The 57,402-nt window shown below is 70.0% G+C and carries 51 protein-coding genes (2 of these 51 only partly in view); 22 read left to right on the forward strand and 29 right to left on the reverse strand.

What is annotated here, in order from left to right:
- From MA876_RS09700 to MA876_RS09715, 4 genes are all read left to right on the forward strand, one after another.
- On the forward strand, window positions 1-446 hold the 3' portion of the coding sequence (locus MA876_RS09700) for a glutaminase (RefSeq protein ID WP_248148205.1). The gene continues 40 nt to the left of window position 1, outside the view; the window shows 446 of its 486 coding nt (coding positions 41-486); the start codon falls outside the window, past its left edge; the stop codon is at window positions 444-446.
- A 53-nt stretch (window positions 447-499) separates the two neighbouring features.
- Window positions 500-1,306 carry a TspO-related membrane protein gene (locus MA876_RS09705; protein WP_248148206.1) on the forward strand — a complete coding sequence of 269 codons (807 nt, stop codon included), beginning with the start codon at window positions 500-502 and terminating at the stop codon, window positions 1,304-1,306.
- Window positions 1,307-1,476: 170 nt separating this feature from the next.
- Window positions 1,477-1,956, forward strand: coding sequence for a MogA/MoaB family molybdenum cofactor biosynthesis protein (locus MA876_RS09710; protein ID WP_248148886.1), 480 nt, complete (start codon window positions 1,477-1,479; stop codon window positions 1,954-1,956).
- Window positions 1,953-2,381, forward strand: a complete 429-nt coding sequence (locus tag MA876_RS09715; protein WP_248148207.1) for a molybdenum cofactor biosynthesis protein MoaE — start codon at window positions 1,953-1,955, stop codon at window positions 2,379-2,381. Before MA876_RS09710 ends, MA876_RS09715 begins: the two co-directional genes overlap by 4 nt.
- A 5-nt stretch (window positions 2,382-2,386) precedes the next feature.
- Here the strand turns inward: MA876_RS09715 and MA876_RS09720 are convergent, their stop codons facing one another.
- Genes MA876_RS09720 through MA876_RS09745 form a run of 6 tightly spaced genes read right to left on the reverse strand, consistent with a single transcriptional unit; the run spans window position 2,387 to window position 6,334 of the window.
- A complete protein-coding gene (locus MA876_RS09720) occupies window positions 2,387-2,620 on the reverse strand; it encodes a MoaD/ThiS family protein (RefSeq protein ID WP_248148208.1) in 234 nt (77 codons plus the stop codon).
- Entirely contained in the window at window positions 2,620-2,883 is a 264-nt protein-coding gene (locus MA876_RS09725) for a DUF6457 domain-containing protein (RefSeq protein WP_248148209.1), read from the reverse strand. The genes MA876_RS09720 and MA876_RS09725 overlap by 1 nt, the downstream gene beginning before the upstream one ends.
- Window positions 2,880-3,494 carry a molybdenum cofactor guanylyltransferase gene (gene mobA / locus MA876_RS09730; protein ID WP_248148210.1) on the reverse strand — a complete coding sequence of 205 codons (615 nt, stop codon included), beginning with the start codon at window positions 3,492-3,494 and terminating at the stop codon, window positions 2,880-2,882. The genes MA876_RS09725 and mobA overlap by 4 nt, the downstream gene beginning before the upstream one ends.
- On the reverse strand, window positions 3,491-3,979 hold the full coding sequence (gene moaC, locus MA876_RS09735; RefSeq protein ID WP_248148212.1) for a cyclic pyranopterin monophosphate synthase MoaC: 489 nt from the start codon (window positions 3,977-3,979) through the stop codon (window positions 3,491-3,493). Before moaC ends, mobA begins: the two co-directional genes overlap by 4 nt.
- Before the next feature lie 4 nt (window positions 3,980-3,983).
- Window positions 3,984-5,231 carry a molybdopterin molybdotransferase MoeA gene (locus MA876_RS09740; protein WP_248148213.1) on the reverse strand — a complete coding sequence of 416 codons (1,248 nt, stop codon included), beginning with the start codon at window positions 5,229-5,231 and terminating at the stop codon, window positions 3,984-3,986.
- The gene (locus MA876_RS09745) at window positions 5,228-6,334 is read right to left on the reverse strand and encodes a ThiF family adenylyltransferase (protein ID WP_248148215.1); all 1,107 of its coding nucleotides are present in this window, start codon (window positions 6,332-6,334) and stop codon (window positions 5,228-5,230) included. Before MA876_RS09745 ends, MA876_RS09740 begins: the two co-directional genes overlap by 4 nt.
- 133 nt (window positions 6,335-6,467) lie before the next feature.
- Between MA876_RS09745 and MA876_RS09750 the strand changes: the two genes are divergently transcribed.
- The 4 genes from MA876_RS09750 to MA876_RS09765 are packed head-to-tail and all read left to right on the forward strand — an operon-like array spanning window position 6,468 to window position 9,566.
- Window positions 6,468-6,854, forward strand: coding sequence for a TOBE domain-containing protein (locus MA876_RS09750; RefSeq protein WP_248148217.1), 387 nt, complete (start codon window positions 6,468-6,470; stop codon window positions 6,852-6,854).
- Between the two features lie 2 nt (window positions 6,855-6,856).
- Window positions 6,857-7,654, forward strand: a complete 798-nt coding sequence (modA, locus tag MA876_RS09755; protein ID WP_248148219.1) for a molybdate ABC transporter substrate-binding protein — start codon at window positions 6,857-6,859, stop codon at window positions 7,652-7,654.
- Between the two features lie 20 nt (window positions 7,655-7,674).
- Window positions 7,675-8,481 carry an ABC transporter permease gene (locus MA876_RS09760; protein ID WP_248148220.1) on the forward strand — a complete coding sequence of 269 codons (807 nt, stop codon included), beginning with the start codon at window positions 7,675-7,677 and terminating at the stop codon, window positions 8,479-8,481.
- On the forward strand, window positions 8,478-9,566 hold the full coding sequence (locus tag MA876_RS09765) for an ABC transporter ATP-binding protein (RefSeq protein WP_248148222.1): 1,089 nt from the start codon (window positions 8,478-8,480) through the stop codon (window positions 9,564-9,566). Before MA876_RS09760 ends, MA876_RS09765 begins: the two co-directional genes overlap by 4 nt.
- Before the next feature lie 7 nt (window positions 9,567-9,573).
- On the opposite strand, the gene MA876_RS09770 is transcribed toward MA876_RS09765, so the two are convergent.
- Complete coding sequence (locus tag MA876_RS09770; RefSeq protein ID WP_248148224.1) at window positions 9,574-10,320, reverse strand: glutamine amidotransferase-related protein; 747 nt, start codon at window positions 10,318-10,320, stop codon at window positions 9,574-9,576.
- Between the two features lie 112 nt (window positions 10,321-10,432).
- Between MA876_RS09770 and MA876_RS09775 the strand changes: the two genes are divergently transcribed.
- From MA876_RS09775 to MA876_RS09790, 4 genes are read left to right on the forward strand one after another with little or no spacing between them, the layout of a single operon-like run.
- Window positions 10,433-11,050, forward strand: coding sequence for an RNA polymerase sigma factor (locus MA876_RS09775; RefSeq protein WP_248148225.1), 618 nt, complete (start codon window positions 10,433-10,435; stop codon window positions 11,048-11,050).
- A complete protein-coding gene (locus MA876_RS09780; protein WP_248148226.1) occupies window positions 11,040-11,507 on the forward strand; it encodes a hypothetical protein in 468 nt (155 codons plus the stop codon). Before MA876_RS09775 ends, MA876_RS09780 begins: the two co-directional genes overlap by 11 nt.
- A gap of 33 nt (window positions 11,508-11,540) precedes the next feature.
- The gene (locus MA876_RS09785; protein WP_248148228.1) at window positions 11,541-13,043 is read left to right on the forward strand and encodes a S8 family peptidase; all 1,503 of its coding nucleotides are present in this window, start codon (window positions 11,541-11,543) and stop codon (window positions 13,041-13,043) included.
- Window positions 13,044-13,064: 21 nt separating this feature from the next.
- Window positions 13,065-15,530: a CHAT domain-containing protein gene (locus MA876_RS09790; protein WP_248148230.1), complete on the forward strand. Its 2,466-nt coding sequence runs from the start codon at window positions 13,065-13,067 to the stop codon at window positions 15,528-15,530.
- A 195-nt stretch (window positions 15,531-15,725) separates the two neighbouring features.
- On the opposite strand, the gene MA876_RS09795 is transcribed toward MA876_RS09790, so the two are convergent.
- Entirely contained in the window at window positions 15,726-16,406 is a 681-nt protein-coding gene (locus MA876_RS09795) for a substrate-binding domain-containing protein (protein WP_248148232.1), read from the reverse strand.
- A gap of 33 nt (window positions 16,407-16,439) precedes the next feature.
- On the opposite strand from MA876_RS09795, the gene MA876_RS09800 reads away from it, so the two are divergent.
- Window positions 16,440-16,838, forward strand: coding sequence for a DUF1304 domain-containing protein (locus tag MA876_RS09800; RefSeq protein WP_248148234.1), 399 nt, complete (start codon window positions 16,440-16,442; stop codon window positions 16,836-16,838).
- Between the two features lie 39 nt (window positions 16,839-16,877).
- On the opposite strand, the gene MA876_RS09805 is transcribed toward MA876_RS09800, so the two are convergent.
- Window positions 16,878-17,285 (reverse strand): transferase, encoded by a 408-nt coding sequence (locus tag MA876_RS09805; protein WP_248148236.1) that lies wholly within the window; start codon window positions 17,283-17,285, stop codon window positions 16,878-16,880.
- Between the two features lie 223 nt (window positions 17,286-17,508).
- Here MA876_RS09805 and MA876_RS09810 point away from each other — a divergent pair, with 223 nt between their 5' ends.
- A complete protein-coding gene (locus MA876_RS09810; RefSeq protein ID WP_248148238.1) occupies window positions 17,509-19,128 on the forward strand; it encodes a PucR family transcriptional regulator in 1,620 nt (539 codons plus the stop codon).
- A gap of 1 nt (window position 19,129) precedes the next feature.
- Here the strand turns inward: MA876_RS09810 and MA876_RS09815 are convergent, their stop codons facing one another.
- Entirely contained in the window at window positions 19,130-19,399 is a 270-nt protein-coding gene (locus tag MA876_RS09815) for a helix-turn-helix domain-containing protein (protein ID WP_248148240.1), read from the reverse strand.
- 70 nt (window positions 19,400-19,469) lie between these two features.
- On the opposite strand from MA876_RS09815, the gene MA876_RS09820 reads away from it, so the two are divergent.
- Both MA876_RS09820 and MA876_RS09825 read left to right on the forward strand, forming a co-directional pair.
- Window positions 19,470-24,452: a type ISP restriction/modification enzyme gene (locus MA876_RS09820; RefSeq protein ID WP_248148242.1), complete on the forward strand. Its 4,983-nt coding sequence runs from the start codon at window positions 19,470-19,472 to the stop codon at window positions 24,450-24,452.
- Between the two features lie 34 nt (window positions 24,453-24,486).
- Window positions 24,487-25,977 (forward strand): HNH endonuclease signature motif containing protein, encoded by a 1,491-nt coding sequence (locus MA876_RS09825; RefSeq protein WP_248148244.1) that lies wholly within the window; start codon window positions 24,487-24,489, stop codon window positions 25,975-25,977.
- A gap of 298 nt (window positions 25,978-26,275) precedes the next feature.
- Here the strand turns inward: MA876_RS09825 and MA876_RS09830 are convergent, their stop codons facing one another.
- From MA876_RS09830 to MA876_RS09870, 9 genes are all read right to left on the reverse strand, one after another.
- The gene (locus tag MA876_RS09830; protein WP_248148246.1) at window positions 26,276-26,626 is read right to left on the reverse strand and encodes a cupin domain-containing protein; all 351 of its coding nucleotides are present in this window, start codon (window positions 26,624-26,626) and stop codon (window positions 26,276-26,278) included.
- Window positions 26,623-28,059 carry an NAD(P)/FAD-dependent oxidoreductase gene (locus MA876_RS09835; protein WP_248148248.1) on the reverse strand — a complete coding sequence of 479 codons (1,437 nt, stop codon included), beginning with the start codon at window positions 28,057-28,059 and terminating at the stop codon, window positions 26,623-26,625. Before MA876_RS09835 ends, MA876_RS09830 begins: the two co-directional genes overlap by 4 nt.
- Window positions 28,060-28,168: 109 nt before the next feature.
- Window positions 28,169-29,824: an amidohydrolase gene (locus MA876_RS09840; protein ID WP_248148887.1), complete on the reverse strand. Its 1,656-nt coding sequence runs from the start codon at window positions 29,822-29,824 to the stop codon at window positions 28,169-28,171.
- Window positions 29,825-29,834: 10 nt separating this feature from the next.
- A complete protein-coding gene (locus tag MA876_RS09845; RefSeq protein WP_248148250.1) occupies window positions 29,835-30,701 on the reverse strand; it encodes an ABC transporter permease in 867 nt (288 codons plus the stop codon).
- Complete coding sequence (locus MA876_RS09850) at window positions 30,698-31,627, reverse strand: ABC transporter permease (RefSeq protein ID WP_248148252.1); 930 nt, start codon at window positions 31,625-31,627, stop codon at window positions 30,698-30,700. Before MA876_RS09850 ends, MA876_RS09845 begins: the two co-directional genes overlap by 4 nt.
- Window positions 31,620-32,804, reverse strand: a complete 1,185-nt coding sequence (locus MA876_RS09855; protein ID WP_248148254.1) for a polyamine ABC transporter substrate-binding protein — start codon at window positions 32,802-32,804, stop codon at window positions 31,620-31,622. Before MA876_RS09855 ends, MA876_RS09850 begins: the two co-directional genes overlap by 8 nt.
- A 44-nt stretch (window positions 32,805-32,848) precedes the next feature.
- Entirely contained in the window at window positions 32,849-34,012 is a 1,164-nt protein-coding gene (locus MA876_RS09860; protein ID WP_248148256.1) for an ABC transporter ATP-binding protein, read from the reverse strand.
- 205 nt (window positions 34,013-34,217) lie between these two features.
- Entirely contained in the window at window positions 34,218-34,991 is a 774-nt protein-coding gene (locus MA876_RS09865) for a DNA-formamidopyrimidine glycosylase family protein (RefSeq protein ID WP_248148257.1), read from the reverse strand.
- Between the two features lie 50 nt (window positions 34,992-35,041).
- On the reverse strand, window positions 35,042-39,736 hold the full coding sequence (locus MA876_RS09870) for an ATP-dependent helicase (protein ID WP_248148260.1): 4,695 nt from the start codon (window positions 39,734-39,736) through the stop codon (window positions 35,042-35,044).
- Between the two features lie 90 nt (window positions 39,737-39,826).
- Here MA876_RS09870 and MA876_RS09875 point away from each other — a divergent pair, with 90 nt between their 5' ends.
- Window positions 39,827-40,105 carry a hypothetical protein gene (locus MA876_RS09875; protein ID WP_248148262.1) on the forward strand — a complete coding sequence of 93 codons (279 nt, stop codon included), beginning with the start codon at window positions 39,827-39,829 and terminating at the stop codon, window positions 40,103-40,105.
- A gap of 18 nt (window positions 40,106-40,123) precedes the next feature.
- On the opposite strand, the gene MA876_RS09880 is transcribed toward MA876_RS09875, so the two are convergent.
- The 3 genes from MA876_RS09880 to MA876_RS09890 all read right to left on the reverse strand — a co-directional run bounded on the left by MA876_RS09880 (window position 40,124) and on the right by MA876_RS09890 (window position 42,896).
- The gene (locus MA876_RS09880; protein ID WP_248148264.1) at window positions 40,124-40,306 is read right to left on the reverse strand and encodes a PspC domain-containing protein; all 183 of its coding nucleotides are present in this window, start codon (window positions 40,304-40,306) and stop codon (window positions 40,124-40,126) included.
- A 53-nt stretch (window positions 40,307-40,359) separates the two neighbouring features.
- Window positions 40,360-41,982, reverse strand: coding sequence for an ABC-F family ATP-binding cassette domain-containing protein (locus tag MA876_RS09885; RefSeq protein ID WP_248148266.1), 1,623 nt, complete (start codon window positions 41,980-41,982; stop codon window positions 40,360-40,362).
- A 260-nt stretch (window positions 41,983-42,242) separates the two neighbouring features.
- The gene (locus MA876_RS09890) at window positions 42,243-42,896 is read right to left on the reverse strand and encodes an alpha/beta hydrolase (protein ID WP_248148270.1); all 654 of its coding nucleotides are present in this window, start codon (window positions 42,894-42,896) and stop codon (window positions 42,243-42,245) included.
- 41 nt (window positions 42,897-42,937) lie between these two features.
- Here MA876_RS09890 and MA876_RS09895 point away from each other — a divergent pair, with 41 nt between their 5' ends.
- The 3 genes from MA876_RS09895 to MA876_RS09905 all read left to right on the forward strand — a co-directional run bounded on the left by MA876_RS09895 (window position 42,938) and on the right by MA876_RS09905 (window position 47,293).
- A complete protein-coding gene (locus MA876_RS09895) occupies window positions 42,938-43,525 on the forward strand; it encodes an NUDIX hydrolase family protein (protein WP_248148272.1) in 588 nt (195 codons plus the stop codon).
- A gap of 187 nt (window positions 43,526-43,712) precedes the next feature.
- A complete protein-coding gene (locus MA876_RS09900) occupies window positions 43,713-45,326 on the forward strand; it encodes a coiled-coil domain-containing protein (protein ID WP_248148275.1) in 1,614 nt (537 codons plus the stop codon).
- Window positions 45,327-45,382: 56 nt separating this feature from the next.
- Complete coding sequence (locus tag MA876_RS09905; RefSeq protein WP_248148277.1) at window positions 45,383-47,293, forward strand: M3 family metallopeptidase; 1,911 nt, start codon at window positions 45,383-45,385, stop codon at window positions 47,291-47,293.
- Window positions 47,294-47,301: 8 nt separating this feature from the next.
- Here MA876_RS09905 and MA876_RS09910 read toward each other — a convergent pair whose 3' ends face one another.
- On the reverse strand, window positions 47,302-48,366 hold the full coding sequence (locus MA876_RS09910; RefSeq protein WP_248148279.1) for a threonine aldolase family protein: 1,065 nt from the start codon (window positions 48,364-48,366) through the stop codon (window positions 47,302-47,304).
- A gap of 43 nt (window positions 48,367-48,409) precedes the next feature.
- Here MA876_RS09910 and MA876_RS09915 point away from each other — a divergent pair, with 43 nt between their 5' ends.
- Window positions 48,410-49,792 carry an FAD-binding oxidoreductase gene (locus MA876_RS09915; RefSeq protein ID WP_248148281.1) on the forward strand — a complete coding sequence of 461 codons (1,383 nt, stop codon included), beginning with the start codon at window positions 48,410-48,412 and terminating at the stop codon, window positions 49,790-49,792.
- Here the strand turns inward: MA876_RS09915 and MA876_RS09920 are convergent.
- From MA876_RS09920 to MA876_RS09930, 3 genes are read right to left on the reverse strand one after another with little or no spacing between them, the layout of a single operon-like run.
- Window positions 49,789-50,598, reverse strand: a complete 810-nt coding sequence (locus MA876_RS09920; protein ID WP_248148282.1) for an alpha/beta fold hydrolase — start codon at window positions 50,596-50,598, stop codon at window positions 49,789-49,791. The two genes, MA876_RS09915 and MA876_RS09920, sit on opposite strands and share 4 nt — an antisense overlap.
- 9 nt (window positions 50,599-50,607) lie before the next feature.
- A complete protein-coding gene (locus tag MA876_RS09925) occupies window positions 50,608-51,258 on the reverse strand; it encodes an SDR family NAD(P)-dependent oxidoreductase (RefSeq protein ID WP_248148284.1) in 651 nt (216 codons plus the stop codon).
- Window positions 51,251-52,657, reverse strand: coding sequence for a DUF6421 family protein (locus MA876_RS09930; RefSeq protein WP_248148286.1), 1,407 nt, complete (start codon window positions 52,655-52,657; stop codon window positions 51,251-51,253). The genes MA876_RS09925 and MA876_RS09930 overlap by 8 nt, the downstream gene beginning before the upstream one ends.
- A 137-nt stretch (window positions 52,658-52,794) precedes the next feature.
- On the opposite strand from MA876_RS09930, the gene MA876_RS09935 reads away from it, so the two are divergent.
- Window positions 52,795-53,241 (forward strand): Lrp/AsnC family transcriptional regulator, encoded by a 447-nt coding sequence (locus MA876_RS09935; RefSeq protein ID WP_308221653.1) that lies wholly within the window; start codon window positions 52,795-52,797, stop codon window positions 53,239-53,241.
- A 93-nt stretch (window positions 53,242-53,334) separates the two neighbouring features.
- On the opposite strand, the gene MA876_RS09940 is transcribed toward MA876_RS09935, so the two are convergent.
- From MA876_RS09940 to MA876_RS09950, 3 genes are all read right to left on the reverse strand, one after another.
- Window positions 53,335-54,828 (reverse strand): CoA-acylating methylmalonate-semialdehyde dehydrogenase, encoded by a 1,494-nt coding sequence (locus tag MA876_RS09940; protein ID WP_248148288.1) that lies wholly within the window; start codon window positions 54,826-54,828, stop codon window positions 53,335-53,337.
- An 18-nt stretch (window positions 54,829-54,846) separates the two neighbouring features.
- Window positions 54,847-56,154 carry an aspartate aminotransferase family protein gene (locus MA876_RS09945; protein WP_248148291.1) on the reverse strand — a complete coding sequence of 436 codons (1,308 nt, stop codon included), beginning with the start codon at window positions 56,152-56,154 and terminating at the stop codon, window positions 54,847-54,849.
- A gap of 112 nt (window positions 56,155-56,266) precedes the next feature.
- Window positions 56,267-57,402: the 3' portion of an ABC transporter substrate-binding protein gene (locus tag MA876_RS09950; protein WP_248148294.1), read on the reverse strand. The gene runs 37 nt beyond the window's last position; the window shows 1,136 of its 1,173 coding nt (coding positions 38-1,173); the start codon falls outside the window, past its right edge; the stop codon is at window positions 56,267-56,269.

Genomic DNA, 57,402 nt, shown 5'->3' on the forward strand with positions numbered 1-57,402 from the left:
TGGCGGACGCCCCGCGCGAGGCGCTCGGCCTCGAGGTCGAACCGCGCCGCATCCTCGGCATCGGCCGCGGCCCGCGCATCACGCCGGTCGGGTCCGCGTGGCATCTGGGCGTCCTGCTGATCGGCGACGACGACGTCTTCGCGACGGGCGAGGTCCTCCGCTCGCACGCCGAGGTGCGGCGCGGATATACGGCCGAGTCGCAGCGGCGCCGCGCGGAGCGTTCGGCCGCCGCCTTCCGGGGCGGGTTTCCCGAAGGCATGACGGTGCACGTCGGCTGGCGGATGCTGGATCTCTCCGCGCTCGCGCGCGGCGAGGCATCCGCGCCCCTCGCCCTCCACGGCGGCGTCCTGAGCGTGCAGTGGAGCGCTTCGGGCGGATACATGCCGCTCGGGCGATATCTCGACGAGCGCATCGCGCTGCTGACGGATCCCGCGCCCGGGGCGTGAACGAGGCTGTCAACCCCCTGACGATCGGGCCGGGGTGGCCGTAGCGTCGGAGAATGGACACCACCGGCAGGGACATCGCTCGTCAGGTCGCGGTCATCTCGGCAACCGTCTTCATGATCGTCGCCGCCGTGGTGGGGGCCGGTGTCCTCGGCGGCACTCCCGTCCAGGACCTCCAGGACGGCGCGCTCGCAGCGGATGCGACGCTGCTCGCTCCCGCCGGCCCCGCATTCTCGATCTGGACCGTCGTCTACGTCCTGCTCGTCGCGTACGCCGTGTGGCAGGCGCTGCCGGGCCAGCGACAGCGCGCCCGCCAGCGGTACCTGGGGTGGTGGGTCGCGGTGACGGCCGTCCTCAACGGTCTCTGGCTCCTGCTGGCGCAGTTCGCCACGCTGCCGCTCACGGTCGTCGGCATCGTCCTCCTGCTGATCGCGCTCGCCGTGACCTTCCGACGCACCGTGACGTTCCCGTCCGAGGGGTTCGCGGACAGCCTGCTCGTCGACGGGGCGACGGGGCTTCACCTCGGCTGGGTGTCGCTCGCGACGGTCGCGAACATCACCGCCTGGCTCACCGCCGAGGGCGATCCGTCGTGGGCCGCCGCGGGCACGGCGATCGCGGTCGGGGTGCTCATCGTGGTGGGAATCATCGGCCTGTCGATCTCGTGGCGAAGCGGATGGCGCATCGCGCCGGCCCTGGCGATCGCGTGGGGGCTGTCGTGGGTCGCGGTGGGCCGCCTGCAGGGGGAACCGTACGATTCCACCGTCGGCGGCACGGCGGTGATCGTCGCGGTCGTGGTGCTGGGAGTGTCGGTCGTGGGCGCCGTCGTCAGCCGGGTGATCGACCTGCGCAACGCCGAGGCGTGACGCATCTGCGAGCGTGCGCTCCGCGTCGAACCCGAACGATCTCGTCGAGACCCCCGTCGGCGTCGTCAGGTTGGACGGGATCACTCGGGTTCGGCGAGCGGGACTCGAGTGCGTAGCGGCGCTGCGCTGAGCAGCCGTCGCGCGGACGCTAGGCTGACCGCGTGGACGCCATCCAGCATTCCGCGGTCGTGGTGACCGTGTCGGACCGTTCGGCCGCCGGACTACGTGACGACACCTCGGGTCCGGTCGCGGTCGCGGCGCTGCAGGAGGCCGGTTACGGCTGCGATGCGGCCGTCGTCGTCGCCGACGGCGCGTCCAGTGTCGAGAGCGCGCTGCGCGCTGCGCTCGACACCGGCGCGCGGCTCATCGTCACGACCGGGGGCACGGGTCTCGGCCCGCGCGACGAGACACCCGAGGGCACGGCGCGGGTGCTCGAACGCGAGATCCCCGGCCTCATGGAGGAGCTCCGGCGCCGCGGCGCGGCGGAGAAGCCCGCGGGAATGCTCACGCGCGGGCTCGCCGGAACGGCACGGGAGTCGCTGATCGTGAATCTTCCGGGGTCTCCGGCGGGCGTGGCATCCGGCATCCCCGTCATCCTCTCCGTCGCGCGGCACGTCCTCGATCAGCTCACCGGCGGTGACCACCGATGACCGGCGTGCGCATCGCCCGCATCAGCGGAGAGCCCCTCGACATCGCCGCGCACCTGGCCGCCGTCGATGACCCCACGGCGGGCGCCGTCACGACGTTCGTGGGCCGCGTGCGCGACCACGACCCCGATGCCGCGACGCCCGTCGTCGCACTCGAGTACTCGTCGCATCCGGACGCCGAGACCGTCCTGCGCGGCATCGCCGCGACGGCGATCGGCGAGGGTCGCGCGATCGTCGCGGTGTCTCACCGCACGGGGCGCCTCGACGTCGGCGACATCGCCGTCGTCATCGCCGTGGCCTCGCCGCACCGAGCCGAGGCGTTCGAGGTGTGCCGCGACGTGATCGAGACGATCAAGCGCGAGCTGCCGGTGTGGAAGCGTCAGGTCGAGGCCGACGGCACGACGGCCTGGAAGGGCATCGGCGGCTGAGCCGGTCAGCCGCCCGCGAAGGGCGGCAGGACGTCGACGAGCGTGTCGGACGACAGCGGCGCGTCGTCGTCGACGCGTGCGCCGTCCACCAGCACGGCGCAGCGGGGGAGCAGGCCCGTGAGCCCGGGGTGCGCGGCGATCAGCGCCGTCCGGAGTGCGGCGAGCGTCGGAGCATCCCGGATCTCCTCGGCACGGCCGGCCATCTCCTCGGCCGCGGCGAAGAACCGTACGCGCGCCATCAGGCCTCCCACTCCTTCGCGAGTGCGGTGATGGCCGCGACAGCGGCGCGCGTGTCTTCGGGCGAACCGCCCGCGCGGCCCGCGACGAGTCCCGCCGCGAAGGCGCTGAAGGGCGCCGCGGGGCGCGCGACACCGGTCGCGACATCGCGTGCGAGGTCGAGGATGAGCGCGATCGGCAGGTCCTCCGCGGCGAGCCCGAATCGCTCGCGCAGGGCATCCGCCCACGCGTCCAGGGCTTCGGGGGGCAGCGTCCGGTCGCTCATGATTCCTCCTCGTCGGCGGCCCGTGCGCGGGCTCGCGTGAGATCCTCCCACGTGTCGATGTCCTCCACGACACCGGGCGCCGCTCGCACGACGGCGAGTTGCAGGTCGTGGAAGAGTGCGCGGGCAGGTGCATCCCTGCCGGCGTCGGGAAGCATGGATGCCGCGCTCCGCACCGCCGAGGTGCGGTACAGCCCGCTCAGCCACTGGGGCCTCCCGGACTCATCCGCGAGGCACAGTCCGTCGGAGTCGTCGGGGAGGACCGGGACGTCGTCACGGAGTCGCGCGACGACGGCGTCGGCGCGGGGCAGATCGCATGCCAGCAGGAACATCCACTCGGGGCCGCCGCCTCGTGCCGCCCACTCAGTGAGCGCCGCGACCGTCGCCGCGGCCGGCCCGCCGAACGGCGGCTCCTCGCGCACCCAGTCGACGTCGCCCGAGACCGGCTGGACCTCCCCGACGATCGTGATCGGCGCTGCGCCGGCCGCGGCGACCGCCGCGACGGCACGAGCGAGGAGCGTCATCCCTCCGACCTCGAACAGCGGCTTCGCCGCACCGCCGACGCGCGACGCTCGCCCGCCTGCGAGCAGGATCGCGCCGACCTCCACGGTCACGCCTCCGCGGCGCGCGTCCAGTCGCCGCTCTTGCCGCCCGTCTTCTCGATGAGCCGTACGCTCTCGATCGACGTGGCCTTGTCGAGACCCTTCACCATGTCCACGACAGCGAGCGCGGCGACCGAGACGGCGGTGAGCGCCTCCATCTCGACGCCGGTGCGATCGGCGGTGCGCACGGTGGCCTCGATCGCGACACCGTCATCGCGCACGTCGAGATCGACGGCCGCCCCGTGCACACCGATGACGTGCGCGAGCGGCAGGAGATCGGGGGTGCGCTTGGTTGCCTGGATGCCGGCGATCCGCGCCACGGCGATGACATCGCCCTTGGGTACCGTGCCGTCGCGGAGGGCCGCGATGACCTCGGCCGCGCAGCGCACGAACCCGCGCGCCGTCGCGGACCTCACCGTCGGCTGCTTGAGGGTCACATCGACCATTCGGGCGTTGCCGGCTTCGTCGAGGTGGGTGAACGGATGCGGCGTGCTCATGGGCTCAGCCTTCCATCGTGATGAGCAGGACGTCGACGAGGTCGCCGGGTTCGACGGCATCCACGTCCGCATCGACGACGGCGTACGCGTCGGCGCGCGCGAGTCCCCCGGGCAGGTGCGAGCCCGAACCGCCGCTCGTGGCGGGCGCGACCGTCCACGCCGTGGGATCGGAGCGGTCGATCGCAGCCGGAAGATACTGACGTCGGCCGGGGGGCGTGCGCCAGGGCGTGGCCGCCGGCAGACGGAGCGTCGGGCGATCGAGCGTCGTGCGACCCTGGAGCGCGAGGAGTGCGGGGCGCAGGAACACTTCGAACGAGACGGCGGCGCTCACGGGGTTGCCGGGCAGACCGAAGAGAAGGACACCTTGGGGCGTCGCACCGAAGCCCTGGGGCTTGCCGGGCTGCATGCCGACGCTCCGGAAGTCCATGACGCCGCCCAGCGTGCTCTTGACGACCTCGTACGCTCCCGCGCTCACGCCGCCCGAGAACACGACGACGTGCGCGCCGAGCGCGAGGGCGTCATCGATCGCCTGCCGCGGCCCGTCGCCCTCGTCGGGCACGGTGCGACGCAGCACGACGTCGCCGCCGGCCTCGACGACCAGTCCCGCGAGCAGCTCGCTGTTCGACTCGGGGATCTGCCCGTGCGCCAGCGGCTCGCCGGGGCGGACGAGCTCCGACCCCGTCGAGACGACGGCGACGCGCGGGCGGGTGGAGACGACGACGTCGTCGATGCCCGCGGCCGCCGCGGCGGCGAGCTGGCGGGCGTTCAGCACGTGTCCGGCCGCGAGGAGGACGTCGCCCACCACGGCGTCGGCGCCGCGACGGCGGATATGCGCGCCCAGCGCGCGCGGTGCGCGCAGCACGACGATCTCGCCGAGGGAGTCCTCCAGCCCGCCCGCCGTGTCCTCGAACGGGACGATGGCGTCCGCCGTGCTCGGGACGGGTGAGCCGGTCATGATGCGCGCAGCCTCGTTCGCACCGATGGCGGGATCGAGCGCGGTCCCCGCGGGCAGGTCGGCGACGACGCGCAGGCGCGCGGGCGCGTCGGCGGTCGCGGCGTGCACGTCCGCGAAGCGCACGGCGAAGCCGTCCATCGCGGAATTGTCGAAGACCGGGATGTCGACGCGCGCCCGCAGCGGCTCGGCGAGCGTGCGGCCGTGCGCTTCGGCCACCGCGAGCGTCTCCGACGGCAGCGTCCGGACGTGCCCGAGGATGTGGGTGCGGTACTCCTCGACGCCGACGAGGGCGCTCATGCCTCGCCCGCCAGGGCGGGCGCGGGGATGACGGTGGGCGCACCCGCCGTCATCCATTCCTCCATGCCGCCGACGAGGACCGCGGCCTCGACGCCGACCGAGCGCAGCACTTCGGCAGCACGGCGCGAGCGGACGGAAGTGCGGCACACCAGGACGACGGGGCCCGTCACGGCGGCGGGGTCCGCGAGCAGCTGAGCGAGCGGAAGGTGGCGGGCGCCGGGGATCACGCCGGCGGCGACCTCGTCGTCCTCGCGCACGTCGATGACGGCGAGGCCGGCGATCGCGTCGCGCTCGACGAAGGTGATCGGCCTCTCTTGCGGCACGGCGGCGGTCGTCGTCCGGGCGGTGCGCAGCGGCACCTCGTGCTGCCGTGCCCGGAGCGCATCGATGACGAGGACGCGGCCGAGGAGGGGGTCCCCGATGCCCGTGATGAGCTTGAGCGCCTCGAGCGCGAGGATCGACCCGACCTGCATGCACAGGGCGCCGAGTACGCCCACGTCTGCGCAGCTGGGCACGACGCCGACGCTGTCCGCGGGGTAGAGGTCGGCGAGCACGACGGGTGCGTGCCCGGCCGGCGGTGCGTTCCAGAACGTCGTGATCTGCGCGTCGAACTCCTGAACGGTGCCCCAGACGAGGGGGATGCCGAGGCTTTCGGCCCCGGCCGCGACGGCGACGCGGGTCTCGAAGAGATCCGACCCGTCGATCACGAGGTGCGCACCCCGCAGAAGAGCGGGCGCCGTCGTCGCGTCGAGTCGCTCGGCCACCGGGATGACCCGGGTGTCCGAGAGTGCGGCGGCCGCGCGCGCGGCGCTGTGCACCTTGAGGACGCCGGCGTCCTCACGCCTGTGCATGACTTGGCGCTGCAGGTTCGACAGCTCGACGACGTCATCGTCGATGATCGTGATCGTGCCCACGCCGGCCGCGGCGAGGGCGAGGACGACGGGGGAGCCGAGGCCCCCGGCTCCCACGACGGCGACGTGGGCCGCCGCGATCCGTCGCTGCCCGAGTTCGCCCAGGCCGGCCAGGACGAGGTGACGCGCTGTGCGGGCGCGCTCGGCGTCGGAGAGTGCGGGAACCGGCTCCACGAGCGGGGGCAGAGGCATCCACCCAGGCTACGCGCGCACCATCCCACCCGGACGATCGATTCGACGCAGTCGGCACGATCTCGACACTGCGAGCAGACGATGCGGACTATTTCGGCCAAAAACTCCGCATCTGCGGTGATAGCGTCGACGCGTGCACACCTACCGAATCTCGGAAGCCGCGCGGCTCCTGGGCGTGAGCGATGACACCGTACGGCGATGGATCGATCAGGGCCTCCTCTCCGCAGCGGGGAGCCCCGCGACGATCCCCGGGGCGGAGCTCGCCGCACGCGCCGTCGAACTGGCAGCCGCGCCCGGCGAACCCGACGTGCTCTCGAGCGCACGCAACCAGTTCACCGGAATCGTGACCCGCGTCCAGATCGACGGCGTCATGGCGCAGGTCGACATGCAGGCCGGGCCGCATCGCGTCGTCTCGCTCATGTCCGCCGAGGCCGCTCGCGAACTCGCGCTCGAGCCGGGATCGCTCGCCACCGCCGTCGTCAAGGCCACCACGGTCATCGTCGAAGCCCCGAAAGGCTGATCATGCGCACCTCTCGTGTCTTCCTCGCCGCAGCTGCGGCATCCCTCCTCCTTCTCACGGGCTGTGCGAGCGGCGACCAGGCGCCGGGCGCGTCGAGCGATCCGTCGGTGTCGGTCGGGCCCGAGCTGACGGGCGAGCTCACGGTCTACGCGGCCGCCTCGCTCGGCGCCGCCTTCGACGACATCGCTGCGGCGTTCGAGGCCGAGAACCCGTCGCTCACCGTCGTGCCGATCCGCTACGACGGCTCGAGCACGCTCGCGACGCAGATCATCGAGGGTGCGCAGGTGGACGTCTTCGCCTCCGCCGACGAGAAGAACATGGCCAAGGTCACAGGCGAAGGCCTCGCCTCGGGGCCCGAGCTGTTCGCGAGCAACACCCTCGTCGTCGCGACCCCGGCGGGCAACCCGGCCGACATCACGACCCTCGCGGGCCTCGCCGACCCCGGTGCCACGATCGTCCTGTGCGCCGTCGAAGTGCCGTGCGGCGCCGCGTCGGCGACGCTCCTCGAGCAGCAGGGCGTGACGGTGACGCCCGCGAGCCTCGAGCAGAACGTGACGGCGGTGCTGACGAAGGTCGCGAACGACGAGGCCGATGCCGGACTCGTCTACGCGACGGATGTCGTGGGGAACGCGGATGTCGAGAGCTTCGTGCCCGACGGTGCCGACGAGGTCGTGAACCACTACCCCGTCGTCGCACTCACGGGCGCTCCGAACCCCGAGGCGGCCGCCGCGTTCGTGGCGTTCGTGCTCGGCGAGAAGGGGCAGAGTATCCTCGCTGAATACGGCTTCGGCACACCCTGACCGCGGATCGGAGGCGCCGAGTGAGTGGACGCGCTCGGGGCTTCGTTCCCCCGGCCATCGCCGTTCCGGCCCTGATCGGGCTCGCGCTGCTCGTCCTTCCGCTCGTCGCGCTCATCGCGCGAGTGCAGTGGGACACCCTCTGGCAGGACGTCACCGCACCCGCGGCGCTCGACGCGCTCCGGCTGTCGCTCGTGACAGGGGTGGTGGCGACGGCCGTCTGTCTCGTGCTCGGCGTGCCGCTCGCGCTGCTCATCGCGCGATCGGGCCCGCGGTGGGCGGGCGTGCTTCGTGCGGTTGTGACGGTGCCCCTCGTGCTGCCGCCGATGGTCGGCGGCGTCGCGCTCCTCTTCCTGCTCGGCCGCAGCGGACCGGTCGGGCGATTCCTGAACGAGACATCGGGCGTGACGATCCCGTTCACGACGACGGCGGTCGTCATCGCGCAGGTGTTCGTCGCCCTGCCGTTCCTCGTGCTCACGGTCGAGGGCTCCCTGCGGACAGTGGGCGTCGAGTACGAGCGCGCCGCAGCGTCGCTCGGAGCGGGCCGGTGGCGCATCCTCCTGCGCGTCACGCTGCCCCTCGCGCGCCCCGGGCTCGTCGCGGGCACCGTGCTCTGCTTCGCGCGCGCGATCGGCGAGTTCGGCGCGACGGCGCTCTTCGCCGGCAATGCGCCCGGCGTCACCCAGACGATGCCCCTCGCCATCTACACCGCATTCAACGGATCGGGTGTCGGGCAGGGCACGGCGGTCGCGCTGTCGCTCCTGCTGCTCGTGACGGCGATCACGGTGCTGCTCTTCGTGCGCGGCTGGCGTCCGGGGGCACCTCGATGACGCGCGGAGCGCTGGACGCGCACGTCGTGGTCGAGCGGCGCGACGGATTCCGCCTCGACGCGGCGCTGACGGCAGAGCCCGGCGAGACGATCGCCGTCATGGGGCCGAGCGGCGCCGGCAAGTCGACCCTGCTCGCCGCCGTCGCGGGCCTCGAGCGCATGACGGACGGTCACGTCCGCGTCGACGGCGTCGAGCTGTCGGGCCGGCGTCCCGTGCCCGCCGAGAAGCGCGGCGTCGTGCTCCTGGGCCAGGACCCGCGCCTGTTCCCGCACCTGTCAGCCCGGGACAACGTCGCGTTCGGCCTTCGCGCGCACGGTGCCGATCGCACGCATGCGCGCCGCGAGGCGGACGAGTGGCTCGCGCGCGTCGGCCTGGACGGGCTCGGGTCCCGGATGCCGCGGGAGCTCTCCGGCGGACAGCAGCAGCGAGCGGCCCTGGCGCGCGCGCTCGCGACATCGCCGCGGGTCCTCCTCCTGGACGAACCCCTGACGGCGCTCGATCCCGAGACGGCGGGCGACATGCGCGCCGTCCTGCACGCGCAGCTCGCGCTGAGCAGGACGACGACCGTGATCGTCACGCATGACGCGGTGGACGCGGCATCCCTCACCACACGGCTGCTCGTGCTCGAGGGCGGCCGATCGTCTCAGGAGGGTCCGGTCCGCGACGTGCTCGCGGCACCCGCGACGCGTTTTTCGGCGGCGCTCGCCGGCGTCAACCGGGTCGTCGGTCGCGCAGACGGCGGCCGCTGGCGCGCCGGGTCCGGTGCGCAGATGGAGCTTGCGGCGATGGATGCCGACGGCGCTCCGCTCGCGGCGCTCTTCCGCCCCGCGGACGTCGTGGTGGAACCTGCGGGCGAGGCGCAGTCCGTCGTCGCCGGGTCCTGGGAAGCGCGGGTCGTGCGGCTGGAGCAGACACCCGCGGGCGTTCGCGTGCACACGACCGCCCCCGCCGTGGCCGTCGACGTCGCGACGGACGCCGTGGCCGACCAGAGGCTCGCGCCCGGCACCGCCGTACGGCTCCGCGTCGACGCGGCAGACGTGCGCTTCGTGCCGTGCGCCGAGGGCGGGCTTCCGCCCGCGCCGTGACGTCGACTCAGGCCGGCGCGGGGCCGAACGCCTTGGCGAAGGCACGTAGCAGACGGGCGGGTTCGGTGACGGATGCCGTGAGCACGCGTCCGGCGATGGCGTCGTAGTCGCTCGCGGCGAAGTAGCCGTCGTCGCGGTACACCGCCATACGTTCCGTGAACGCGGTGGTCGTCGGCTCGGGGTGGAACTGCGTCGCGTAGAGCCGCTCGCCGACGCGATAGGCCTGCACGGGGCATCCCGCATTCGTCGCGAGGAGCACGCCGCCGGGCGGGACGGACCCCGCTCCCTCTTTGTGCGCGGTCAGCGCGGTGAAGCGGTCGGCCAGGCCGCCGAAGAGCGGGTCGGCCCGGCCGTCGGAGGTCAGCTCGACCGTCACGGGGCCGGTGTCCTCGGGATAGGCGCGGCTCACCTCGCCGCCGAGCATCCGCGTGACGACGCCAATGCCGTAGCACGTGAACATCGCCGTCGTGCGCTCGTCGGCGGCCGCGCGGGCGATGCGCTCGAGGTCGCCCTCGAGTCGGCGCTGCACGTCGGTCTTGGACGACTCGGGATCGGTGACGTTGAACGGACTGCCGCCGACGACGAACCCGCTGTAGCGGTCGAACACGTCATCGGGAAGCGATGCGCGCACGAGATCGAGCTGCGCGATGCTCGCTGCGTCGAGGTGCGTGGCGGCGCGGAACGACTCGTATTCGGCGGCGGCGGCGCCCTGCTGCGGCCTGACGCAGACGTACAGGAGCGGTGCGGACGGCATGGCGTGATTCTAGGTCGGCGACCGGATGAGGGCGAGTCCGCGATCCGTGTCAGCACTCATGTATCAGCGAAGTCCTTCCCTGCTCTGGCAAGGTGTGGACACAATGGGCGCTATGGCGCACGCGGACCCCGCCGCATCCGTCGACTCGCACGAGCCGACGCGATGGGAGCGCGCCGCGGACCTCTTCCTGCTCTGGCGGGAGGGGGACACTCGGGCGATGGACGACCTCGTCCGTCTCATGACCCCCGTGCTGTGGCACGTCGTGCGCGCCTACGGCCTCGACAGCGCCCTCGCGGAGGACGTCGTCCAGACGACGTGGCTCACGCTCGTGCGCAGGCACGAGTCGATCCTCGAACCGCGTGCCGTGTCGGGCTGGCTCACGATGTGCGCGCGCCGCGAGGCGTGGCGCGTGGGCAAGAACCACCGCCGTGCGGATGCGACCGAGGCCGAAAGCCTCGAGCCCCATCTTCCCGTCCACGAATCCGCCGAGCAGACGGCTGCCACGGACGACGAGTCGCGTCGCCTGTGGGAGGCCGTCGGCCGGCTCGACGACCGGTGCCAACGGCTGTTGCGTGTCGTCGCGTTCGATGAGCGACCGGATTACGCGCGCATCGCGAAGGATCTCGCGATGCCGATCGGCTCGATCGGACCGACGCGTCAGCGCTGCCTCGGCAAGCTCCGCGCTCAGCTCGAGGGCGCGGGATGGGGAGGAGACCATCATGAGCACTGACGATTTCGCCGCCGACGCGGCGCTCTTCGCGCGACTTCGCGGCGTCTGGCAGGAGGTGGACCCCGTGCCGGCCGGACTCGTCGACCGCATGGTCGCCGCCGTCGCCGTCGAGGACCTCTCGCGGGAGTACGCCCTCTTGACGCTGGTCGAGGCATCCGACCTCGCCGCCGTCCGCAGCGCGAACGACACCGCGACACTGCAGTTCAGCGACGGAACGACCACCGTCCTGCTGCACGTGAGCGAAGACGAGTCCGGTTCGCATCGTGTGGACGGATGGGTGGATGCCGCGGCCCTCGCGATCCGTCTCGAGCACAAGGGCGCCGAGCTGTCGGCCGAGGCCGACAGCGGGCGCTTCGCGTTCGAGGGCGTGGCGGCCGGCGTCGTGCGCCTGCGGATCGTCGCGCAGGGCGAAGACGGTGATCTGCGTGAGTTCCAGACGCCCCAGTTCGAAATCTGAAGAGGCGCACAGCGCCGGAGAGTGGAGCGATAGATGGTCGACGAGCCGAATCGGAACCCCGACCCCGCGGGTTCCTGGAAGAACGACCGGCTGCGGTGGAGCATCCTGGATCCCGCCGGCGAGAAGCGGGACAGCGTCTTCTCGACCGTGTACGTCTCCGACGAGCTCCTGATCGACCCGAGCGCCACCGGCGACAACGAGGATCCGTTCGGAGACCTGCAGGACCTCGCGAGGCTCGCGGGATGGACGCTCGATCGTCGCGCGCCCGGCGACGAGTCGGACGGCGAGGAGCGCTTCACCGGGGCCAGCGAGACGTTCCGCGTGTACCTCGGGGTCGCGCCGTCGTCCGACCAGCGCACGACTGCGGCCGTCGCCGAGACACCCGACGCCTGGCAGCTGCTCCGACAGGCGCGCGCGAACGGCAAGGGCGCCGGCGTGAGCCTCAACCACGTCATCACGACGGATTCGTTCGAATCCAATCCCTTCAAGATGAATCCCTTCAAGATGAACCCGTTCAAGATGAACCCGTTCAAGATGAACGGGACGACGGTCGGGATGGACACGTACGCCTCGCCGGGCTTCGGCGGCCGTCAGCCCGTCGCCTATCTCGGCGAAACGCCGCGGCGTTCGGGGGACGCGAAGCGGCGTCCTGTCGTGGCGATCTTCGACACGGGGTGCGGCCGGCATCCGTGGTTCACGCCCGACGTGATGATCGATCCCGTCCTCAAGGGCGGCGAACCGATCGGACTCGCGAATCCTTTGACCGACCCCGAGCGCCACCCGTCACTCGGTCGTCCCCTCGAGGGCTGGTTGGATGATGCGGCAGGTCACGGCACGTTCATCGCGGGGATCGTCCGGCAGGAGAGCCCGGATGCCTGGATCCTCCCCGTCCGGATCGCCGACGGCGAGGGGGTCATCCTCGAGTACGAGCTCCTCGGGGCACTGGGCCGTCTGCTCACCCTCATGGAGACGCCGGAAGCCCAGGGCGGCCGACACGTCGACGTGCTGAATCTGTCGTTCAGCTTCTTCTCCGAGACGCCGCAGGACCCGTCGACGGCGTCCGAACTGTCGACCCTGCTGACCAAGATCCGCGCCCGAGGCTGCGTCGTCGTCTGCTCGGCAGGGAACGACGCCACCGATCGGCCCGTGTCGCCCGCGACGCTCGGAGGCGGCGATCCCGCGCACATCGTCGTCGGTGCGCTCAATCCGTCGCGGCGATCTGTCGCGCTGTTCTCCAACATCGGGCCCTGGGTCACGACGTGGGCGCAGGGGGTGAGCATCGTCTCGACGCAGCCGACGGTCTTCGACGGCAGCATTCAGGCCGGGACCCGCGACGACCTGTACGGTCGCAGACGCGAGACGCTCGATGTCGACGAGTTCGCCGGCGGGTTCGCAGTCTGGAGCGGAACGTCGTTCGCGGCACCGGTCGTCGCCGGGCGGATCGCCGCGCAGCTCGCAGCGGGACTCGATCCGGCGGACGCGGTCGCTCAGGTCCTGCAGCAGGGCGAAAGCGAGGATGCCTCGCGCGATCTGTGATCCAGCGGCCATAGTGAGGGGGTGACCCTTTCGGCGCTCGAGTTGTATCGGCGCGGCCGCGCACATCTGAACGCGGGCCGCGCCGCGGCGGCGCGGGGTGCCCTCCTGCGGGCGCAGGGACGCACGGACGACCCCGACCTCCTCGCGCGTATCGACGGCGCGCTCGCCGCCGTGATCATCCGCCAGGGCGACTCGGCACTGGCCGAGCGGATGTGCCACGACGCCCTCGCGCGACCGGGTGTCTCGAGTCACACCACCGCGGTTCTGCACGGGCAGCTGGGACTGCTGGCGCTCGAGCGCGGCGACCTCGACGTGGCCGTCGCCTTTCTCGAGGAAGGCGTCGAGGGGGTCGGTGACGACCGCGACTACCGCCCCATGATGCTCTTCAACCGCAGCGTCGCACACATGCAACGCGGTGACCTCGTCGCCGCGGCGGCGGATCTCGACGCGGCCGCCGCCGACTACGCGATCATGGGCGACGACGTCCAGCGTGCGATGGCCGAGAACAACAGCGGTTATGTCGCCCTCCTCAGTGGGGATCTCATCTCGGCGCTCGCGTCGATCGGCCGCGCGCGCGCCGTGATGGAGAAGACCTCGGCCGTCAACACGGCGATCTGCGAGCTGGATCGTGCGGAAGTCCTGCGCGAGGCGGGGATGTCGACGGATGCCGAGCGCAGCCTCGGACGGGTCGCGCGTGTCTTCGCCGCCCACCGCATGCCGCAAGCGCGGGGCGAGGCGGAGTACCACCGCGCGCGCGCGCTGCTGACGATCGCGCCCAACCGCGCCGCCACCGCCGCATCGCAGGCCCTGCGCACCTTCAACCGTGCCGGGAGCACGTGGTGGGCGCTGCGTGCGGATGCCGTCCGCCTGCGCGCCCTGCTCGCGGCCGACCTCGAAGATTCCCCGTCGCGGGCGCGGCCGCCGAGCGCGCAGGAGGTCGACGTCCTCGTACGCGAACTCGAGAACCGGCGCCTGCGGGCGGACGAGGCATCCCTTCGACTCTCCTGGGAGCTGTGGCGTGCCGTGAGAACGCCCTCAGGAGCCGTCGGAGCACCCGTGCGCACACCCCGTGACGCGCCGATCCAGGTGCGCTTGCTGGCGCACGAGGTGCGCACGGCCCGCTCGACCGCGCGCCGTGACCATCGTTCGGCCCGTCACCACGCGGCGGCCGGGCTGGACGAGCTCGCCGAGTGGCAGAGCGCATTCGGAAGCCTCGACCTCGCGACCTCTCTGACGCTGCACGGCTCCGGGCTCATGTTCGCGGGGCTGCGCGCGGCCGCGCAGTCGTCGAAGCCCGACGTGTTCTTCGACTGGGCTGAGCGCGCACGTCACCTCGCCCAGCAGAGCGTACCCCTGCGTCCGCCACCGGATCCCGAGATGGCGGCCGAGCTCGCCGAACTGCGGATCATGCGCGCCGAGGCGGGATCCGAGGACTGGCTCGCCGACCCGCGTGCGGGCGCGCTCAGCGAGCGGGTGCGCGAGCGGCAGTGGACCGGAACCGAAGCTGCCGGGGCGCTCCGCCGGCTCTCGCTCGGCGACATGCACGACGCGCTCGACGACGGCACGGCGCTCGTCACCTACGTCTTCGACGGGGCTGGGCTGTTCGCGCTCGCGGTCACGGCCGGCTCCGCGAAGATCTTCCGGCTCGGCGACTGGAAACCGATCGCCTCCGCGCTCGCCGGGCTGCGCGCCGACCTCGACATGGCCGCGCTCGTGCGCTCCGGGCCGATGGCATCCGCAGTCGCCACAGCCCTCGAGTCGAGGCTCGCGATGCTGTCCCGCGTCGTCGTCGAACCCCTCTTGCCGTTCGCCGGCGACCGCCGGCTCGTCCTCACCGTTCCGGGCGTCCTCGGCGGACTCCCCTGGGGAATGCTTCCCGCGCTGCGCGGACGGGTCTTCACCTTGGCCACGTCGGCGTCGCAGTGGGCGGATCGGCCACCCCCCGGACCACGTCGATCGGTCGGGCTCGTCGCAGGACCCCGCGTGGCGAGGGCGGAGGAAGAGGTGGCGGGAGCGCGTGCCGCGTGGCGGGCTGCCGAGACGACGACGGGGGCTGCCGCGACGGTGGATGCCGTGACAGCGCTCGCATCGCGGGTCGACGTGCTGCATGTGGCCGCCCACGGGCGGCATTCGCCCGAGCACCCGCTCTTCTCGGGCCTCGAGCTCGCGGACGGGACCCTGTTCGGCTACGACATCGACCTCATCGCCGAGGTCCCCGACCTCGTCGTGATGTCGTCCTGCGAGGTCGGCCGTTCCGCGTCCCGCGGTGGCGAGGAGGCGATCGGGATGACGCGGATCTGGCTTCACGCGGGAACCTCGTGCGTCGTCGCGGCACCCGTCGTGGTCGCCGACGACGTGGCGTGCGAACTGCTCGGCGCGATGCACGTCGACCTCGCCGCCGGCGCGGTGCCGGCGGTCGCGCTGGCCGCGGCATCCGACCGCACGGGGATCGTCGCGCCGTTCATGACGCACGGCGCAGGTTTCTGAGGACTTCCTCGGCGCGCGTGTATCAGCGGGGCGGACGCACGCTCCTTGATGTCGGAAGGGCGCGGTGTTGATCGCGGGGCTGGGGAGTCCGCACTCACTGGGGACCGACGAAGTCGTGCTGGGGAGCACGACGGGGGGATCCTTTCCGTACACGGGGGATGTCGCAGGGACCAGGGTCTGCGACATCCTCCGTCCTCATCCTCGGGACGAGTTCGCCGTCCGTCCACGGACGATGCCGATGAAGGCTTCGATGGCGGGAGTCGTGGATGCCGTGGGCCACGCGAGCCCGACGCTCGACGATCGCCAGTCCCGCAGCACCCGGAACTCGACGTCCTTGCGATGATGCGCACGTGCGAGCGACATCGGCACGATGACGATGCCTACGCCGGTGGCGACAGTCTCGATCGCGTCGCCCGTCGTCGGGGGTGCGGCGAATCGCGGGACGACGGACTCGGGCACCTCGACACCCAGGACGTCGTCCAGCGCGGTGATGAGGACTTCGCCCGCCAGGTCTTCGAGCTCGAGATCCTCGGCGGCCGTGAGGTGCGAGTCCGTCGACATCACGACGACGGGGAGTTCGTCGTAGAGCGGGATGACGCTGAGTCCTTCGGCCTGGATCGGCAGGCGGATGATCGCGGCATCCACCTCGCCGTCGACGAGTGCGCGCCGTTGATCCGCGGCGGCGATCGGCACGAGCTCCAACGGCGAATCACGGTGCCGCTCCTGCCACGTGTCGATCCATTTGCCGGGCGTCGCGCCGGGCACTGCACCGAGCCGCAGCGGACCGACGGGTGGCGTCGGGGCGCTGGCGGGCTTCTTCTGCGGAGCGCGCGATGCCGGGCGCTTGCCCCCGCGCGGCGCGGTTCGCTTGGCCATGCCTTCAGGCTAGCGGCGCGCTATGGTTCGGTCATGATCGCGATCATCGCCACCGTGTTCGGCTCGCTCGCCGCGCTCCTCCACGTCTACATCTTCATCATGGAGAGCGTGCAGTGGACCCAGCCCCGCATCTGGAAGCGATTCGGCGTGACAGACCAGGCCGCGGCCGAGACGACGAAGCCGATGGCGTACAACCAGGGTTTCTACAACCTCTTCCTCGCGATCGGCGCTGTCCTCGGAATGGTGCTCTTCTGGGCGGGCGGCGACGGAGCACCGGCCGACATCGCGGGGCGCGCGCTCGCGCTGTTCAGCCTCGGCTCGATGCTCGCGGCATCCCTCGTCCTCGTGACGTCGGGGCGCAAGTACCTCCGTCCGGCGCTCGTGCAGGGCACGTTCCCGCTCATCGGGTTCGTGCTGTTCTTCTTCGCCTGACGGGCGACGCGCCTCGAACTCCGCTGTCGGAACCCGCGCTCAGGCGGCGAGGTGGAGTCCGCGCTTGTCCGTCGCGATACTGTCGCCGTCGGCGATCGTGATGTCGTCGCCGATGAGCGAGCCGATCGCGACGCGGGCGCCGCTGCCGACGTGCGTGCGCACGCCGATCTTCGATCCCGCGCCGATCGCGGCGCCGGAGCCCACGTACGCATGCGGCGCGATATCGACGTTCGGCCCGATGACGGCATCCGCCTCGACCCACACTCCGCGTCCGATGTGCGCGCCCGCGGCGATCTGCACTCCCGGTTCCACGTATGCTCCGAGTTCGACGACGGCGGTCGGATGCACCTTCGCGCCGTGCGCGATCAAACCACGACCGTTGACGTGCTTGCGATAGCGCAGCGTCTCGCCACGGTCGTTCTCGATGTCGACGTAGTTCTTACCCACGGTCCCCTCCTGCGGCCCTGAATGGAGCCGAGTACAGGAATAACTGCATCCGGGCCGGATTCATTCCCGCCTCTACCGATCATTCGTCGTGGGGCGTCCCGCGGATGGGGAACCGTTCGATCGGACAGATCGTCTAGGCTGATCGCGCCCGCCTTCCACAGCAGAATCGGACGCGATGGTTCCCGAACGTCGTCAAGAACGCAACATCCATACGGAACGTCCGGTGAGCAGAGCCGCTCACGAGATCCTTCCGACGGTACGTGAGGTGCTCGCGCTGGATGCCGTTGCGCAGGGGGTGCCCGAAGTGCTCGTCGGAGACGACGCACTCGACGCGCGCGTGCGCTGGCTGCACGTGTCCGACAGCGCCGGCGTCGCGCGGCTGCTCGACGGGGGAGAGCTGCTGTTGTCTACCGGGTCGGCGTGGCCGACGGGGGATGACGCGCTCCGCGAGTTCGTGGGCGGGCTCGCCGACGCGGGGCTGTCGGGCGTGATCCTCGAGCTCGGCACTCACTTCGAGACGGCACCCGCGGCGCTCGTCGAGGAGGCGGGAGTCCGCGGCGTCGCGCTCATCGTGCTGCACCGCGAGCTGAAGTTCGTCACCGTCACCGAGGCCGTGCACGGACGGATCATCTCGGGACAGACCGAGGCGCTGCGTGCGCGTGACGAGGTCCGCGAGCGGTTCACGATGCTCGCGCTGCGCGGTTCGCCAGCGGACTTCATCGTGCAGCAGCTCGCCCAGACCCTCGGTGCGCCTGTCGTGCTCGAGAACCGCGCGCACGAGGTGATCTCGGCCGAAGTGCCGCTCGCGCTGCAGGAGGAGCTCTTCACCGAGTGGGAACTGCGATCGCGCTCCGCGCATCGTCGGGTCGACCAGCGTCGCGAGCGCGGAGGAGTTCCGACGCCCGACGAGTGGCTCGTCGTGCCGGTCGAGGCCCGCGGCATCCGGTGGGGGCACCTCGTGCTGCTGCCCGGGCCGGCGCACGCGGCGGGCCGTTCGGCGGTTCTCGAACAGGCGGCGATCGCGCTCGCCGTGGGTCGTCTCGCCGACGGAGAGAACGACGAGTGGGGTCGCATCAGCCGTCGTCGCCTCGTCGACGGTCTGCTCGCCGGGCGGTTCGCCGGCGCGGGTGGTGCGGCGGCGCGCCTGGAGGCCGCGGGGCTTCCGCTGCGTGGTGCGCAGCTCTACGGCATCGTGGCGGTGGGCGCGACGGTGACGGCAGAGGCGGTGGATGCCGCGGCCCGCTCGCTGCGTGGCCGCGCCATCGTGGGCTCGCCCCCCGAGGGATTCGGTGCCGCGGCCGCGACCGTGCTGCTCTCGCTTCCGCGCGACGTCGGCTTCGACGATGCCGTAGCGATGCGGTTCGGCCGCGGGATCGTCGAGTCCGGACCGGACGCGGATCGTCTCGTGCTCGCCGTCGGCCAGAAGGCGGACGGCGTCGAGCCGGCGATCGTCTCGCTGCACGAAGCCGTCGACCTCGCACGGGGGAGGCGTCGGCGCACGGGTGCGGGACCTCACCTCCGACGTGCCGAGGACCGCCCCCTCGTGCAGCTCATGACGGCGCTGCGCGGTGACCATCGCGTGATCGAGCACGGCGAACGGATGCTCGCGCCCCTCATCGAGCACGACCTCGCGCGCGGCGGAGACCTGCTCGATGTGCTCGAGGCGATGCTCGCGCATCCGGGCAACCGGACGGCTGCGGCATCCGCCTCTCACCTCTCGCGTTCCGTCTTCTATCAGCGCCTCGCGCTCATCGAAGAGCTCCTCGCGGTCGATCTCGACGATGGCGAGACGCAGACGGCGCTGCACATCGCGCTGCTCGTGCGGCGGTCGGCCGGGCGCTGATTCAGCCGGCCCTCTGCGAACCGGCTCGCGGCTCGAAGAGATCGAGCGTCAGGCCTTCGAGGAGCCGGCCGGGCTCGACGTCCAGCGCGACCGCGATGCGCATGAGGTTGTGGATGTTCGGCAGCGAGCGTCCGCTCTCGTAGCTGCGGATGTTCGACGAGTCGATGCCCGTCGTCGCGGCGAGCTGATCGTGCGTCATCGTGTACGTGCGGCGCGTCTCGGCGATGCGCGCGCCGACATGTGCGGCGGCAGCGGATGCGACTCGAGCCATCCATCAAGCGTCGTTATCGGCAGGTTGTCGTGCCAGGGTGAAAGTCCACGGGTACCAGTAACCTGATCGAATGTCAGACGCTCTTCCCGCCCCCGACGCAGCGCACGGCCCTGGCGAGGACGGCACCGCAGGCACGACGCTCGATGCGCTGCTGAGCGAGTTCCGCGCACTTGCCGACAGCAAGCGCATGAGCGGCAACTACCTCGAGCAGCTCGCGCGGCACTACCTCACCGTCGAGCCGTTGTGGGCGGATCAGCTCGGCGACGTGTGGCTCTGGAAGGACTGGCCGGGGCGCGAGGGGCGTCCCGACACAGGCATCGATCTGGTCGCCGAGATCCACGGCGGTGGTCTCCTGGCCGTCCAGGTCAAGTTCTTCCGTGAAGAGCACCGCATGCAGAAAGGCGATCTGGACTCTTTCTTCGAGGCTTTGGGCCGCGAGCCGTTCACGGAAGGTCTCGTGATCGACACCACCAGTGCGCCGTGGTCGGCGAACGCCGAGGAAGCCCTCAAGAATCGGTCCAAGCCGGTGCGGCGCATCTCGCTCGACGAGCTGCGGCACAGCGCGGTGGACTGGTCGACCTATGAGTTGCTCAACCCCCAGACAGCGCCGGAGCGTCACGCACGAAAGACGCTTCGCGTCCATCAGCACGAGGCCGTCCGAGCGGTGATGGAGGGATTGACCACCGCCGAGCTGGATCGCGGCAAACTGATCATGGCCTGCGGAACCGGCAAGACATTCACGGCGCTCAAGCTCGCGGAGCGGTGGACGAACGAACGTGCGGGTGGCGCGGCATCCATCCTCTTCATGGTTCCGTCGCTCGCGCTGCTTCAGCAGAGCCTTGATGAGTGGTCGCGCGAGCGTGATCCCGAGATGGGGTTCCGGGCGTTCGCGGTCGGCTCGGACACGAACATCGGACGCCGCAAGAACAACGACCTCACGAGCGTCCTCATGGAGGACCTCGGTGCTCCCGCGACCACCGACGGGGCGAAGCTCGCCGCGCTCCTCGGTGACGTCGAAGAGGAGCACGAGGGCATGACGGTCGTGTTCTCGACGTACCAGTCCATCGATGCGGTGGCCGAGGCCCAGCGTCTGCGCGGCGACCGGTTCGACCTGGTGATCTGCGACGAGGCTCACCGCACGACGGGCGTCACGCTCGCCGGTGACGACGAGTCCGACTTCGTCAAGGTCCACGACGACGGGGTGATCCCGGCCGACAGACGGGTCTACATGACGGCAACGCCGCGGATCTTCGCGCCGGAAGTCAAGAACGCGGCTCGACAGAAGGATGCGGAGCTCGTCTCTATGGACGACGAGGCGCTCTTCGGCCCGGTGCTCTACCGCATCGGTTTCGACGAAGCCGTGCGCAAGGGGCTCCTGTCGGACTACAAGGTGATCGTGCTCGGGGTGAGCGAGGACGAGATCATCGAGGGCCTTCAGCAGGAGCTCGCGGATGGTGGACGCGAACTGCAGGTCACCGATGTGGCGAAGCTCATCGGGTGCTGGAACGCGCTCGCGAAGCGCAACGCCGGTCTCATCGCCGACGGGTTCGGCGCAGACGTCACGCCTATGCGGCGTGCGGTCGCCTTCGCGAAGGACATCGCGAGCTCGACGAAGGTCGCGGGAGACTTCGAGGAACTGGTCGACGGATACCTGTCGAACATCGAGAACGAGGACGCGACCGACGACCTGACGGTGCAGGCGCGCCACGTCGACGGGACGATGAACGCCACCATTCGCGGTGAGCATCTCGACTGGCTCAAGGCAGCTCCCGAAGAAGATCCGTTCGGGCGCCCTGTGGCGCGCGTGCTGACCAATGCTCGCTGTCTGAGCGAGGGCGTCGACGTGCCGAGTCTCGACGCCGTGCTGTTCCTCAGCCCGCGCAACAGTCAAGTGGATGTCGTGCAGGCGGTCGGGCGTGTCATGCGCCGCGCCGAGGGCAAGCGTCTGGGCTACATCGTGTTGCCCATCGCGATCCCGGCGGGGGTTTCGCCCGAGCAGGCGCTGAACGACAACGAGCGGTACAAGGTCGTGTGGCAAGTGCTGCAGGCGCTTCGGGCGCACGATGAGCGACTGGATGCCGCGATCAACCAGTCGGCATTCACTGGCAAGCTGCCCGAGCAGGTGGTCATCGACCGGGTGTCGCTCGCCCCGGCCAAGCCCCGGACCTCGTCGCCGTTCGAGGAACCGGTCGATTCGACAATGACACCGAGCGGGCCCTCTCACCTTGCACCCACACTCCCGGGGCTGACGTCCAACGCGGCAGCGTGGAAGGACTCGGTCTACGCGAAGCTCGTCGCGAAGGTCGGCGATCGAATGTACTGGGACGACTGGGCCGGCGACATCGCTGACATCGCCCGCCGGTTCATCTCGCTCATCGCCGTTCACGTGTCTGCCACAGATGGCGAGGACACCCCGTTCGCTCGCTTCGTCGCGGCCCTGCGCGCGACGGTCAATCCCGATATCACCGAACCGGAGGCGATCGAGCTCCTTGCGCAGCACCTCATCACCAAGCCGGTGTTCGAGGCGATGTTCCCCGAGGGCACGTTCACGCAGGAGAACCCGGTCTCTGTAGCCATGGAGCATGTCCTCGACACGTTCAGCGACAACGAGGCGTTCGCGCGCGAGCGCGAGCCGCTCGACGCGTTCTATGCGCGCGTGACGGAGCGCATCCGCAACCTCGACTCCGTCGCCGCGAAGCAGCAGATGCTCGTCACCCTGTACGACAAGTTCTTCACCAAGGCGTTCCCCCTTCTCGCCGACCGGATGGGGATCGTCTTCACGCCCGTCGAGGTGGTCGACTACATCCTTCGATCGGCAGACGCCGCGTTCTTCCAGCACTTCGGCAAGCGCCTGAGCGACGAGGGAGTCAACATTCTCGAGCCGTTCGCCGGTACGGGCACGTTCCTCACGCGGTTGATGCAGACGGGCCTGATCCGGCCTGAGGATCTGACGCGCAAGTACTCCAGCGAGCTGTTCGCGAACGAGATCGTGCTGCTGAGTTACTACATCGCTGCTGTGAACATCGAAAGCGTGTATCGCGAACTGTGCGCCGAGCACGGTGTCGAGCCGGCCGATGGCGGGTTCGCCGGGATCAGCCTCACCGACACGTTCGCGATGGACGAGCGCGACAGCCAGCTCGCCGGGGGAGTCTTCCCCGACAACACGGCTCGCCTCGAGAAGCAGCGCGCGACGAAGATCGATGTGATCGTCATGAACCCGCCGTACCGGGCCGGACAGGCGAGCGCGAACGACGGCAGCCAGAACGCGAAGTACGAGAAGGTGGATGCCGCTATCAAGGCGTCGTACGTCGCGCGCTCGACTGCGAGCAACCTCAACGGGCTGTACGACTCGTACTACCGGGCGCTCCGCTGGGCCACAGACCGCCTCAGGGGGGACGGCGTCATCGCCTTCGTGTCGAACTCCGGATTCATCGATGGGGGGACGGCTGACGGAGTGCGCCTGAGCTGGGTGGACGAGTTCAGCGACGTCATCGTTTACGACTTGCGAGGCAACCAACGAAAGAAGAACTGGCAGGCGGAGGGGGGAAAGATATTCGGGGAGGGGAGCCAGACCGGGGTTGCGATCACCATCTTGATCAAACGAGTCGATCATGAGGGTGCTGCCCGCGTGCACTACCGCGACATTGGCGACTTCTTGAGCGCAGAAGACAAACTGGATCGGCTCGGAAAAGAGCGATCGCTCTCGGGTACGGAGTTCGATCTCCTCGCGCCGAACGAGGTCGGAGATTGGATCAACCTGCGGGACGAGCGGTTCGCTCACTACCAGCCGGTTGGTCACAAGGCGACAAAGGGACGCGAGACAACGCCGGCGGTCTTTCGCGAGTTCTCGAATGGTCTGAAGACGAACCGTGACACCTGGGTGTACGCCTTCGGCGCGGGCCAACTCCGAGCGAACGTCCGTCGTCACGTCGATCACTTGAACTCAGAGCGGATCCGCGTTCACGCACTCATCGCCGGTGGTGCAGCAATGCCGGTCGAGAAGCTGCTCGTTCGCGATTCGAGCCTCGGATCGTGGTCGCGGCCCAACCTCGCCGACCTGCAGCGAAACCGGGAGACAGTGCTCGACCGGTCAGGATTCAGCGTCGCGCAGTATCGCCCGTTTGTTCGGCAACATGTCTACCTCGATCGCACTGCGCGACTTAACGAGATGCTGTACCAGATACCGCGCATCTGGCCGACTATGGAGCACGCGAACCTTGCGATGGCTGTGAACGCCGATGGGCGCCTCGCGACGCCACCACTTATGATCAGACTCCTCGCTGATCTGCATGTGAATGGAGACGCACAACTCTTCCCGCGCTACACATGGGAACTCGCCACCGCCCCGGATGGGGCGCTGAACCTCGAGGCGCTTGCCACGGCATCCGACGATCTCGTTGTCGACGGCTATCGTCGGGTCGACAACGTCACCGACACCACGCTCGCCACCTACCAAGCGGTGCACGGCGATGCGATCACGAAAGACGACATCTTCTACGGCATCTATGCGCTCCTGCATCACCCGACCTACCGAGAGACGTACGCCGCTGACCTGCAGAAGATGCTGCCGCGCATCCCTCAGGTCGAGGACTTCGCTGAGTACGCCCGCATCGGGCGAGCTCTGGCGGATCTGCACCTCGACTACGAGTCCGTCGAGCCCTATCCGCTCGTCGAGGAACTCTCGCTCACAGCGCCCGAGGATCCCTTCGAGCGCTACCGCATCGACAAGCTGTCGTGGCTCTCGCGCAAGGACCACACCGGCATCCGCTACAACGCACACCTGACGATCAGGGGGATTCCGGAGACCGAAGCCGAGTATCGCGTCGGAGGCCGAAGCCCGCTCGAGTGGGTGATCGACCGGTTCATGATCAAGACGGACAAGGCTTCGGGCATCGTCAACGACCCGAACGCCTGGCTGCGTGAGCACGACGATCCTCGCTACGTCGTGGATCTGATCCGATCACTCGTGACGGTAAGTCTCGAGACCCAGCGGCTTATCGCCGAGCTGCCCGACTTCACCATCATCGAGGACCCTCTGCCTGTGGACAATTAATTCGAATGTCTGCGCTCCACGGCATACTTGAAGAATGACCTTCATCGAAGATTTGAGCGACGCGGTATCGCGGCTCTCGGTCTTCGACGAGCTCTCGGTCGAGGCATCCCGACTCCCGGCATCCGTGTCGACTCTCAGCGACTCGTCGGTGCGCGACCTCCTTGCAGAGGTCGCCGCAGTCGTCCGCAGCGCGACGACGCTGCAGTCGGTGCTTGCGGGCGTCGCGGCCGCGAGGTCGGGGCGCGACCGGGGCCACCGCGGTCTTGTGCAAGAGGGCGGCCACCGCAACGCCGTCGAGTTCATCCGTGATCTGACCGGGGGTACGCGAGCTGAGGCGATTCGCGCCGTGCGGGTGGGCGAGGCACTCGTCGAGGGAGTCGACGTCGACCCCGGTGATCAGCAGCAGACGGATCCCGCGAATTCACCGGCGCTGTGGCATGAGCCGCTGCGAGCTGCCCTCCTCGCCGGCGCGATCACCGCTGCGCAGCACCACGCGATCCGTGCGGGCCTCGGTGAGCCGCCGCTTCTCGAGGGTCGTGAGTCCGATGCCGTCCACGACGTGTGGCGAAGCGCGGCGGCCCGGCTGGCCGACGAAGCGCCTCTGTGCACGGTGGAAGATCTCGGCGCGCGCTCGCGCGTTCTGCGCGACATGCTCGACCCCGCCGGCGCCGAGGAGCGCTTCGCTGCTCGCTTCGACAGGCGCTCATATCGGTCGTCGAGAACCGCCGACGGCATGCGCAGCGCCCACATCGTCTTCGATGACGAGATGGGCGCGTGGGTCGAGGCGATGATGGATGCCGCGCTCGCGCCCCGCCGCGGTGGCCCACGGTTCGTCGACTCGGCACGGGCCGCGGCCGCTGAAGCGCTGTCGAAGGAAGCCCGAACCAACGACCAGCTCGCCTACGACCTGTTCATCGACCACCTCCGAGCAGGAGCACTCGCGAACGCGGACGACGTGTTCGGCGCGCGCGAGGCCGGGGTGCGCCTCGTCGCGATTCGAGACGCCGCCACGGGCGACGCCGTATCCCGCGATGCATTCGGGCGGCTTCTCGCGACGGCGCATTCCGAAGACGGCTCGCTCGCGCTCCCGGGATCATCGATCGAACGTGCGCTGTGCGCGACCGGATCCGTCACTCTGACAGTCGACTCGAGCGGCAAGCCGCTCGACGTCGGTCGGGAGCAGAGACTGTTCACGCCCAGGCAGCGACTCATGCTCGCGGTGCGGGATGGCGGCTGCATCTGGCCGTCGTGCGACCGCCCACCCGCTTACTGCGAGGCGCATCATTGTGAACACTGGGCCGACGGCGGACGCACTGATTGCGATGTCGGGGTCCTCCTGTGTCGATATCACCACCTTCACCTGCACAACGCGGGCTGGCGGATCACTCGACGAGACGATGGTCGGTTCGTTCTCCACGCGCCACCGGGCTCGAACTCCGAGCCGGTCCTCCTCATGTCGAAGTCTCCGCTGCGGTGGTTGTGGGATCCGCCCCCCGATCGAGTCGGCTGGCGTCTTGCGGCGTGAACGATGGATCGACCTCGGCTCCGGCGCACTTCGGCCGACGCGGGGGCACTGAGCGACGGCCGGCTTCGAGGCCGCTGCACATGGGTGGGCCCAGGCGGCGTGACGGTCGCCGACCTGGATCGCTCGCGCGTCGGATGCGACCGACGGCGGCCCGCTTGCGCGACACCGATCGGATGCCTCCGCCGCGTGAGCCTCTACGGCGAAGGCTACTGATCGCACCCCCTGAACACAGGCTCGATCGGGTTTGCTCGGATGCCGGATGCCGGACGCCGGACGCCGGACGCCGGACGCGAGACCCCTACGGCGCGATGTAGACCTTGCGCAGCGTCTCGCGGACCGTCCAGACCGTCTTCATGCCCTCTTCGAGGCGAACGACCGACCCCGGGCGCAGCTCGATCGGGGGCAACGCAGGTTCGTCGAACTCGATGCGGGCATCGCCTGCGAGCACGACGAAGACTTCATCCGCCTCGACATCGCGGGACACCCCGGGGGTGTGCTCCCACACCCCGATCGTGCGGCCGGATCCGTCGTCGAGATCCAGATACCGCGTGAAGGGCGAACCCGACACGACCTTCGCGAGATCGACCGGCTCGTACGGCACGGGGAGGTGCGCAGCATCCATCGCCACCCCCGACGTCAGCCGCGTCACGAGTCGAACCCCAGCCCGAGAGCGTCGAGCGTCTTGAGCAGCACATTGCGCCGCCCGGAGTTGTGGTCGGCACGATCGAGCGACCAGCGAGTGGCGTTGATGCCGATCGCCGCGGCCGGCTCGGGCGGGAAGGGGAGCGGACGCTTGCGCACCATCTCGAGCTCCGTGCGTTCGGTCTTCTCGCCGGCGAGCAGATCGAGCATGACCTCGCCCGCGAACCGAGTCGCTGCGACGCCGAGACCCGTGAAGCCCGCGGCATACGCGACCCGCCCACGACGCGCCGTGCCGAAGAACGCGCAGAACTGCGTCGACGTGTCGATCGCACCGGCCCACCGGTGCGAGAACCGCAGCCCCTCGAGTTGCGGGAACGTCGTGAAGAAGTGACTCGCGAGCTTCTGCCACGTCTCGGGACGATTCTCGTATGCCGAGCGCACGCGCCGACCGTAGTGGTAGACCGCGTCGTAACCGCCGAAGAGGATGCGGTTGTCCTTGCTCAGCCGGAAGTAGTGGAACTGGTTCGCGAGGTCGCTGATGCCCTGCCGATCGCCCCACCCGATCTCGTCGAGCTGGTCATCCGACAGCGGCTCGGTCATGAGCGCGTAGTCGTACACGGGCACCGTCATCAAGCGGTTGCGCGTGAGCAGAGACGGGAAGACGTTCGTCGCGAGCGCGACGCGCGAAGCCGTCACGCGCCCCTCGGCCGTGACCACCTCGACGCCGTCCGCCGTGTCGTCGAGCGCGCGCACGGGCGACCCCTCGAAGATGACGACGCCCGCCTCTTCGGCGGCGTGTGCGAGTCCGGCGGCCAGCTTGCCCGGATGCACGAGGGCGTTCGTGTGCTTCTCGAACACGGCGCCCAGGAACGTCGGCGAGGCGACCGAGGCGCGGATCTCGTCGCCGCTCATGCGCACGACCCCGTCATCGCCGCGGACCGCGGCATCCGTCGCCCACTCGTCGAGCCACTCGAGCTGGTGCGGCTCGGTCGCGACAGCGAGCGCGCCGACGCGCTCCCAGTCCGCGTCGATGCCGTACGCGGCGATGTCCTCGCCCATCGCGTCGAGATTCGCCAAGCCGAGCCGATCGAGTTCGTCGATCTCGTCGGGCCAGCGGGACAGGCCGTTGTCACGACCGTGCGTCAGGCTCGCTTCGCAGAATCCGCCGTTGCGACCCGACGCGGCCCAGCCGACCGTCCGCGCCTCGACGACGACGACCCGCAGACCCGGATCCCGCCGCTTCGCGTGCAGCGCCGTCCACAGCCCGGTGTACCCCGCGCCGACGATCACGAGATCCGCCGCGACGGTGCCGGTCACCCGCTCGCGCGGCGGCGTGGCGGGCAGGTCATCGAGCCAGAAGACGCTGTGTGCGCTGCCCGAGAGGCTGTGGGCGATGGTGGATGCTGCGGGGCGCTGCCGCTCGTAGACCGTGGTTCCCACGGGTATCACTCCTTGTGCGATGGGTGCTGGCTCGATCGTGGCCCGCCCGCGTGGCGGAAGCCAGAGGATCCATCGAGATCAGGACGATTCGACCGGATCACGGCGGTTCTCAGGCATCCGTCGCCGCGTAGACGCGCTCGCCCTCGACGAACGTCTGCAGCACGCGCGTCGCGCCGATCTCGTCGGCGGGCCGCGCGAACGGGTCGCGATCGAGGACGGCGAGGTCGGCGAATTTGCCGACCTCGATCGTGCCCGTCGTCTGGTCGAGGTGGTTCACCCACGCCGATCCTGCCGTGTAGGCGGTGAGCGACGTCGCGAGGTCGATCGCCTGCTCCGGCAGGAACGCGTCGTACTCGCCCTCCTCGTATCCGGGCGCGGCTGTGCGGTTGACTGCCGTGTGGATCGCCGCCAGGGGGTTCGGCGTCGACACCGACCAGTCGGACCCCGCGGCCAACACCGCTCCTGATCGCAGCAGGTCGCCGAAGGGGTACTGCCAGGCATCCCGCGGCGCACCGAGGAACGGGAGTGTGAGATCGACCATCTGCGGTTCGAGTGCGGCCCACAGCGACTGCATGTTGGCCGCGACATCGAGGGTACGGAAGCGCGGGATGTCCTCGGGATGCACGACCTGGATGTGCGCGATGTGGTGTCGGTGATCGCTGCGGCCGTTGCGACGGATCGCGTGCTCGACGGCATCCAGGCACTCCCGCACGGCACGATCGCCGATCGCGTGGAAGTGCACCTGGAAGCCCTCGGCATCCAGCAGCGGCACCGCTTCGTTCAGGATCGCGGGATCCACGAACGAGATGCCCGAGTTGTCGGTGAAGTGCCCGTGACCGTCGCAGTACGGTTCGAGCATCGCGGCGGTGAAGTTCTCGGCGACGCCGTCCTGCATGATCTTGATGCTGGTCGCGGCGAAGCGGCCGCCGCGATACCGCTCGCGCCGCTCGATCAGCGACGGGATCTGCTCGAGGCCCTTCGTGCGGTCCCACCAGATCGCGCCCACGACCCGGGCTGTGAGCGTGCCGTCTGCGGCCGCCTTCAGATACGCCGGGCCTGGATCTCCCGCGTCGCCGTAGGCGCCGACGATCGCGTCCTGCCAGGCGGTGATGCCGTACGAGTGGAGGTACTTCTGTCCGACGAGCAGAGCCTCGGTCAGCCGCTCAAGCGGCTCTTCGGGGAGCAGGCGGTTCACCAGGCCCATCGCGCCCTCGTGCAGCGTGCCCGAGGGATCACCCGCGGCATCCCGCTCGATGCGTCCGTCCGCAGGGTCGGGAGTGTCGCGATCGATGCCCGCGAGCCTCAGCGCCACCGAGTTCACCCATGCCCCGTGACCGTCGCGATTGGGGAAGAAGGCGGGGCGATCGGGCACGACGGCATCCAGAGCGGCCGCCGTCGGGGTGCCGCCCGGGAAGGCGGACATCTGCCATCCGCCCCCCAGGATCCATTCGTCAGAGGGGTGGGATGCCGCGAACCGCCCGATCGCGTCGAGGTACTCGCTCGCCGTGCCGAGGTCGGCGAGGTCGCAGCGCAGCATGTCGAGGCCGCCCCAGACGGGATGCACGTGCGCATCCTGGAACCCCGGAACGAGCAGACGGCCACCGAGGTCGACCACCTCGGTCGACGGACCCGTCAGCGCGGCGATATCGCGTTCATCGGTCGAGACGATCCGGCCGCCGCGCACGGCGACGGCCGATGCCCGCGAGCGCACGGTGTTCGCCGTGAAGACGGGGCCGCCGGTGAAGACGAGGTCGGCGTAGGTCATCGTGCTCATGTCAGCCGCCGGTCATCGTGCGGGCGATCTGGGTCGCGGAGTCGCCCGCACGCTTGAGCACGAGGGCCACGAGCGCGAGTGCGACGAGCGTCAGCAGCAGCATGATCGTCGACACGGCCGCGATCTCGGGTCGGAGGCCCGACCGCACGGCGCTCAGCACGTAGACGGGCCACGGCGTCGACCCCGAGACCTGCACGAAGGCCGCGACGATCGTGTTGTCGAGGCTCAGCGTGAAAGCCAGCAGGAATCCGGCGAGCACCGCAGGCATCGCGAGCGCGAGCGTCACGCGACGGAACGTCGTGACGGGCTTGGCGTACAGGTCGCTCGATGCCTCTTCGAGGTTCGCATCCATTCCCACCAGGCGGGCGCGAACGATGTACGACACGACAGCCGTGGCGAAGAGCGAACTGCCGATCGACAGGCGCACGAGGCCGTCGTTGAAGAGCCCGATCCCCATGTCCTGTCCGAGCCAGACGAAGAACGGCAGGAGAGCGACGGCGTCGACGATCTCGGGCGTCACCGAGACGAGGAGCAGGAGTCCCAGGAACCACCAGACCCACTTGCCGGGATGCCGCGCCATCGCGATGCCGGCGAGCGTGCCGAGCGCCGTCGCGATGATCGCGGCGAACAGCGCCGTGATGAGCGACACGCGCACGGCGTTCTGGATCGCGGGCTTCTCGAGGATCGTGAGGAAGGCATCGAACCCGAAGCCGTCCCACGACACGAGCAGGCGACCCGTGTTGAACGAGTAGATGACGATGACGATGATCGGCGCGAACAGGAAGAGCATGACGAGCACGCCCCAGACGTTCAGCAGCACATCCGACCACGACCGTCGCGCGCGATGCACGGGTGCTTCGGCGGTCATGCCGGGACCTCCACTCGTTCCTTCGGAGCCGTCACCGGTTCCGGGTCCAGTTCGAGGCGATTCGCCATGCGGAAGGGCAGTGACACGAGCCACACGATGAGAGCCGCGACGGCGATCGTCAGGGTGATGACGAGCATCAGGAGCACCGCCATCGCCGATCCCAGGGCCCAGTTCTGGGCGGTCTGGAACTGGCTCGCGACGAGCTGCCCGACCATGTTGCCCTTCGCTCCGCCGAGCACGGTCGCGGTGATGTAGTCGCCCATGAGGGGGATGAACACGAGCAGGACGCCGGCGACGACACCCGGCTGCGAAAGCGGCAGCGTGACGCGGAAGAAAGTCGCGACACGTCCCGCGCCGAGATCCTTGGACGCCTCGCGCAGCGCAGGGCCGACGCGGTCGAACGCGACGAAGAGCGGGAGCACCATGAGCGGCAGGTAGTTGTACACGACGCCGATCACGACGGCGGTGCGCGTGTAGAGCAGCTCGAGAGGACCGTCGATGATGCCGACGGACTGCAGGAGCCCCGACATCCATCCTTCCGGCGCCAGGATCACCTGCCAGCCGATCGTCCGCACGAGGAAGTTCGTCCAGAAGGGCACGAGGACGAGGGCGATGAGCAGGCCCCGGCGCTGAGGCTTGACCTTGAAGGCCATCCAGTACGCGACCGGCGCCCCGATGAGGAAGCACAGGACGGTGCCGATGACACCGACCCACAGCGTGTTCGTGAACGTCGCGAAGAAGGTCGGCGACATCGCCTCGATGTATCGGTCGAGCGACAGGACGTCGTTCGCGTGCGTGCCGAAGATGCCCGGCTTGTAGCCGAACGAGAACCAGACGACCATCGCGACGGGCGCGATGAAGAAGACCGCCAGCCACACCCACGCCGGAACGGCGAGGAACGCGCCGGTGGACTTCGACTTAGGCACCCGCGGCGGCCTTCATCTCGTTCCAGATCGCCACACGGGTGGTCTGCGAGTCGTTGAGTTCCTGCTCGTGCATCGTCTCGAGCTGCTCGGGCGTGAAGAAGATCATGTCGGTGAGGGGGATCTCGCTCTCGATCGCACCTGCCTCCATGTCCTTGCCGCCGACGTTGTAGCCGATGTAGTCGAGGTTGAGCGCGAGGCTCTCGGGCGACAGCGAGAAGTTGATGAAGGCGTGCGCCGCCTCGGGGTTGGGTGCGCCGGCCGCGATCGCCCAGTTGTCCATCCACAGTTCGGTCACCGGTCCGGGGAGCACCCACTGCCAGCGGTCGGGCTCGCTCGACTCGAGCAGTCCGAGGCGAGCGTCGCCGTTCCACGCCTGCATGAGCGTCTGCGTGCCCTGCGGGATCGCGTTCGTGCCGGGGTACGAGTCGAACGCCGAGATGTGCGGCGCGATCTGTTCGACGAGGAAGACCCGGCACTCCTCGAGTTCCGCTTCGTCCTCGGTGTTCCAGTCCAGGTCGTTCGCCCAGAAGTACGCGCCGATGATGCCCGCGGGGTCATCCGACATCGAGGTCTTGCCACTCGCTTCGTTCTGAGCGGCGTCGAAGAAGTCGGCCCACGTGGTGAGCTCGCGCGTGATGACGTTCTTGTCGTAGACGAAGCCGGTCGTCCCCCACGCCTTGCATACGGAGTAGTCGTTCGTCGGGTCCCACGCGCGCCCGAGGTAGGCAGGATCCATGTTGGCGAGGTTCGGCAGGAGGTCCTTGTTGAACTTCGTGAGCAGACCCTGCTCGATCATCTGCGGGATGAAGACGCCCGTCGGAACGACGATGTCGTAGCCCGACGTGCCCTTCGCCGCGACGAGCTTCGCGATGAGCTCCTCGTTCGACGAATACGAGTCGAGGGTCACATCCGGGCCGAGTTCCGACGTGAACGCCGCAACGACATCGGGCGAGTCGTAGTCGCCCCACGTGTAGACCGAGACGCTGTCTTCGAGGTCGCCGCCGGTCGCCTGCGGCGCGGGAGCGCCGCCGCCGCTCGGGGTGCACGCCGCGAGGAACGCGGCTCCGCCGGCGATCGCCGCGACGCTGAGGAAGCGCCGGCGCGACAGCTCGTTCACGATGCGAGGCACCGCCTCTTCCGGTGCGAGGATGCGGAGCGGGGTGCGGGAATCGGGCATCGGGTTCTCCAGGTGTCGGGTGAGGGACTCGGTGTCGGAAGGGTCTAAGCCGTCGGCGGCGCGACGTAGCCGCCCTCTTCGGCGGCGGCGTCGCGGGGGAACAGCAGGACGTGCTCGGGCGACCACGTACAGGTGACGGCGTCGCCGACGCGCAGCGCCGGAGCATCCGGAGTCGGACGCCGCACGATGAGCGACTGGTCCGCGCCGAGGCGCACGAGGTACTGCATCGTGTCGCCCAGATGCGAGACGCCGATGAGCTCGCCGCCGACGGTGTTCGGCGCTGCCGTGGCGTCCGTCTGGGCAGCGATCCGGATGTTCTCGGGACGCACCGCAGCCTCGCCCTGCGCAGCGCCGGAGAGCGGGGAGTGGATGCTGCGCAGCAGCGTGTGCGGAGAATTGACCGCGGCGCCCTGCTCGACGACATCGCCGGTGAAGAAGTTCTGCTGACCGACGAAGGCCGCGACGTAGGCGGAGGCGGGCCGCGCGTAGACCGTGTCGGCGTCGGCGAGCTGCTCGATGCGCCCCGCCCGCATGATGGCGATGCGGTCGCTCATCGAGAGCGCCTCGCCCTGGTCGTGCGTCACGAAGACGAACGTGATGCCCAGACGCGACTGCAGGAGCTTGAGCTCGAGCTGCATCTCTTCGCGCAGCTGGCGATCCAGCGCGCCCAGCGGTTCGTCGAGGAGCAGGACGGCGGGACGATTCACGAGCGCGCGCGCGAGCGCGATGCGCTGCTGCTGGCCGCCCGACAGCTGCGTCGGCTTGCGATCGGCGAAGCGCCGCATCTGCACCATGTCGAGCGCGGCCGAGACCTTCTCGCGCACCTCCGCCTTCGGGGTGCGGCGCTGCTGCAGGCCATACGCGACGTTCTCGGCGACCGACAGGTGCGGGAACAGCGCGTACGCCTGGAAGACCGTGTTGACGTCGCGACGGTACGGCGGGGCCGCGAGGACCGAGGTGCCCGAGATGCGGATGTCACCGGCATCCGGATGCTCGAAGCCTGCGATCATCCGCAGCGTCGTCGTCTTGCCGCAGCCGGAGGGACCGAGCAGCGAGATGAACTCGCCCGGCTCGATCGTGAGGGACAGGTCGTCGACGGCGACCTGATCGCCGTAGCGCTTGGTCACCCTGTCGATGACGACGCCGCCGCGCGCGGGCGCCGTGTCTGCTGTCTGCGAGGTCGCCTGCGCATCGGTCGCCGTGCTCACCTGGGAAGGCCTCCTGGTGTCGGGTCCGCGCGCCGGTGCGCGGTCGGGTCGGTTGTGCGGGTATTCCAATACATCCGCATGCACCGCACAATGCCGTTTCGAACGATCCGGACGATTCGCGGCGGAGCGCGGCGCGGGCGGGACAGATCGTCCGACCGAGCGTTACATCCGGGTTTCGGGCGCGGTACGCGCACGTCGCGAGGGATCAGGTCTGGCAGCGCGGACACCAGAAGACATTGCGCTCTTTCGTCGGGTCAGCGCCGAGCGTCGTCGCGCGGACCTGCGTGCCGCAGCGACGGCACGGCGCTCCCTCTCGGCCGTAGACCCAGAATCGGCGCCCGGGCTTGTTCTCCCCCGTGAAGGTGCGGCTGGGTCGATCGCGGTTCGCGCGGATCATGCGCGCGCCGAGGTCGACGACGGCCCGCGCATCGACGTCGGTCGCCGGCGTGTGCGGGTCGATACCGCGCACGAACAGGATCTCGTTGGCGTAGACGTTGCCGAATCCGGCGACGCTGCGCTGATCGAGGATCGCGACGTGCACGGGCCGAGGGTCTGCCTGCACGCGGCGTGCCGCCTCTTCGGCGTCCCAGTCCGGCCCCAGCAGGTCCGGTCCGAGATAGCCGACGAGCGAGTCCTCCTCGGCTCGGGACACGAGGTCGATGTCGGCGAGGTCGAAGCCGACCGCCTGCCAGTCGCGTGTGCCGACGATCGCGCGGGCCTTGAACGCGGGCTTGCGCCAGCGCTCGCCGCGTCGATAGACGTGCCACTCGCCCTCCATCTTGAGATGGGAATGCAGAGTCCAGTCGCCGATGCGATGGAGCAGGTGCTTGCCCCGCGGCACGACGTGCTCGATCACGGCTCCCGTGAGATCGGCGGTCGCGAAGCGCGGCACGCGCAGGTCGAACTCCGTCACCTCGGCGCCGGCGAGCACGTCGTCCATGCGATGAGCAGCGCGGTAGACGGTGTCGCCCTCAGGCATCGGACGTGTCTCCTCCTGCGGCGGGAATCGACGTCCTCGGTGGCGAGGCCTCAGGCACGGGATGCCTCGCGCAGCGCGTCGCCGGCGGTCAGGCGCCGCAGGGTGAAGCCGCGCGGAGATTCGACGAAACCGGCATCCCGAAGCTTCTGCCCGATGCCTGTGCCGAAGACGATCGCGCCGTTGACCTGCTCGATCGTCAGGGTGTCGAGCGTGCGTGCGCGCGCGGTCGCGACGAGATCGCGCGTCGCGGCCGTCAGCGCGTTCTCGTCGCCCGTGAACGCGAGCGCGGACTTGCCTCCGCGCTCGAGGTACAGGGTCAGCACGCCGTCGACGAGCACGACCAGCGCACCGGCCTTGCGTCCCGGTCGGTGCGACACGCCCGCGAGGCCCGGCCACGCGAGCGCGGCGCCGTAGGGGTTCGCGGGATCCGTCGCGGCGAGCGTGACGGCGCGGTACGGCGGCGGGTCGGGAAGCCCGGCGAACTCGCGCAGACGATCCACGGTGTTCGAGGCCGCGAACTGCGCGGCACCGAGCTTCTCGATCACGTACCCCCGGCGACAGTGCCCGGCCTCTTCGAAGCCCGCGAGGATGCGGTACACCTGCGCGAAGCCGCCGGGCACACCCTCGCTCTGCACCGAGCCGCGTGTGACGACGCCGTAGCGGTCGAGCAGAAGGCTCGCCGCGGCCGTCGCGCGCAGAGCGGCATCCGTCGACGCCTCGGGCAGGAGCGACCAGCGACCGCCGATCGCGGGTGGACGCGGCGGAATCGATGCAGCCACGGTGCGCACCGCCGCACCGCGGTACAGCCGTGCCCGCGGCGCCTTGCGGGCTACCCGATGCGCTGTCTTGCCACCGCCGACGAGCGTGCGCACGGGAGCGAACGTGTCGTTCGTCACGCGACCCGACCACGTGAGCGCCCAGAGCGCATCGATGACGGACTGCTCGTTCTCGGCGCCCGTGAGCTGCTTCAGCTGCGCCGCGAAGTACGCGCCACCGGCAGCGAGTGCGTGCAGCAGCTGGCCCTCGAGCGACCCGGCCGCGATCTCGTCGTCCGGTATGGCGAGCGTGAGCGGAGCCGCGTCGGCGGGGTGCAGCGCGATCCATCCGTCGCGGCCCGGAAGCGTGCCGTGTCCCGACCAGATGACCTCGCCCGTCGCCGTGAGCTCGTCGAGCATCGCGGGCGTGTAGTCCGACACCCGCGCCGGGAGGATGAGCGACTCCCACGCGCTCGCCGGGATGGGCACGCCCGCGAGCTGCTCCACGGCCGCCGCGACGCCGTCGATGCCCTCGAGCGGCCGGACGACGTGCTGCCACACGGGCAGGAAGCGCGCGTACGCCTCGGGGGCGACGGGCTCGACGCTGCCGCGGATCGCCGCGAGCGACCGCAGCCGAAGGCGGCGCAGGACTTCGGCGTCGCACCACTCCGTTGCTCCGTCGTCACCCGGAGCGGCCTCGGGCAGGAAGAACCCGCTCGCGATGCGTCCCTGCGACTCGAGTCGCTGGAGCGTGTGCCGGGCGACGGCGATGCCGATGCCGAGTCGCGCGGCAGCGGCATCCGCCGTGAAGGGACCGTGCGTCCGCGCGTACCGGGCCACGAGGTCGCCGAGCGGGTCGGCGACGGGTTCGACGAAGGCGATCGGGATGCCGACGGGCAGAGCGACGCCGAGCGCATCGCGCAGGCGTCCTGCGTCTTCGATCGCGGCGAAGCGCGGTGCTCCCGCGATCGTGACGGCGATCGCGCGGCGTGCCGTCACGAGCTGATCGAGGAGAGCGGATGCCTCCGCCTCGGTCGCCTCGCCTTCCAGCCGCGCAGCGACCTCGGCGGCGTCGAGCGGGCCCAGCATCCGGAGCAGGTCCGCCACGCCCTCGAGCCCGCGGGCACGCCGTTCGGGGTCCAGGCGCTGCAGCTCGCGCTCGTACTGGGCGATGATCGCGGGGTCGAGCAGCTCGCGCAGTTCGACCTTGCCGAGCAGCTCCGACAGCAGCGAGGGATCGACCGAGAGCGCCGCAGCCCGGCGCTCGGCGAGCGGCGAGTCGCCCTCGTACATGAACGCGCCGACGTAGCCGAAGAGCAGGTCGCGCGCGAACGGCGACGGCTGAGCGGGCTCCGTCTCGATCAGGCGGATGCGACGATCGCCGATCCCGCGGACGATGCGCAGGAGCGCGGGAACGTCGTAGACGTCCTGCAGCACTTCGCGCAGCGTCTCGAGGATGATCGGGAACGTCGGGTACCGCTTCGCGACCTCCAGCAGCTGAGCCGACCGCTGACGCTGCTGCCAGAGCGGGCTCCGGCGACCCGGATTGCGCCGAGGCATGAGCAGCGCACGCGCAGCGCACTCGCGGAACCGCGAGGCGAACAGCGCCGAGCCGCCGACCTCGTCGGTCACGATCTGCTCGAGCTCATCCGGCTCGAAGACGAACAGCTCGGCCCCCGGGGGCTCGGCCGTGGCATCCGGAACCCTGGCGATGATGCCGTCGTCGCTCGCGACCGCCGACCCCTCGACCCCGAGGCGCTCGCGGATGCGCGCGTTTACCGCGAGCGCCCACGGTGCGTGCACCTTCATGCCGTACGGGGAATGCAGGATGACGCGCCAATCGCCGACTTCGTCGCGCCCGCGCTCGACGGTCAGGTTCTTGTCGGTCGGCAGTGTGCCGGTCGCCTCGCGCTGCTCGGCGAGGTAGGACAGGAGATTGCCCTGTGCGAGCACATCGAGCCCGGCGTACTGCAAGCGCGCGTGCGCGGCATCCGGCTTGGCACTCGTCAGCTCGCGCGAGAACTTGCCGAGCGCCTCGCCCAGCTCGGCCGGTCGGCCGATGCCGTCGCCGTGCCAGAACGGCACCTTGCCCGGCTGACCGAAGGCGGGCAGCACGTTGACGCGGTCGTGCGTGATCTCGACGATGCGCCAGCTCGTCGTGCCGAGCGTGAAGACGTCGTTGACGCGCGACTCGTAGACCATCTCTTCGTCGAGCTCGCCGACGCGTGCGTTCTGGCTCTGCCCGGCGATGAAGACGCCGAACAGACCGCGGTCGGGGATCGTGCCGCCGCTCGTGACGGCGATGCGCTGCGAGCCCGGTCGGCCCGTCAGCGTGCCGTGATCGCGGTCCCAGATGAGGCGGGGGCGAAGTTCGGCGAACTCGTCGGACGGAAAGCGCCCCGCGAGCAGGTCGAGCGTCGCCTCGTACGCCGAGCGGGGCAGCGCGCGGAAGGGGGCGGAGCGCTTGAGCGCCTCGTACCAGCCCTCGACGTCGAGGGGCTCGAGTGCGCAGGCCGCGACCGTCTGCTGGGCGAGGATGTCGAGCGGGTTCTGCGGCACCGCGATCGCCTCGATCTGGCCCGCGAGCATGCGCTCGGTCACGATCGCGGTGTGCAGCACGTCGGCGCGGTGCTTGGGGAAGAGGGCGGCACGGCTGACCTCGCCGACCTGGTGGCCGGCGCGCCCGATGCGCTGGAGGCCGGATGCCGCGCTCGGCGGCGCCTCGACCTGGATGACGAGATCGACCGCGCCCATGTCGATGCCGAGCTCGAGGCTCGACGTCGCCACGACGCACTTGAGCACCCCCGTCTTGAGCTCCTCCTCGACCTGCGCTCGCTGTTCCTTCGACACCGAGCCGTGGTGCGCCTTCGCGAGCACGGGCTCGACGCCGGCTGTCGGTCCCGCCTGCGCCATGGTCGCTGCAGGGATCGCCTTCTCGGGTACGTCGAGCCCGAGCCGCTCGGCGTAGATCTCGTTGAGCCGACCCGTCAGGCGCTCGCCGAGGCGGCGCGAGTTGACGAAGACGATCGTCGAACGGTGCTGCAGGATGCGGTCGACGATGGCCTCTTCGACGTGCGGCCACACGCTGCCGGTGGCCTCGGTCGACTGCGGCAGGCGGCCGTCGCCGAACCAATCCTCGTCCTCGGCTTCGGCGACCGGCGCGGGCTCCTCGGCACCCGGCGCGGGAGGCGGGTGCAGCATGTCTTCGACCGGCACGACGACCTTGAGGTCGAACGCCTTCGTCGCCCGCGGCGCGACGATCTCGACGGGGGCGGCTCCGCCGAGGAACCGCGCGACCTCGTCGATCGGTCGCACGGTGGCGGAGAGTCCGATCCGCTGCGCTGCCGCGGCATCCGGATCCCGCTCGCGACGCAGGTCGTCCAGCCGCTCGAGGCTGACGGCGAGATGCGCTCCGCGCTTGGTCGCCGCGACCGCGTGCACTTCGTCGACGATGACGGTGTGCACATCGCGCAGCGTCTCACGCGCCTGACTCGTGAGCATGAGGTAGAGCGACTCGGGGGTCGTGATGAGGATGTCGGGCGGATCGCTGACGAGCTTGCGGCGGTCGGCGGACGTCGTATCGCCCGAGCGGACGCCGACGGTCACATCGGGGAGGTGGATGCCCAGACGCCGAGCGGACTGGCCGATGCCGACGAGCGGCGACCGGAGGTTGCGTTCGACGTCGACTCCGAGGGCCTTGAGGGGGGAGATGTAGAGGATGCCGGTCCCCAGCCGGTCGCGCTTCTTCGCAGTCGGCGGCTCGAGCGCCTTGGTGTGGAAGACCCGGTCGATGGCCCACAGGAACGCCGACAGCGTCTTGCCCGAGCCGGTCGGGGCGACGACGAGGGCGTGCTTGCCGTCGGAGATCGCCTGCCATGCCCCGGCCTGCGCGGTCGTCGGCTCGGCGAAGGCAGAGCGGAACCAGTCCTGCGTGGCAGGACCGAACCGCTCCAGCACACGGTGCGCTGAGCCTGTCGAAGCGTCGGCCATCCCTCCATCTTCGTCGGGATCGCCGACATCCGGGCGGAATCCGTCGCACGGGGGAGGCGCTTCCGAGCCACGGTCGCCTACCGTCGGGGCATGCACAGCGCGCGCAGGAGAGCACTCGATTGGGGCGGTCCGATCGCGATCGGTGCCGGTGTGGGCACGGCGATCGGCGTCGCCGCGGCGAACGTCATCCCCGGACTCGTGATCGGCACGGCACTCGCGGTGATCCTCTTCGTGATCTTCGCGGTCGCCGGCGCCGCCGGACCGGGAGGCGCCGGGGGAGACGGAGCGGTCGTCATCCCACCCGTCGGCGACGGCCATCACGGCGGTGCCGGCGGGGGAGACGGCGGCGGAGGGGGAGCAGTCGGCTGACCACCGCCCCTCTGCCGCTCACGCCTGCTTGGGGATGATGAGCCAGAGCAGCAGATAGATCCACAGCGAGAGTCCGGCGAAGATCACGGCGAGCACCGTGAGGATGCGGACCAGCGTGACGTTCCATCCGAAGCGGTTGGCGATCGCGGCGCAGACGCCTGCGAGGACGGCGCCCTGTCGGGGTCTGACGAGTGTGCTCATGCGTCCATGATCCCGGTCGGCGGCAGTCTGCGCACGGGGGAAGACCCCCCGAGTCACCCCTCGGTCAGCCTTCCCTCGCGATCGAGCTCGAGGACGCGATCGACTCCGAGACGCTCGAGGAACGCGTCGTCGTGGCTCACGATGAGCACCGCCCCGCGATAGGCCGACAGGGCGTCGACGAGCTGTCCGACCGTGTCGATGTCGAGGTTGTTCGTCGGTTCGTCGAGCACGAGCAGCTGCGGTGGCGGGGCGGTGAGGAGCAGGCGGGCGAGGGCGACCCGGAACCGCTCACCACCCGAGAGCGATGACGCCGGCCGCTCGACCGCGGCGCCGCGGATGAGGAAGCGCGCGAGCCGGTTGCGCAGCTCGACCGTCGTCACGCTCGGCGCGACCGCGGCGACGTTCTCGAGCACGGATGCGGCGTCGTCGAGCCCGTCGACCCGCTGCGGCAGGTAGCCGATCCGGTCGGTGTGGGCCGTTGCCCGAATCTCTTCGAGGCGCTCCCGCGTCGTGTCCGATTCCGGAGAGGTGGATGCCACGAGCCGCTCGATCAGAGTCGTCTTGCCGACCCCGTTCGGGCCGACGAGCGCGACGCGCTCCGGTCCTTGGATGATCCACGCGTGAGCGCCGTCGTCGAGCGTCGCGATCCGTCGACCTGCCGGAACGCCGGGGTCGGGCAGATCGATCCGCACGGTGTCGTCGTCGCGCACACGCCGTTCCGCTGCATCCAACGCGTCACGCGCAGCAGCCTCGCGGTCGGCTTTCTCACCCCGCAGCTTGCCGGCCGAGACCTGCGCGGCCATCTTGCGACCGCCCGCGATGATCTTCGGCACGCGCTTCTCGAGCTGCGCCTTCTTCCCCATCGCCTGACGATGGGAGATGGTGACCTCGGCCTGGATGCGGTCGCGTTTCTCGCGCTTGACGACCTGCGCAGCGGCGCGCTCGGCCTGCCGCGCCGCGCCTTGCTCGGCATCCAGCCACGCCCGCCATTCGGAGTAGGGGCCGCCGAACACCGACAGCTGATTCGCATACAGCTCGGCCGTGTCGTCCATGAGCTCGAGCAGCCCCGTGTCGTGGCTGACGACCACGAGCGCGCCGCGCCAGCCGCGGACCATGTCGGAGAGGCGCCTCCGCGCCTCGCGGTCCAGGTTGTTCGTCGGCTCGTCGAGCAGGGTGATGACGGGGCGCCGCAGCCGGATGCCGGCGATCGCGGTGAGCACGGCTTCGCCGCCCGAGAGCTCTCCGACGCGGCGGTCGAGCATCTCCGGTGCGAGCCCGGCCTCCGCGAGCGCCTCGTGCGCGCGCGCTTCGACGTCCCAGTCGTCGCCGACGACGTCGAAGTGCGCCGGATCCACGTCTCCGGACTCGATCGCGCGCAGCGCGCGGAGAGCATCGCTTACGCCGAGCAGATCGGCGACGGGCCGGTCGACGTCGAGGGTGAGCTGCTGCGGCAGGTACGCGGCATCCTCCGATCGCACGAGCTGCCCCGCGTCGGGTGCGAGCTCGCCCGCGATGAGGCGCAGCAGGGTCGATTTGCCCGAGCCGTTGCGGCCGACGAGCCCCGTGCGACCGGCGCCGAACGCGCCGCTGACGCCCGAGAGGGCGACCGTGCCGTCGGGCCACGAGAATGACAGGCGGTCCAGGACGATGGATGGTGTGAGGGTGGGAGCAGGCATGAGACCTCCGTGAGTCGCGGTTGCGCTGACACGAGGGGCCGGGCACGCCGAAGGGCGTACGGAAGCGGCGGGATCGACGGTCAGCGCGGAATGGATGCGCTGGAGCGTCGAGAGTGCGGCCCTGAGGGTGCGGAAGGTCGACGGAACAGCGCTTTACAGCGCGGCGGCGTCGATCGTCTTCAACGGATCATCCTCACAGAGGGAACAGGAACGACGGCCACGATACCGGATGCCTCGCCCGTCGTGGCTGGGAATCCCGTCTACAGCGACTCGAGCTGCTTTTCGAGGAAGGTTCGCACATCGGCCAGTTCCTGCTCCGAGACGCTGTGCGTCAGCCCGTCGTACACACGGCCGCTGAGGTCGGCGTGCTCCGGCAGCCACTCGGTCGTGTGGGCGACGAGGAACGACGGGATGACGTCGTCCCGCGTCCCACGACCCCAGAACACGGGCGGCCGCAGCTGCGCGAGCGCCTCGTCGTGAGGCAGATCCCCCGGCGTGGCGTAGCCGCTCAGGTTGATCGCGAACGCGAACCGCTCCGGCTCCAGCCGCACCGCCTGGAGTGCGACGGCGGCTCCCTGCGAGAACCCGAGCAGTCCCACCGTCGTCGCGTCGGTCGCGGCGTCCACCCATTCGATGAACCGCGAAGCGGACTCGGTGACGTGTCGCGGGTCGCGCCCGTCGAGTCCCTCGATCGGATACCACGAGAAGCCCGGCGCCGGGAACGGCGGACTGAGCGGCGCGCGGACGGATGCCACGACGAGCGCGTCGGGAAGATAGGGCGCGAGGGCGAACAGATCGTGCTCGTCGGCGCCGTAGCCGTGAAGAAGGACGAGCAGGGGCCGACCGGCACGGTCCTCCGGGCGGACGGACCACTGCACGACGGTGGGATCGAGGGGAGGCGTGTCGTGCGGCATCCCCCCATCATGGCAAGAGCCGTCTGAGGTATACAGGAGGCATGTCCGTGCGCACTCCCGATCCCGAGCCCGCCGGCGACGAGCCCTACGGCCCGCCGGCCGGCAACGCGTCCAACCCCGCCTGGCTGAGCGAGATCGAACTCGCCGAGGCGCGACGGCGACTTCCCATGCTCTACGTCGAGGGCGTGCCCGTCCGCGTGGACGGCATGGGTCAGGTCATGCAGGTCGGGATCCTGCTGCGCGCGTCGCCGATCGGCGAGATGTCGCGCACCATCGTGTCGGGCCGAGTGCGCTACGGCGAGACGGTGCGCGATGCGCTGTTCCGTCACCTCGAGAACGATCTCGGGCCCATGGCTTTCCCGTTGCTGCCCGCGCAGCCCACGCCGTTCACGGTCGCCGAGTACTTCCCGTTGCCAGGAGTCAGTGCCTTCCACGACGACCGCCAGCACGCCGTGTCGCTCGCCTTCGTCGTGCCGGTCACGGGTACCTGCCAGCCGCGGCAGGATGCCCTCGAGGTCACGTGGCTCACCCCCGAAGAAGCGTCCTCCGACGCGCTCGCCGCCGAGATGGAGGGCGGTCGCGGCACGCTCATCCGGCTCGCTCTCGCGAGCGTCGGCGCACTCCGCTGACACGGGTCTTCAGCATCCAGCCAGGACAGGTATCCTTCTCCTGCCACGCAAAACAGCCTCTGCGTGGTATATACCCCCTCCGTCGTGGAGGCGATGCGCTCTCGTATCGCCCGAGCAGACCGTCCGAAGCGCACTCAGACCCGAACAGCGCCGACGACACCACGAACCCCGAGAAGCAGGTAGCCCGATGTCTGATCCCGTGCCCGCCCGTCGCGACAACGCGCAGGACTCCACCCCTTTCGACGAGCTCTTCGCGACCGGTCCGGCGTCGACGCCGGCCGCGCGCACGGACTCCTCGTTCACGACCGTCTTCCGCGGATACGACAAGGATGAGGTTGACGCCGAGATCGCGACCTTGACCTCGCGTGTGCGCGTGAGCGCCGACCAGGTCGCCCAGCTGCGCGATCGCGAGTGGCGCGCCGGCACCGAGACGCAGGCCGCCGTCGAGCGCCTCGAACTCGAGCTCGCCGCCGCGAAGGAGCGCGAGGCCGATGCCCTCGAGAACGCCGAGGCCGCCGCCGCGGCCGCAACGTCCGGGATGCAGGAGCGGGTCGAGCGGCTGGAAGCCGAGCTCGCCGCCGCGAATGCGCGAGCGAGCGCCGCCGAGCAGCGCGCCGACGCACTCACCGAGGAGCTCACGGGCAGCGCTGCCGAGACCCCCAACCGCCACCAGTTCGAAGAGGTCCTGCGGGTCGCCGAGGAACAGGCTGGGCAGCTCCTGCGCAACGCCTCGGTGCAGGGCGAGCGTCTGCTCGAGTCGGCCCGCACCGAGATCGAGAACCGCAAGAAGGATGCCGCGGCCGAGGCCGCTGCGATCGTCTCGCAGGCGCAGAGCGAGGCGCAGCAGCTGCGCCTGCGCATCGACACCGAGCGCACGGCGCACGAGGCGGGCATCGAGCGCGAAGCGGCGCATGCCGCTGAGAAGGTCGCGCAGGCGACCCAGGAGGCGGCGACGATCCGCACCGAGGCGGAGAAGGGCGCCGCCGCTCTGCGTTCGCTCGTCGCCCGCGAGACGACGTCGGCCCGCTCCGAGGCCGAAGAGGCGGTGCGCGAGCTTCGCGTGCGCGCGCTCGAGTTCGAGGAATCGCTGACCCGTCGTCAGGACGACGCGCAGCAGGAGTTCCTCGTGCTCCACAACCAGGCTGTTTCGCACGCCGAGCGCATCACGCAGGACGCCAACAGCCAGGTCGCCGCTTCGCTCGATCACGCGCAGCGTGTCGCGTCCAAGGCCGACGACTTCGAGCGGCTCATGCGTGCACAGGCGCAGCAGATCGAGGCGGATGCCCACGTCCGCGCGAACACCCACCTGGACCAGGCTCGCGGCAAGGCGCAGAAGATCATCGACACCGTGACGGCGCACGCCCAGGCTGCGCTCCGCGATGCCGAGGACCGCACCCGTCAGCTGCGCTGGCAGGAGCACCAGCTGACGAGCTTCATGGCCGAGGTCAAGGAGCTCATCCGCCCCGAGGGCGCGATCGACGTATCCGCACCCGCCGCCGCGGGAGCGACGATGGCTGCCGCCGAGGAGACCGTCTTCGAAGAGCCCGTCTTCGAGGAGGCTGTATCCGAGGTCGCCGAGGAGGAGGCGAGCGCCGAGGAGCCGAGCGACGCCGACGCGCAGGATGACACCGAGGCCGACGAGGTCGTCGTCGAGGACGAAGACGACTTCGAGGATGACGACGACTCCGGCATCGTCACGGTCACGGTCGTCGAGGCCCTCCCCGAGTTCGAAGACTCCGAGGACTCCGAGGACTCGGACGACGCGGAGGTCGACGAGGAACTCGAGCGCGCCGACGCCTGATCCACAGATCCCCCTCACGGCTCCGCGCCCGGAACAAGCGTTCTAGGCTCGGAGCCGTGACCCTTGAGCCCCTCGCCCTTCCCACCGACCTCGCAGGCTGGACGACCTTCGCGACCGAACGCCCCGCCGAGCGCATCGCGCGCGTCCGCGACATCGACGAGCGGCTGCGCTCCGAAGAGCTCGGCACACTCGAGCGACTCGAGCTCTGGAACGACGCCGAGGTCGCCCTCAGCGAGGCCGTGAGCGAGGCGTACGTGCTCAGTGAAGCGCACCCCGAGGCCTCCGTCCGCGAGATCGCCGAAGCGCAGGTGCAGGCGGTCGAGTCGCTCGCGGCTTCGCGCCTGCTCGACCGCGAACTCTGGCGGGCGTTCGCCGACGCGGATGCCGATGGGCTCGACGAGCGCGCCGCACGCCTCCTCTCGCGTCTGCTGCGCGACTTCCGTCGTGGCGGAGTGGAACTGGATGACGCGGGCCGCGCACGGGTGGCCGAACTGACCGACCGCGACACCGAGCTGTCGCTCACGTTCTCGCGCAACATCCGCGAGGGACGTCAGCAGATCACTGTGCCCGCGGCGGGCCTCGCGGGACTCCCGCAGGATTTCATCGACGCGCATCCCGCAGATGCCAACGGCAACGTCACCCTCACGACCGAGTACACGGACGTCGGGCCCGTCATGGAGTACGCGACCGACCGCGACACGCGCATCGCCCTCACGCGGGTCTTCCGCAACCTGGGTTGGCCCGTCAACGACGAGGTCCTCGCCGAGTTGCTCGCGGTGCGCGCCGAGCGCGCGCGCCTGCTCGGGTTCTCGGACTGGGCGGACTACGAGACCGAGACGCGCATGATCGGCACCGGGGCCGAGATCCCCACTTTCCTCGCGAAACTCGACGCCGCATCCCTCGAGGCGGCGACCGCCGAGTACGACGTGCTGCTGGATCGCCTGCGACAGGACGTACCCGCGGCCGAAGCCGTCACGAACGCCGACTCGCTCTACCTGCAGAGCGTCATCAAGCGCGAGCAGTACGACGTCGATGCGCAGGTCGTGCGCTCCTACTTCCCCTTCGAGCGCGTGCTGCCGGGCATCCTCGACGTGACCGGGCGCCTGCTCGACATCGAGTTCGTCCCTCTCGACGTGCCGACCTGGCACGCCGATGTCCGCTCCTACGACGTCGTCCGAGGTGACGATCGGCTGGGTCGCATCCACCTAGACCTGCACCCGCGAGACGGCAAGTACAACCACGCGGCGTGCTTCGAACTCGCGCGCGGCATCGACGGCCGCGTGCTTCCCGAGGGCGTGCTGCTGTGCAACTTCTCGCGAGGTCTGCTCGAGCACGACGAGGTCGTGACGTTCTTCCACGAGTTCGGACACCTCGTGCACTTCATCCTCGGCGGTCGCCAGCGCTGGGCGCGGTTCAGCGGGTTCGAGACCGAGTGGGACTTCGTCGAAGCGCCGAGTCAGCTTCTCGAGGAGTGGGCGTGGGATGCCGGAGTCCTCGCGTCGTTCGCGGCGAACGCCGACGGCGAGCCGATCCCCGCCGACCTCGTCGCGAAGATGCGGACGGCGGATGCCTTCGGCCGGGCGATCGGCGTGCGCCAGCAGCTCGCCTACGCCCGGGTGTCGTACCACCTGCACGTCGACCGGCCGACGGATCTGCACGCGGCGACGGTGGCGCTGCAGGAGCGCTCGACGCCCGTCAGGCAGCTCGACGACCAGCACATGTACGCCGGCTTCGGCCATCTGACGGGCTACGGCGCGTGCTACTACACGTACCAGTGGAGTCTCGTCATCGCGCGCGACATGCTCACGGGCTTCGGCGATGACCTGATGGATGCCGCGGCCGCCCGCCGCTACCGCGAACTCGTCCTCGAACCGGGCGGCTCGAAGGACGCCCGCGATCTCGTGGAGTCGTTCCTCGGTCGTCCGTTCGCGTTCGACGCCTACGCCGACTGGCTCGCCGGGCGCTGACCGGGGGGTCAGCTCGTCAGGCGCGAAAGCTCCGCGACGAACGCGTCGACGTCGGCTTCCGCCGTGTCGAACGAGCACATCCAGCGCACCTCGTTGCGCGCGGCGTCCCAGTCGTAGAAGCGGAACGACGCCCGCAGCGCGTCGGCGACGCCGTCGGGCAGCGTCGCGAAGACGCCGTTCGCCTGCGTGGGCTGGGTGAACGCGACGCCCGAGATCGATCCGTCGGCGATGCCCGCCTCGACGCCCGCGCGCAGGCGCTGTGCCATCGCGTTGGAGTGCGACGCGTTGCGCAGCCAGAGGTCGCCCTCGAGCAGGGCGACGAGCTGCGCCGAGACGAAGCGCATCTTCGACGACAGCTGCATGTTCAGTTTGCGCAGGAAGGTGAGGCCGGCCGAGGCATCCGGATCCAGGACGACGACCGCTTCGCCGAGCATCGCACCGTTCTTCGTGCCGCCGAAGCTCAGCACGTCGACGCCCGCGTCGCGCGTGAAGGTACGGAGGGGCAGGCCGAGCGACGCGGCGGCGTTCGAGATGCGCGAGCCGTCGAGGTGCAGGCGCATGCCGAGCGGGTGGACGTGGTCGGCGATCGCGCGGATCTCGTCGGGTGTGTACAGGGTGCCGAGTTCGGTCGACTGCGTGATCGACACGACGAGCGGCTGGGCGCGGTGCTCGTCGCCCCAGCCCCACGCTTCGCGGTCGATGAGCTCGGGCGTCAGCTTGCCGTCGTCGGTCGGGACGTTCAGGATCTTGATGCCCGCGACGCGCTCGGGAGCGCCGCCCTCGTCGACGTTGATGTGAGCGGTGGATGCCGCGACCACCGCACCCCAGCGGGGGAGCATCGACTGGAGCCCTGTGACGTTCGCGCCCGTGCCGTTGAAGACCGGGAACGCCTCGACGCCCTCGCCGAAGTGATGTGCCATGACCTCCTGCAGGCGCGCGGTGTAGACGTCCTCGCCGTAGGCGACCTGATGACCGTCGTTCGCGGCGGCGATGGCGGCGAGCACCTCGGGGTGGACTCCCGAGTAGTTGTCGGAGGCGAAGCCGCGGATGTTCGGGTCGTGGATCGTGGTCACCCCTCCATCCTCCCATTCCCGCATCGATGGCTAGCATCGGAGGATGCCCGCAGAACCCGATGTCGTGACGGCGCTCGTCGCCCGGTTGAGGCCCGATCAGGTGCTGAGAGGCGAGGGAGAGCGCGACGCGTACGCGCACGACGACGCCGAATGGGCGGAGTTCCATCGCCCGATCGCGGTCGTGCTCGCCGAGACGACGGGTGAGGTGGCGGCGACCGTCCGGCTCGCGGCCGAGCACGGCGTCAGCGTCGTGCCGCGCGGTGCCGGCACGGGACTCTCCGGAGGCGCGAATGCGCTGCGGAACGCGATCGTGCTGTCGCTCGAGCGCATGACACGCGTGATCGAGATCGACGCGGCGGAGCGGTTCGTCGTCGCCGAGGCCGGGGTGATCAACGACGATCTGCGCACTGCGGTCGCCGCGCACGGGCTCTGGTACCCACCGGATCCCGCGAGCTACCGCATCTCGACGATCGGCGGCAACGCCGCGACGAACGCGGGCGGGATCTGCTGCGTCAAGTACGGCGTGACGCGCGACTACGTCCTGGGCATGACGGTCGTCCTCGCCGACGGCGAGATCGTGCACCTGGGTCGACGCACGGCGAAGGGCGCGACCGGCTACGATCTGACGGCGCTGCTCGTCGGCTCCGAGGGCACGCTCGGCGTCATCACCGAGCTGACCCTCAAGCTCCTTCCGCTGGGCGGTCGCGAAGAGCGCGCGATCGTCGGCTCCTTCGGATCGCTGGAGGATGCCGGGGCCGCGGTCGCCGCGATCTCAGCGGCCGGCATCGTGCCGTCGGCGCTCGAGCTCATCGACGAGACGTGTCTGCGGGCGGTCGACGACTGGCAGGGGCTGGGGCTGCCGCACGGTGCAGCGGCGCTCCTGCTCTCGACCGTGGACGAGGTGGGCGACGTCGGCGCGGGGCACGCGGCATCCATCGCCCTTCTCATGGCCGAAGCCGGAGCGCTCGGCGTGGAGCAGGCGGCCGTCGCCGAGGAGATCGAGCGGCTCTTCCTCGCCCGTCGGCTCGCCTACCCGGCGCTCGAACGGCTGGGGCCGGTGCTCACGGAGGACATCTGCGTGCCCCGCACCGCGGTGCCCGAGATGCTCGGCCGCATCCGCGACACGGCCAGGGCGCACGATGTCGTCATCGCGACCATCGCGCATGCCGGCGACGGCAACCTGCATCCGCTCATCATCGCGCCGGAGGGCGATGACGCGGCCAAGGCCCGTGCCAAGCGCGCGTTCGACCGCATCGTCGACGATTGTCGCGCGCTGGGCGGCACCGTGACGGGCGAGCACGGCGTGGGGCTGCTCAAGCTCCCCGGAGCCCGCATCGAGCTCGGAGATCGCGTGCTCGCGATGCACCGCGACATCAAGGCGGCGGTCGATCCGCGGGGGACCCTCAACCCCGGCAAGGCCTTCTAGCGCGCGAGCCACCGCAGGAGCACGTCGTCGAACGCCTTCGGCTGCTCGATGTTCGTCGCATGCCCCGCCTTCTCGATGACGGCCGACTCGGCGAGTGGCGAGAGCGATGCCGCGGCCGCCGCGTGCTCGCACGGCCAGAAGTCGCTTTCGCGTCCGGCGACGAAGAGGGCCGGCACGGTCACCGCAGCGATCGCCGGGCGCCAGTCGCGCCGGGCGTGGTCGTTCAACAGTTCGAGCTCTGCCGCGGTGAAACCCGCCTTCGCGGCCTTGAGGTCCATCGCCGCCACGAGGCGCGCGATGCGCACCGGGCCCTTCGAGGCGATCGAGTGGCGGCCGGGATCGGGAACGCCCGCTGCGAAGAGCGTGTCCGCGGTGGATTCGTCGTAGCCGTAGAACCCGAACGGCCAGTCGGCGGTGTTCAGCATCTTGGGCGTCTGGTCGACGATGACGATGTCGCGGATGCCGCCCGTCCGGCCGGCGCTCGCGAGCGCCCAGATCGAGTTGCCGCCCTGCGATTGACCGACCACGGTCGCGTCCTGCACGCCGAGGGCGGCGATCGCATCGGCGATGTCGGCACCGTGGCGCTCCATCGTGTGCGAACCGTCCGGTCCGACGTCGGACCCCCCGTGACCTCGTCGGTCGAGAGCGATGACACGGTGACCCGCTCGCTCGAGCGCTTTGAGCTGGGGCTTCCAGCTCGTCGCAGGCGCCTTGAAGCCCGCGACGAGCAGCACGGGACGACCTGCGGGATCGCCGGAGTCGAGGTAATTCAGCCGCACGCCGTCGGACGCGATGAGGTCGGGCATCTCCTCAGACTACGAGAGCTCGACGATCGTGTCGTTGACCTCGGCGGCGGGTGCGTCCCACAGGCCGACATACGCCTGTGCGAGGGTGTCTTCGAGACCCGCGAGCGCCTTCACACGGAAGACGACGGATGCCGCGGCGAGGGGTTCGCCGGCATCCCTCGCCGCCTTCGCGAAGCCCTGCGCGACGGCGCGCGTCCACGCTTCGCTCGCGGCCTTCACCGCGGCGTAGTTCGCACCACCGGCGAGAGGGCGCGCGACGGCGGTGGACGACACGATCGCGACGCGTGCCGCGGGAGAGGCCCGGAGGCCCTCGTCGAATGATCGCGTGACGTGACGAAGCGCCGTCAGCGACTGCGCCAGGACGTCGAAGTCGTCGTCGGTCTGACCCGCGAGGCCGCCGCCGCCGCGCCATCCGCCCACCAGGTGCAGGATGCCGTCGACCGGCCCGACCTTCGCCGCCAGCGCGTCGACCGCCCCGGCGTCGGTCAGGTCGAACACCTCGATCTCGGCGCCGGCACCCGAGACCTCCGCGAGGCGGTCGGCGGATCGACCGACCGCGACGACCCGTGCTCCGGCCCCCACCAGGGCACGGGTCGCTGCGAGGCCGGACGTGCTGGACGCGCCGGCGATCAGGACTGTGAGACCCGAGAGGTCAGGCATCCTCGCCGCGGATCCCCACGGTCGACTCGATGACGGGCCGCATCTTCTTCTCGAGCGCCTCGAAGAACATCGACAGCGGGAACTCGTCGTCCATCACGGCGTCGGTGTACCCCTTCGGCGCACCCGCGAGGATCTCGTCGGGCAGGCCGCGCGCCCACTGCGACGCCGGGTTCGGGGTCAGGACGCTGCGCACGAGCTCGTAGGCGGCGAGCCAGTGCGCCGTCTTCGGGCGGTCGATAGAGCGCCAGTAGAGCTCGTCGATCGCGTCGCCGAGCGCGACGACGGCGGCGGGCACCTCGTCCCAGTCGAACGCGAGCGCCGTGTCGGTCCAGTGCAGCACGCCGCGCTGATGCAGCCACGCGAAGAGCAGCTGACCGCCGAGGCCGTCGTAGTTGCGCACACGCGTGCCGGTGATCGAGAAGCGGAAGATGCGGTCGAAGATGACCGCGTACTGCACGAGCACCGCGTGCTCGAGCATCTCGGCCTCGGTCGCGCTGAGGTCGTCCTGCGCGCGCAGGCGCGCCGTGATCGCGACGCATTCGCGGAACGCCGTGAGGTCGCAGCGGAGCTCTTCGAGCGAGTACAGGAAGAACGGCATGCGCTGCTTGATCATGAACGGATCGAACGGCAGATCACCGCGCATGTGGGTGCGGTCGTGGATGATGTCCCACATCACGAAGGTCTTCTCGGTGAGCTGCTGGTCATCCAGCATCCGCGCCGCGTCGGCGGGCAGTTCGAGCTTCGTGATCTCGGCCGCCGCGCGTGTGACGCGACGGTACCGGGCCGCCTCGCGGTCCTGGAAGATCGCACCCCACGTGAACGTGGGGATCTCGCGCATCGCGACCGTCTCGGGGAACAACACGGCGGAGTTCGTGTCGTAGCCGGGCGTGAAGTCCACGAGCCGAAGGCTCACGAAGAGGCGGTTCGTGTACTCGGTCTCGAGCTGCGCGATGAACTCGGGCCAGATCGCCTGCACGATGAGCGCCTCGACGAACCGGTTGGCTGAGCCGTTCTGCGTGTACATCGGGAAGACGACGAGGTGACGGATGCCGTCGACCCGGTGCTGCTGCGGCTGGAACGCCACGAGCGAGTCGTAGAAGTCGGGCACACCGAAGCCCCCGTCGGCCCAGCGCTCGAAGTCGTGAGCGCTCGCGGCGAGATACTCGGCGTCATGCGGGAAGCGCGGCGTGAGGGCGCGGATCGACGCGACGATCGTCTCGACGGCGACGCGCGCGTCGGCGTGGTCGGATGCCTCGGGGATCGAACCGTCTTTGATCTGGATGCCCTGAAGGGCGATCGCGGCATCCTTCAGCCGCAGCCACTCGATGCTGGTCTCGACGGCGTCCTCCACGACCTCGGGTTCGCCGACGATGACGTTCGTGTGCTGAGTCATGGACATGGGGACCTCCGATCGGGGTGAGGAAAAGCGGTGTGCGGTGCTGCGATTCTAACGGAATCCCTACGGGGGACGAATTGCACTGCCGGAAGTTTTCCGGTAGATGCTACGATCGCCCCATGAGAGCGCTGGGGGAGCGCATCGATGACGACGTCGACGCGCGCATTGTGAAGGCTGTATCCGTGGATGGGCGGGCCACGCTCGCCGATATCTCGCAGGCGGTGGGGTTGGGGATCTCCGCCGTCCAGGCGCGCGTGCGCAGGCTCGAGCATCGCGGCGTGATCACGGGATACCGCGCTGTCGTCGACGCCGAGGCGGTCGGCAAGCCGCTCTCGGCGTTCATCGAGATCACTCCGCTCGACCCCGCGCAGCCCGACGACGCGCCGGAGCTCCTCGAACACCTCGCCGAGATCGAGGCCTGCCACTCGATCGCGGGCGACGCGAGCTACATGCTCTTCGTACGCGTCGCGACGCCGCGCGATCTCGAGACGTTGATCCGCGACATCCGTCTCGCGGCATCCGTTCGCACGCGCACGACGATCGTCCTGCAGACGTTCTTCGAGAACCGCCCGATCGCCCTCGGGTGAAGGTGGAGTCGGCGAAACCGACCGATCTCGTCGAACCGGACGTATCCACAGTGCGGCTCGACCAGATCGGTATGGTTCGCGACCCGGCTCGACTCAATCGTGCTGGGGGAAGCCCAGGTTCAGGCCGCCGTGCGACGGGTCCAGCCAGCGCGAGGTCACGGCCTTCTCGGCGGTGAAGAACTCGAAGCCGTGCGGGCCGTACGCCTTCGCGTCACCGAAGAGCGAGGCCTTCCAGCCGCCGAACGAGTGGTACGCGACCGGCACGGGGATCGGCACGTTGATGCCGATCATGCCGACCGTGGCCTCGCGCTGGAAGCGCCGGGCGGCGCCGCCGTCGTTCGTGAAGATCGCCGTGCCGTTGCCGTAGAGGCTGCCGTTGATGATGCCCAGGCCCTCTTCGTAGCCGTCGACGCGCACGACCGACAGGACCGGTCCGAAGATCTCGTCGGTGTAGACGGTGGATGACGTCGGCACCTTGTCGATGAGGGTCGGTCCGAGCCAGAACCCGTTGGGGTCGCCGTCGATCTCGACGCCGCGGCCGTCGACCACGACATCCGCTCCGTCGGCACCCGCGACGTCGATGTACGACGCGACCTTGTCGCGGTGCACCTTCGTGATGAGCGGGCCCATGTCGCAGCCGCGCGTGCCGTCGCCCGTGCGGAGCGTGCCCATGCGCTCGGCGACCTTCGCGACGAGCTCGTCGGCGATGGAGTCCACCGCGAGCACCACCGAGATCGCCATGCAGCGCTCGCCGGCCGAGCCGAAGCCCGCGTTGACGGCGGCATCGGCGGCGAGGTCGAGGTCGGCGTCGGGCAGGACGAGCATGTGGTTCTTCGCGCCGCCGAGGGCCTGCACGCGCTTGCCGTGCCCCGTCGCCGTCTCGTACACGTACTTGGCGATGGGCGTCGAGCCCACGAACGAGATCGAGCGGACGTCGGGGTGCTCGAGCAGGGCATCCACCGCCTCCTTATCGCCGTGCACGACGTTGAGCACGCCGTCGGGCAGGCCGGCCTCGGTCATGAGGGCGGCGAGCCAGTTCGCGGCCGTCGGGTCCTTCTCGCTGGGCTTGAGGATGACCGCGTTGCCCGCCGCGATCGCGATCGAGAAGAACCACAGCGGCACCATCGCCGGGAAGTTGAAGGGGCTGATGATGCCCACGACGCCGAGCGGCTGGCGCAGCGTGTAGACGTCGATGCCCGTCGAGACGTTCTCGGAGTACGCGCCCTTCGTGAGGTGACCGAGGCCGCACGCGAACTCGACGACCTCCATGCCGCGGGCGATCTCGCCGAGCGCGTCGGAGATCACCTTTCCGTGCTCGGCTGTGAGGATCGCCGCGAGCTCGTCCTTGCGCTCGTTGAGCAGCTCGCGGAACGCGAACATGACCGCGGTGCGCTTGGAGATCGAGGCATCGCGCCACGATTCCGCGGCCGCGGAGGCGATGTCGACCGCCGACGCGACGTCAGCCGTCGAGGCGAACCGCACCTGCTTCTGCACCGTGCCCAGTGCGGGGTTGTAGACGTCGCCCGTGCGCGTCGAGGTGCCGGCCCATGTGGCGCCGCCGACCCAGTGGTCGAGTGTGTCGGTCATGAGGATGTTCCTTTCGGTTCACGCCGAGACGGCGGAGAACGCTTCGTCGTAGATGTCGAGGGCGCGCGCGACCTCGTCGTCGGTCACGACGCACGGCGGTACGACGTGAATGCGGTTGTCGGCCGAGAAGGGCATGAGCCCGCGCGCGGTCATCGCGGACTTGAGTCGACCGATGACGTCGGCGCCGACGGGTTCGCGCGTCGCGCGATCGGTGACGAGGTCGAGCGCCCAGAAGACGCCCTCGCCGCGCACCTCGCCGATCATCGCGTGCTTCTCGGCGAGGGCTGCGAGCCCGGGCCCGATGACGTCGGCGCCGACGCGGCGCGCGTTCTCGACGATGCCTTCGGACTCCATTGCGTCGATCGAGGCGACGATGGATGCCGCGGCCAGCGGGTGCCCCGAGTACGTGAGGCCCCCGGGGAAGACGCGGTCGTCGAACGTCGCCGAGATCTCGTCGGAGATGATGACGCCGCCCACGGGCACGTAGCCGGAGTTGACGCCCTTGGCGAAGGTGATCAGGTCGGGCACGACGTCGTAGCCCTCGAAGGCGAACCAACGGCCCGTGCGGCCGAAGCCCGCCATGACCTCGTCGAGGATGAGGATGATGCCGTAGCGGTCGCACAGGGCGCGCACGCCCGCGAGGTAGCCGGGCGGCGGGATCATGATGCCGGCCGTACCGGGCACGGACTCGAGCAGGATCGCCGCGATCGTCTGCGGGCCCTCGGACTGGATGACCCGCTCGAGGTGGTGCAGGGCGCGCGCCGACTCCTCTTCAGGCGTCGTCGCCCAGAACTCGGAGCGGTAGAGGAACGGACCGAAGAAGTGCACGTGACCGCGGGCGAACTGGTTCGGCATCCGTCGCCAGTCACCGGTCGCGACGATCGCGCCGCCCGTGTTGCCGTGGTAGCTGCGGTAGGTCGACAGGACCGCGTCGCGGCCCGTGTGCAGGCGCGCCATGCGGATCGCGTTCTCGTTCGCGTCGGCGCCGCCGTTGGTGAAGAAGACCTTCTTGAAGCCGGCGGGCGTCTTCGACAGGATGCGCTGCGCCGCCTGCCCGCGCGTGAGGTTCGCCGTCGCGGGCCCGATCGTCGAGAGGGTCGCGGCCTGCTCCTGGATCGCCTTCACGATCGCGGGATGCTGGTGCCCGATGTTGACGTTGACGAGCTGGCTCGAGAAGTCGAGGTAGCGGTTGCCCGCGAAGTCCCAGACCTCGGTGCCGAGGCCGCCCGCGATGACGGGCAGCTTGAGCGAGGCCTGCGCCGACCACGAGTGGAAGACGTACTCCCGATCGAGTGCGGTCGCCGCCTGATCCAGGTCATCGGTCATGGGGGAGTCCTTCCGGGATTCGTCTGCATTCAACGGTGCGCGCTCGACGGCCGGGGGTCAACCGACACCCCGGCCGTCGAACGCGCGTGGCGGGACGGAACGTCCGGAGCCGCTACTGTCCGCCCTCGGTGAGGACGACGTCGATCGGCGTGTACTCGCCGCCGACCTCGACGCCTTCCTCGGCGAGCTCGTCGAGCGCTTGCTGGATGTACTCGTTCGAGAAGGCGGATGCCGCGGGCTCGGTCGTGATGAGCTCGAGGCCGTCCTGGTTCTTGGCCGAGAGTGCTCCCGTGACCGTCTTGTCCCACGCGGCCTGGTCGATGAGACCGAAGTCGCCGCCGGCCCAGATGAGCTTGTTGACCTCGTTCATCTGCCACAGCTGGTGGACGGGACCGACGGGGAAGGCGGCCTCCGCGTTGATCGCGGCGTCGTACGTGATCGACGCCGCCTCTTCGGGATTGTCGCGTGCGAAGACCCAGCCCTTCGTGACGGCCTTGAGGAAACGGACGGCCGCATCCGCGTAGGCGGGGTCGTCCTCGAGACGCTGGGTGTCGGCCCAGATCGCGTCCTGCAGCATGGCCCCCTCGGTGTCCTCGTACGAGATGACGTCGAAGTCCTCGGGCTGGTAGAGCTCACCCGTCTCCGGGTTCACGACCTCGAGGATCTGCGCCCACTCGTTGTACGTCATCGCCTGCGCGGCGTCGACGTCACGGTCGAGCAGGGCGTTCATCGAGAAGTCCTGCGTCGTGATCGAGACGCCGGTCGAGTCGAGGCCTTCGGCCGCCATCGCGGCGAAGATCTCCCACTCGTTGCCGAAGCCCCACGAGCCGATGCGCTTGCCCTCGAAGTCGGCGACCTCGGTGATCCCGTCGCCCGCCCAGGAAACCTGCAGCGTGCCGGACTTCTGGTAGACCTGCGCGATGTCGGTCAGCTCGACGCCGCTCGTCTCGAGGGTGCCGAGCACCTTCGGGACCCACGCGATCGCGAAGTCGACGTCACCCGCGACGAGGGCGTCCTGCGGCACGATGTCGCCGCCCGAAGGGATGATCTCGACGCTGTCGAAGCCCTCCTCCTCGAAGTAGCCCTGATCGAGTGCGACGAAGTAGCCCGCGAACTGGGCCTGCGGCAGCCACTGCAGCTGCAGACTGATGTCGGTGAGCGGCTCGAAGTCGCCTGTTCCCTCCGAGGTCTCCGGCGAAGAGCCTCCGGAGCACGCGGCGAGCGTGAGGGCCGTCACGGCGGCCAGGG

The organism is Microbacterium aoyamense (genome assembly GCF_023155855.1).
Classification (GTDB): domain Bacteria; phylum Actinomycetota; class Actinomycetes; order Actinomycetales; family Microbacteriaceae; genus Microbacterium; species Microbacterium aoyamense.

Bases quoted from the DNA above. Each gene is read 5' to 3' on its own strand.
- MA876_RS09705 (WP_248148206.1), top strand. From the start codon at position 500: ATGGACACCACCGGCAGGGACATCGCTCGTCAGGTCGCGGTCATCTCG.
- MA876_RS09715 (WP_248148207.1), top strand. From the start codon at position 1,953: ATGACCGGCGTGCGCATCGCCCGCATCAGCGGAGAGCCCCTCGACATC.
- MA876_RS09720 (WP_248148208.1), bottom strand. From the start codon at position 2,620: ATGGCGCGCGTACGGTTCTTCGCCGCGGCCGAGGAGATGGCCGGCCGT.
- MA876_RS09725 (WP_248148209.1), bottom strand. From the start codon at position 2,883: ATGAGCGACCGGACGCTGCCCCCCGAAGCCCTGGACGCGTGGGCGGAT.
- moaC (WP_248148212.1), bottom strand. From the start codon at position 3,979: ATGAGCACGCCGCATCCGTTCACCCACCTCGACGAAGCCGGCAACGCC.
- MA876_RS09740 (WP_248148213.1), bottom strand. From the start codon at position 5,231: ATGAGCGCCCTCGTCGGCGTCGAGGAGTACCGCACCCACATCCTCGGG.
- MA876_RS09745 (WP_248148215.1), bottom strand. From the start codon at position 6,334: ATGCCTCTGCCCCCGCTCGTGGAGCCGGTTCCCGCACTCTCCGACGCC.
- modA (WP_248148219.1), top strand. From the start codon at position 6,857: ATGCGCACCTCTCGTGTCTTCCTCGCCGCAGCTGCGGCATCCCTCCTC.
- MA876_RS09765 (WP_248148222.1), top strand. From the start codon at position 8,478: ATGACGCGCGGAGCGCTGGACGCGCACGTCGTGGTCGAGCGGCGCGAC.
- MA876_RS09770 (WP_248148224.1), bottom strand. From the start codon at position 10,320: ATGCCGTCCGCACCGCTCCTGTACGTCTGCGTCAGGCCGCAGCAGGGC.
- MA876_RS09775 (WP_248148225.1), top strand. From the start codon at position 10,433: ATGGCGCACGCGGACCCCGCCGCATCCGTCGACTCGCACGAGCCGACG.
- MA876_RS09780 (WP_248148226.1), top strand. From the start codon at position 11,040: ATGAGCACTGACGATTTCGCCGCCGACGCGGCGCTCTTCGCGCGACTT.
- MA876_RS09785 (WP_248148228.1), top strand. From the start codon at position 11,541: ATGGTCGACGAGCCGAATCGGAACCCCGACCCCGCGGGTTCCTGGAAG.
- MA876_RS09795 (WP_248148232.1), bottom strand. From the start codon at position 16,406: ATGGCCAAGCGAACCGCGCCGCGCGGGGGCAAGCGCCCGGCATCGCGC.
- MA876_RS09800 (WP_248148234.1), top strand. From the start codon at position 16,440: ATGATCGCGATCATCGCCACCGTGTTCGGCTCGCTCGCCGCGCTCCTC.
- MA876_RS09815 (WP_248148240.1), bottom strand. From the start codon at position 19,399: ATGGCTCGAGTCGCATCCGCTGCCGCCGCACATGTCGGCGCGCGCATC.
- MA876_RS09820 (WP_248148242.1), top strand. From the start codon at position 19,470: ATGTCAGACGCTCTTCCCGCCCCCGACGCAGCGCACGGCCCTGGCGAG.
- MA876_RS09825 (WP_248148244.1), top strand. From the start codon at position 24,487: ATGACCTTCATCGAAGATTTGAGCGACGCGGTATCGCGGCTCTCGGTC.
- MA876_RS09840 (WP_248148887.1), bottom strand. From the start codon at position 29,824: ATGACCTACGCCGACCTCGTCTTCACCGGCGGCCCCGTCTTCACGGCG.
- MA876_RS09845 (WP_248148250.1), bottom strand. From the start codon at position 30,701: ATGACCGCCGAAGCACCCGTGCATCGCGCGCGACGGTCGTGGTCGGAT.
- MA876_RS09855 (WP_248148254.1), bottom strand. From the start codon at position 32,804: ATGCCCGATTCCCGCACCCCGCTCCGCATCCTCGCACCGGAAGAGGCG.
- MA876_RS09865 (WP_248148257.1), bottom strand. From the start codon at position 34,991: ATGCCTGAGGGCGACACCGTCTACCGCGCTGCTCATCGCATGGACGAC.
- MA876_RS09870 (WP_248148260.1), bottom strand. From the start codon at position 39,736: ATGGCCGACGCTTCGACAGGCTCAGCGCACCGTGTGCTGGAGCGGTTC.
- MA876_RS09875 (WP_248148262.1), top strand. From the start codon at position 39,827: ATGCACAGCGCGCGCAGGAGAGCACTCGATTGGGGCGGTCCGATCGCG.
- MA876_RS09880 (WP_248148264.1), bottom strand. From the start codon at position 40,306: ATGAGCACACTCGTCAGACCCCGACAGGGCGCCGTCCTCGCAGGCGTC.
- MA876_RS09885 (WP_248148266.1), bottom strand. From the start codon at position 41,982: ATGCCTGCTCCCACCCTCACACCATCCATCGTCCTGGACCGCCTGTCA.
- MA876_RS09890 (WP_248148270.1), bottom strand. From the start codon at position 42,896: ATGCCGCACGACACGCCTCCCCTCGATCCCACCGTCGTGCAGTGGTCC.
- MA876_RS09895 (WP_248148272.1), top strand. From the start codon at position 42,938: ATGTCCGTGCGCACTCCCGATCCCGAGCCCGCCGGCGACGAGCCCTAC.
- MA876_RS09900 (WP_248148275.1), top strand. From the start codon at position 43,713: ATGTCTGATCCCGTGCCCGCCCGTCGCGACAACGCGCAGGACTCCACC.
- MA876_RS09915 (WP_248148281.1), top strand. From the start codon at position 48,410: ATGCCCGCAGAACCCGATGTCGTGACGGCGCTCGTCGCCCGGTTGAGG.
- MA876_RS09920 (WP_248148282.1), bottom strand. From the start codon at position 50,598: ATGCCCGACCTCATCGCGTCCGACGGCGTGCGGCTGAATTACCTCGAC.
- MA876_RS09925 (WP_248148284.1), bottom strand. From the start codon at position 51,258: ATGCCTGACCTCTCGGGTCTCACAGTCCTGATCGCCGGCGCGTCCAGC.
- MA876_RS09930 (WP_248148286.1), bottom strand. From the start codon at position 52,657: ATGTCCATGACTCAGCACACGAACGTCATCGTCGGCGAACCCGAGGTC.
- MA876_RS09940 (WP_248148288.1), bottom strand. From the start codon at position 54,828: ATGACCGACACACTCGACCACTGGGTCGGCGGCGCCACATGGGCCGGC.
- MA876_RS09945 (WP_248148291.1), bottom strand. From the start codon at position 56,154: ATGACCGATGACCTGGATCAGGCGGCGACCGCACTCGATCGGGAGTAC.